49 protein-coding genes and 2 pseudogenes (2 of these 51 cut by a window edge) are annotated in these 57,671 nt (G+C 62.0%); 18 read left to right on the top strand and 33 right to left on the bottom strand.

Annotated elements, in window-relative coordinates:
• Positions 1 to 9: the start of a VOC family protein gene (locus tag P0D96_RS20840; RefSeq protein WP_408175709.1), read on the bottom strand. 666 nt of this gene lie to the left of the window's left edge; the window shows 9 of its 675 coding nt (coding positions 1-9); it begins with the start codon at positions 7 to 9; the stop codon falls past the left edge of the window.
• Between the two features lie 479 nt (positions 10 to 488).
• Here P0D96_RS20840 and P0D96_RS20835 point away from each other — a divergent pair, with 479 nt between their 5' ends.
• Complete coding sequence (locus P0D96_RS20835; protein WP_408175711.1) at positions 489 to 1,199, top strand: SDR family NAD(P)-dependent oxidoreductase; 711 nt, start codon at positions 489 to 491, stop codon at positions 1,197 to 1,199.
• A 208-nt stretch (positions 1,200 to 1,407) separates the two neighbouring features.
• Here the strand turns inward: P0D96_RS20835 and P0D96_RS20830 are convergent, their stop codons facing one another.
• The 3 genes from P0D96_RS20830 to P0D96_RS20820 all read right to left on the bottom strand — a co-directional run bounded on the left by P0D96_RS20830 (position 1,408) and on the right by P0D96_RS20820 (position 4,196).
• Positions 1,408 to 2,430, bottom strand: coding sequence for a LysR family transcriptional regulator (locus P0D96_RS20830; RefSeq protein WP_408175712.1), 1,023 nt, complete (start codon positions 2,428 to 2,430; stop codon positions 1,408 to 1,410).
• Positions 2,431 to 2,766: 336 nt separating this feature from the next.
• Complete coding sequence (locus P0D96_RS20825) at positions 2,767 to 3,060, bottom strand: DUF3331 domain-containing protein (RefSeq protein ID WP_408175713.1); 294 nt, start codon at positions 3,058 to 3,060, stop codon at positions 2,767 to 2,769.
• 503 nt (positions 3,061 to 3,563) lie between these two features.
• A complete protein-coding gene (locus tag P0D96_RS20820) occupies positions 3,564 to 4,196 on the bottom strand; it encodes a DsbA family protein (RefSeq protein WP_408315075.1) in 633 nt (210 codons plus the stop codon).
• Positions 4,197 to 4,570: 374 nt separating this feature from the next.
• Between P0D96_RS20820 and P0D96_RS20815 the strand changes: the two genes are divergently transcribed.
• The 3 genes from P0D96_RS20815 to P0D96_RS20805 all read left to right on the top strand — a co-directional run bounded on the left by P0D96_RS20815 (position 4,571) and on the right by P0D96_RS20805 (position 6,510).
• Positions 4,571 to 5,029, top strand: coding sequence for a hypothetical protein (locus P0D96_RS20815; protein ID WP_408280564.1), 459 nt, complete (start codon positions 4,571 to 4,573; stop codon positions 5,027 to 5,029).
• 271 nt (positions 5,030 to 5,300) lie between these two features.
• Positions 5,301 to 5,948, top strand: a complete 648-nt coding sequence (locus P0D96_RS20810) for a response regulator transcription factor (RefSeq protein WP_408315073.1) — start codon at positions 5,301 to 5,303, stop codon at positions 5,946 to 5,948.
• A 220-nt stretch (positions 5,949 to 6,168) separates the two neighbouring features.
• Positions 6,169 to 6,510: a response regulator gene (locus P0D96_RS20805; protein WP_408175717.1), complete on the top strand. Its 342-nt coding sequence runs from the start codon at positions 6,169 to 6,171 to the stop codon at positions 6,508 to 6,510.
• A 44-nt stretch (positions 6,511 to 6,554) separates the two neighbouring features.
• Here the strand turns inward: P0D96_RS20805 and P0D96_RS20800 are convergent, their stop codons facing one another.
• The 12 genes from P0D96_RS20800 to P0D96_RS20745 form a co-directional block, all read right to left on the bottom strand.
• Complete coding sequence (locus P0D96_RS20800) at positions 6,555 to 12,065, bottom strand: trifunctional serine/threonine-protein kinase/ATP-binding protein/sensor histidine kinase (protein WP_408315071.1); 5,511 nt, start codon at positions 12,063 to 12,065, stop codon at positions 6,555 to 6,557.
• A gap of 377 nt (positions 12,066 to 12,442) precedes the next feature.
• Positions 12,443 to 14,935 carry a glucose/quinate/shikimate family membrane-bound PQQ-dependent dehydrogenase gene (locus tag P0D96_RS20795; protein ID WP_408315069.1) on the bottom strand — a complete coding sequence of 831 codons (2,493 nt, stop codon included), beginning with the start codon at positions 14,933 to 14,935 and terminating at the stop codon, positions 12,443 to 12,445.
• An 84-nt stretch (positions 14,936 to 15,019) separates the two neighbouring features.
• Positions 15,020 to 16,123, bottom strand: coding sequence for a porin (locus P0D96_RS20790; protein ID WP_408315067.1), 1,104 nt, complete (start codon positions 16,121 to 16,123; stop codon positions 15,020 to 15,022).
• A gap of 369 nt (positions 16,124 to 16,492) precedes the next feature.
• The gene (locus tag P0D96_RS20785; RefSeq protein ID WP_408315065.1) at positions 16,493 to 17,086 is read right to left on the bottom strand and encodes a response regulator transcription factor; all 594 of its coding nucleotides are present in this window, start codon (positions 17,084 to 17,086) and stop codon (positions 16,493 to 16,495) included.
• A gap of 67 nt (positions 17,087 to 17,153) precedes the next feature.
• Positions 17,154 to 17,840 (bottom strand): orotate phosphoribosyltransferase, encoded by a 687-nt coding sequence (locus P0D96_RS20780; RefSeq protein ID WP_342960498.1) that lies wholly within the window; start codon positions 17,838 to 17,840, stop codon positions 17,154 to 17,156.
• 37 nt (positions 17,841 to 17,877) lie between these two features.
• Positions 17,878 to 19,347: an aspartate ammonia-lyase gene (gene aspA / locus P0D96_RS20775; RefSeq protein WP_408175724.1), complete on the bottom strand. Its 1,470-nt coding sequence runs from the start codon at positions 19,345 to 19,347 to the stop codon at positions 17,878 to 17,880.
• 23 nt (positions 19,348 to 19,370) lie between these two features.
• Positions 19,371 to 20,426 (bottom strand): dihydroorotase, encoded by a 1,056-nt coding sequence (gene pyrC, locus P0D96_RS20770; protein ID WP_408175725.1) that lies wholly within the window; start codon positions 20,424 to 20,426, stop codon positions 19,371 to 19,373.
• Between the two features lie 27 nt (positions 20,427 to 20,453).
• The gene (locus tag P0D96_RS20765) at positions 20,454 to 21,707 is read right to left on the bottom strand and encodes an allantoate amidohydrolase (protein ID WP_408175727.1); all 1,254 of its coding nucleotides are present in this window, start codon (positions 21,705 to 21,707) and stop codon (positions 20,454 to 20,456) included.
• A gap of 89 nt (positions 21,708 to 21,796) precedes the next feature.
• On the bottom strand, positions 21,797 to 22,747 hold the full coding sequence (locus tag P0D96_RS20760; RefSeq protein ID WP_132374919.1) for a dihydroorotate dehydrogenase: 951 nt from the start codon (positions 22,745 to 22,747) through the stop codon (positions 21,797 to 21,799).
• Positions 22,740 to 23,588, bottom strand: a complete 849-nt coding sequence (locus P0D96_RS20755) for a dihydroorotate dehydrogenase electron transfer subunit (protein WP_408175729.1) — start codon at positions 23,586 to 23,588, stop codon at positions 22,740 to 22,742. Before P0D96_RS20755 ends, P0D96_RS20760 begins: the two co-directional genes overlap by 8 nt.
• 70 nt (positions 23,589 to 23,658) lie before the next feature.
• Complete coding sequence (locus P0D96_RS20750; protein WP_408315061.1) at positions 23,659 to 24,915, bottom strand: MFS transporter; 1,257 nt, start codon at positions 24,913 to 24,915, stop codon at positions 23,659 to 23,661.
• 340 nt (positions 24,916 to 25,255) lie between these two features.
• Positions 25,256 to 26,314, bottom strand: a complete 1,059-nt coding sequence (locus P0D96_RS20745; protein WP_408175731.1) for a porin — start codon at positions 26,312 to 26,314, stop codon at positions 25,256 to 25,258.
• A gap of 266 nt (positions 26,315 to 26,580) precedes the next feature.
• Between P0D96_RS20745 and P0D96_RS20740 the strand changes: the two genes are divergently transcribed.
• Entirely contained in the window at positions 26,581 to 27,489 is a 909-nt protein-coding gene (locus P0D96_RS20740) for a helix-turn-helix domain-containing protein (RefSeq protein WP_408175732.1), read from the top strand.
• Positions 27,490 to 27,582: 93 nt separating this feature from the next.
• Here the strand turns inward: P0D96_RS20740 and P0D96_RS20735 are convergent, their stop codons facing one another.
• The 3 genes from P0D96_RS20735 to P0D96_RS20725 form a co-directional block, all read right to left on the bottom strand.
• A complete protein-coding gene (locus P0D96_RS20735) occupies positions 27,583 to 27,906 on the bottom strand; it encodes a hypothetical protein (RefSeq protein ID WP_408315059.1) in 324 nt (107 codons plus the stop codon).
• Positions 27,907 to 28,063: 157 nt separating this feature from the next.
• Complete coding sequence (locus P0D96_RS20730; RefSeq protein WP_408175735.1) at positions 28,064 to 29,395, bottom strand: chloride channel protein; 1,332 nt, start codon at positions 29,393 to 29,395, stop codon at positions 28,064 to 28,066.
• Between the two features lie 164 nt (positions 29,396 to 29,559).
• Positions 29,560 to 29,934 carry an MAPEG family protein gene (locus tag P0D96_RS20725; RefSeq protein WP_408175736.1) on the bottom strand — a complete coding sequence of 125 codons (375 nt, stop codon included), beginning with the start codon at positions 29,932 to 29,934 and terminating at the stop codon, positions 29,560 to 29,562.
• A gap of 401 nt (positions 29,935 to 30,335) precedes the next feature.
• On the opposite strand from P0D96_RS20725, the gene P0D96_RS20720 reads away from it, so the two are divergent.
• The 8 genes from P0D96_RS20720 to P0D96_RS20685 all read left to right on the top strand — a co-directional run bounded on the left by P0D96_RS20720 (position 30,336) and on the right by P0D96_RS20685 (position 42,758).
• Positions 30,336 to 31,556, top strand: a complete 1,221-nt coding sequence (locus P0D96_RS20720) for an MFS transporter (RefSeq protein WP_132374926.1) — start codon at positions 30,336 to 30,338, stop codon at positions 31,554 to 31,556.
• A gap of 359 nt (positions 31,557 to 31,915) precedes the next feature.
• Positions 31,916 to 32,782 carry a TetR/AcrR family transcriptional regulator gene (locus P0D96_RS20715; RefSeq protein ID WP_408175738.1) on the top strand — a complete coding sequence of 289 codons (867 nt, stop codon included), beginning with the start codon at positions 31,916 to 31,918 and terminating at the stop codon, positions 32,780 to 32,782.
• A gap of 493 nt (positions 32,783 to 33,275) precedes the next feature.
• Positions 33,276 to 35,774, top strand: coding sequence for an acyl-CoA dehydrogenase (locus P0D96_RS20710; protein ID WP_408175739.1), 2,499 nt, complete (start codon positions 33,276 to 33,278; stop codon positions 35,772 to 35,774).
• 157 nt (positions 35,775 to 35,931) lie between these two features.
• The gene (locus P0D96_RS20705) at positions 35,932 to 37,353 is read left to right on the top strand and encodes a 3-oxoacyl-ACP reductase (protein WP_408315056.1); all 1,422 of its coding nucleotides are present in this window, start codon (positions 35,932 to 35,934) and stop codon (positions 37,351 to 37,353) included.
• A gap of 2 nt (positions 37,354 to 37,355) precedes the next feature.
• Positions 37,356 to 38,291, top strand: a complete 936-nt coding sequence (locus P0D96_RS20700) for a MaoC family dehydratase (RefSeq protein WP_408175742.1) — start codon at positions 37,356 to 37,358, stop codon at positions 38,289 to 38,291.
• Positions 38,292 to 38,431: 140 nt separating this feature from the next.
• Positions 38,432 to 39,733 (top strand): acetyl-CoA C-acetyltransferase, encoded by a 1,302-nt coding sequence (locus P0D96_RS20695; RefSeq protein WP_408175743.1) that lies wholly within the window; start codon positions 38,432 to 38,434, stop codon positions 39,731 to 39,733.
• Positions 39,734 to 39,868: 135 nt separating this feature from the next.
• The gene (locus P0D96_RS20690) at positions 39,869 to 41,683 is read left to right on the top strand and encodes an AMP-binding protein (RefSeq protein ID WP_408175745.1); all 1,815 of its coding nucleotides are present in this window, start codon (positions 39,869 to 39,871) and stop codon (positions 41,681 to 41,683) included.
• Positions 41,684 to 41,720: 37 nt separating this feature from the next.
• On the top strand, positions 41,721 to 42,758 hold the full coding sequence (locus P0D96_RS20685) for a DUF1571 domain-containing protein (protein WP_408175746.1): 1,038 nt from the start codon (positions 41,721 to 41,723) through the stop codon (positions 42,756 to 42,758).
• On the opposite strand, the gene P0D96_RS20680 is transcribed toward P0D96_RS20685, so the two are convergent.
• The 6 genes from P0D96_RS20680 to P0D96_RS20655 all read right to left on the bottom strand — a co-directional run bounded on the left by P0D96_RS20680 (position 42,755) and on the right by P0D96_RS20655 (position 47,145).
• The gene (locus P0D96_RS20680; RefSeq protein WP_408175747.1) at positions 42,755 to 43,195 is read right to left on the bottom strand and encodes a hypothetical protein; all 441 of its coding nucleotides are present in this window, start codon (positions 43,193 to 43,195) and stop codon (positions 42,755 to 42,757) included. The genes P0D96_RS20685 and P0D96_RS20680 overlap by 4 nt on opposite strands.
• 41 nt (positions 43,196 to 43,236) lie before the next feature.
• Complete coding sequence (locus P0D96_RS20675; RefSeq protein WP_408175749.1) at positions 43,237 to 44,814, bottom strand: FAD-binding oxidoreductase; 1,578 nt, start codon at positions 44,812 to 44,814, stop codon at positions 43,237 to 43,239.
• Between the two features lie 52 nt (positions 44,815 to 44,866).
• On the bottom strand, positions 44,867 to 45,340 hold the full coding sequence (locus tag P0D96_RS20670; RefSeq protein ID WP_408175750.1) for a hypothetical protein: 474 nt from the start codon (positions 45,338 to 45,340) through the stop codon (positions 44,867 to 44,869).
• 271 nt (positions 45,341 to 45,611) lie between these two features.
• Positions 45,612 to 46,463, bottom strand: a complete 852-nt coding sequence (locus P0D96_RS20665; protein ID WP_408175752.1) for a zf-HC2 domain-containing protein — start codon at positions 46,461 to 46,463, stop codon at positions 45,612 to 45,614.
• Positions 46,463 to 46,993 (bottom strand): sigma-70 family RNA polymerase sigma factor, encoded by a 531-nt coding sequence (locus P0D96_RS20660; RefSeq protein ID WP_132374936.1) that lies wholly within the window; start codon positions 46,991 to 46,993, stop codon positions 46,463 to 46,465. Before P0D96_RS20660 ends, P0D96_RS20665 begins: the two co-directional genes overlap by 1 nt.
• A 14-nt stretch (positions 46,994 to 47,007) precedes the next feature.
• Positions 47,008 to 47,145, bottom strand: coding sequence for a hypothetical protein (locus P0D96_RS20655; protein WP_165923847.1), 138 nt, complete (start codon positions 47,143 to 47,145; stop codon positions 47,008 to 47,010).
• A 352-nt stretch (positions 47,146 to 47,497) separates the two neighbouring features.
• Between P0D96_RS20655 and hfq the strand changes: the two genes are divergently transcribed.
• Entirely contained in the window at positions 47,498 to 48,001 is a 504-nt protein-coding gene (gene hfq / locus P0D96_RS20650; RefSeq protein ID WP_408175754.1) for an RNA chaperone Hfq, read from the top strand.
• Between the two features lie 20 nt (positions 48,002 to 48,021).
• On the opposite strand, the gene P0D96_RS20645 is transcribed toward hfq, so the two are convergent.
• Positions 48,022 to 48,252, bottom strand: a complete 231-nt coding sequence (locus tag P0D96_RS20645) for a hypothetical protein (protein WP_132376922.1) — start codon at positions 48,250 to 48,252, stop codon at positions 48,022 to 48,024.
• 331 nt (positions 48,253 to 48,583) lie between these two features.
• Here P0D96_RS20645 and P0D96_RS20640 point away from each other — a divergent pair, with 331 nt between their 5' ends.
• Complete coding sequence (locus tag P0D96_RS20640) at positions 48,584 to 48,772, top strand: hypothetical protein (protein ID WP_132374938.1); 189 nt, start codon at positions 48,584 to 48,586, stop codon at positions 48,770 to 48,772.
• Between the two features lie 377 nt (positions 48,773 to 49,149).
• Here P0D96_RS20640 and P0D96_RS20635 read toward each other — a convergent pair whose 3' ends face one another.
• Together P0D96_RS20635 and P0D96_RS20630 are read right to left on the bottom strand one after the other, a co-directional pair.
• On the bottom strand, positions 49,150 to 49,872 hold the full coding sequence (locus P0D96_RS20635; protein WP_408315051.1) for a DUF2968 domain-containing protein: 723 nt from the start codon (positions 49,870 to 49,872) through the stop codon (positions 49,150 to 49,152).
• Between the two features lie 47 nt (positions 49,873 to 49,919).
• Positions 49,920 to 49,988, bottom strand: a pseudogene (locus tag P0D96_RS20630) (helix-turn-helix domain-containing protein); the annotation flags it as partial.
• Here P0D96_RS20630 and P0D96_RS20625 point away from each other — a divergent pair.
• The 3 genes and pseudogenes from P0D96_RS20625 (at position 49,966) to P0D96_RS20615 (ending at position 51,725) form a co-directional block, all read left to right on the top strand.
• Entirely contained in the window at positions 49,966 to 50,580 is a 615-nt protein-coding gene (locus P0D96_RS20625) for a hypothetical protein (RefSeq protein WP_408315049.1), read from the top strand. The pseudogene P0D96_RS20630 and the gene P0D96_RS20625 overlap by 23 nt on opposite strands.
• Positions 50,581 to 50,762: 182 nt before the next feature.
• A pseudogene (locus P0D96_RS20620) lies at positions 50,763 to 50,975 on the top strand (ShlB/FhaC/HecB family hemolysin secretion/activation protein); the annotation flags it as partial.
• A 264-nt stretch (positions 50,976 to 51,239) separates the two neighbouring features.
• The gene (locus P0D96_RS20615; protein ID WP_408280489.1) at positions 51,240 to 51,725 is read left to right on the top strand and encodes a DUF2147 domain-containing protein; all 486 of its coding nucleotides are present in this window, start codon (positions 51,240 to 51,242) and stop codon (positions 51,723 to 51,725) included.
• 112 nt (positions 51,726 to 51,837) lie between these two features.
• On the opposite strand, the gene P0D96_RS20610 is transcribed toward P0D96_RS20615, so the two are convergent.
• From P0D96_RS20610 to P0D96_RS20590, 5 genes are all read right to left on the bottom strand, one after another.
• The gene (locus P0D96_RS20610; protein WP_408280487.1) at positions 51,838 to 52,287 is read right to left on the bottom strand and encodes a transposase; all 450 of its coding nucleotides are present in this window, start codon (positions 52,285 to 52,287) and stop codon (positions 51,838 to 51,840) included.
• 160 nt (positions 52,288 to 52,447) lie between these two features.
• Positions 52,448 to 53,545, bottom strand: a complete 1,098-nt coding sequence (gene zapE / locus P0D96_RS20605; RefSeq protein WP_132374942.1) for a cell division protein ZapE — start codon at positions 53,543 to 53,545, stop codon at positions 52,448 to 52,450.
• A gap of 89 nt (positions 53,546 to 53,634) precedes the next feature.
• Positions 53,635 to 55,065: a dihydrolipoyl dehydrogenase gene (gene lpdA / locus P0D96_RS20600; RefSeq protein ID WP_408315047.1), complete on the bottom strand. Its 1,431-nt coding sequence runs from the start codon at positions 55,063 to 55,065 to the stop codon at positions 53,635 to 53,637.
• 171 nt (positions 55,066 to 55,236) lie between these two features.
• Positions 55,237 to 56,523 carry a 2-oxoglutarate dehydrogenase complex dihydrolipoyllysine-residue succinyltransferase gene (odhB, locus tag P0D96_RS20595; RefSeq protein WP_408175760.1) on the bottom strand — a complete coding sequence of 429 codons (1,287 nt, stop codon included), beginning with the start codon at positions 56,521 to 56,523 and terminating at the stop codon, positions 55,237 to 55,239.
• Positions 56,524 to 56,663: 140 nt separating this feature from the next.
• Positions 56,664 to 57,671, bottom strand: partial view of a 2-oxoglutarate dehydrogenase E1 component gene (locus P0D96_RS20590; RefSeq protein ID WP_132374945.1) — the 3' end only. 1,854 nt of this gene lie beyond the right edge of the window; 1,008 of the gene's 2,862 nt are visible here — the last part of the coding sequence; its start codon lies beyond the right edge, outside the window; the stop codon is at positions 56,664 to 56,666.

Below are 57,671 nucleotides of genomic sequence, written 5' to 3'. Positions count from 1 at the left end.
ATTGCTCATGTCAGGCTCCTCGTGTTTCGGTGATTCAAGGGGTGACTCATACGTTTGCGATCTCGGCGACTAGCCTTCCTGATCTGGAATATCCAATTCCAGTTTTCGGCCTGATCGGATTGTTGTATCCGATGACTTACCAAAGGGCCGGTCGCTAATGTGAGAAGTCTCCGGGAAACCTCCGTGCCAATAAAGATTAAAGGAGGAAAATCAAAAATGAACAACTCTCACGAGTGCCGGGAGAGCAAATGCCTTGCGAAGTACTAGCCGGTGTGACGCTGCAGACAACTTACCGTCTGTGCGGAAACCGCCATCGTGGCCGCACACCTTCAACCCGTGCCCGTCGCGCCTGACTTGTTCCTCACACGCAAGTCTGTTTGTCGCTGGAGGGTATTCGAACCCAGCGCCAAAGCGCCTAGATTAGCCCCTTATCGGAGCCGTGGACCCGATCGGCAACAGAGCCCACTCAATGGATTTGGAGGTTCTCTATGAGCACGTCACAAAAGGTCGTCGTCGTTACCGGCGCGTCGCAAGGCATCGGCGCAGAAGTCGTCAAGGCGTTCCGCAAGCTCGACTATCGCGTGGTCGCCACCGCGCGCAGCATCAAGCCGTCGGAGGATCCGAATATCCTGACCGTGGCCGGCGACATCGCCGACCCCGAAACCGCCCGCCGCGTGATCGGCGAAGCCGTGACGCGCTTCGGCCGCATCGATACGCTCGTGAACAACGCCGGCATCTTCGTCGCCAAGCCTTTTACCAGCTATACCGCCGAAGACTATGCAGCGGTCACAGGTGTGAACCTGAATGGCTTCTTCTACATCACGCAGCTCGCCATCGCTGATATGGAGAAGCATGCCAGCGGCCACGTCGTTAGCATCAGCACCACCCTGGCCGACCACGCGATCGACGGCGTGCCTGCCGTACTCGCCGCGCTCACCAAGGGCGGCCTGAACGCGGCAACCCGCTCCCTCGCGATCGAATACGCCAAACGCGGCATTCGTGCCAACGCGGTTTCGCCGGGCATCATCAGGTCGCCGATGCATCCGGCGGAAACGCATGCGGCGCTCGGCGCGCTCCATCCGATGGGTCATATGGGCGAAATGAGCGATGTCGTGAACGCGATCCTTTATCTGGATTCCGCCCCTTTCGTCACCGGCGAGATCCTGCACGTCGACGGCGGCCAGAGCGCTGGCCACTAAGCGCGACCGTGCAATAGCAGGCTCCGGTCCGCACGACCGGACGCCGCTAGCCTGCAACCGGTTTGTCGAACAGGATCAAGGAGAACATCACGCCAATCGCCACGACGGTCTATGAACCCGGCGGCATCAGACTCGAATTCGATTTCGACCCGCACAGATGACGATCCAGCTTTGCCTGGCGAGGGACCTCATTGCGACGATGCCAGCGTCACCGACCCACCTGTTCGAACGGCGAAGGCCGCGCATACCGCGCCTCAACCGGCCGCCAACCGTAATCTTCCCGATAGTCCTTCAACGGCAAAACCGTCTCTACCTCCTTGACGTCATGTCGAGCCGACGATCTGAAAAACTGGGTGCAATAATCGACGAATGTCCTGAGCCTCGCCGGAAGCAGTTCCCGGTGCGAGTAGAAGAGACAGATCTCAACCTTGTTGTCGGATGTCGTGCACAGCGGCAAGATATGCGTAAGGCGCCTGGCTTCGATATCCTCACGCACCATGGTTTCAGGCAATGCGGCAATACCGGTCCCCATCAGTGCCGCTGCCCTAAGCAATATCTCGTTCCCGTCCATCGACGACATGGGAGACACGCTCACCCGCGCTTCGCTCTCCAACAGATCGACAACATCCACGCCCTTTTTCCGTGAATCCGTGTCCAGCAGAAGAAAGTGATGGGTCAACTCGGCGGCGGTTTTAGGAATACCGTACTGCTCAAGATAAGCGGGCGCTGCAACAAAGATGCGCTGCGACCTCGACAATGTGCGGCGAATCACGGCAGACTGCTCGACAAGATGCGGCGGAAGAATCGCCATGTCGAATCGGCCGTCATACAGGTTTGCGGCCCCCTCCTGAACGGAAACGATCAGATTCACATTAGGGGCAATGGCGTGATAGCCCCGCACCAGGCGTGCAAAGGTTTCGCTCATCAGCATCGGATGCACGATCAGCCGCAACTTGCCACTGTCGACTTCACGCGAGCGCGTAATGCGACGGTTCGCTTCGTCGAGTTCTTCGAGCAAACGGCAGCAACTCAGATAGTAGGGCTGTGCCGCTTCAGTCAAAGAAACGGACCTTGTTGTTCTAAGCAAGACCCTCGTCTGGATGCACCCTTCGAGCTTGGCGATCGCCTTCGATACCGACCCTGTGGTCACATTCAGCGATTCCGCAGCCTTGCTGAAGCTTTGATACCGCGCGGCAGCAACGAATGCACGCAACATGTAAAGCTGGTCCATCTCGCACCTCACTGGTCGATGTAAAGATGTAGAGCAGAGTATTCAGGTGCCGTGGATCGTCACTGGCGACGCAATCCAAACAACCGGGAAACGAATGCAGGGTAAGCGCGATCGCCGCGTGGCGCCATCGTCCGATATGGTGTAGCGCATCGTGCGCTCGCGTGCTCGACTAATACGTTCGGATGCGCGCACCAATCCAGTCCGAATGCTCCTTCGGCAACTTCCGCTTGATCTCAGGACGCGGCTATCGCACCGCTTGATGTGCTAGCGAAGCTTCGTGGCACTTCGCGAGGGCGGGAATACAGGAAGAAAATCAGCTGGCGAAAAGGAGGACACCTAGACCTGGCTCGCCTGCAACGGTTCGATCGCATTGAGGGCCGATTCGAGGATCATCGCGCGGGCATTGACCGGTGCGGGTTTCGAGCGCTGCGGATGAAATATGCGGTCCCCGCGCCTGATCCGTTGCCCGCTCAACACGCATGTCCCTGATACCTTGGCGTTCGCGACCCGCCAGACCTGGGCGCCGTAGAAGCAGCTCGTCGGGTCCCGCCACGCAATGGTCACGGTGAGCGAGGTGGTCCGCTCAATCAGACTCACCTTCAGGTGAGGCAAGCCGCTAGTACCTGGCATCGCCTCGAAACCATAGGATGATCCGCGTTTTGGCACGGGCGTCGTATCAACGCCCGCATTCGGGCATCGTAATCCCGATGACAACAGTCGTATCGTCTGAACCCACGGGTCGACTTGGCTAACCAGCATGGCCGCGCTCCTTACGAATCGAAACGTAACGTTTAATTCTCACTGAACGGGACGCCGCGCCGGTAACAACGCATTAAGCGCACCGAACAGACGCCCAATGACTCAAGCGCCTTGGGTACGGTTGCCGCTGCGTCTCTCTCCCTGGCCATGCTCGATGTGGCGGCTCGTCAATCTATCGGCCCGTGCGTCCGCGTATTTGCTCCGAAGCCATGATATGGCGATTGAGGTGTGGACAGAATGCACGTTTTAGGAAAAGGGCTTTTTCCGCGGCAACATTTCTGGCATGAGCCCGATTGCTTCCGTGTCTGCGCCCAACGACCGGCACAACCGCATTCTTGCGCGACGTGCCTACGGTCTGCGCCCAGTTGGTTCGCTCATGCGGCGAGGCGCATGAGCGTCTGTTGAACGCTGGCCGCCGTAGCGTAGCCCGAACTGAGCTGCCCAATCTTTCCGTTCAGATCAACAAACAACGATGGGAAGCCCGACACGCCCAGACGCCGGGTCAGTGCGAAATCTGCACGAGTTGCCTGTATCGCTTCGTCCGAGGACCAGACGGTGAGGAACGCATCGGCGTCGACGTCGAACCCCGCCGCCTTCAACGCCGACGCGCCGATCTCCGCGAGAATCCGACCGTCCGTGGTATCAAGTCCATCAACATAGAATGCCCGCTGAAACGCGCCGAAGACCGTCAATAGATTGACCGTAGGCTTGATCAGACGGGCCGTTACCACGGCGCGGCAGACCGGTTCAGTGTCATAGACAAAGTTCTTCCTCGCAAGCAACGCGTCGCGATTGAATTGCGCGCCGCTCAGTTGCTCGACGCGGGCCCAGTGCGTCAGGCGAAACTGCTTGCCCGCGTCATCCAGAACTTGCGTGGAACCTGCGGCCAGGCCACCCAGCACAACCTGTACTTCAAGGTCGGGCATCGCCTCTACGATGGTTGTCATCTCTTTGTGGAAGCCATAACACCATGAGCACATTGGGTCGCCTACAAATATGAGTTTCATAGCTGATTCCGTAAAATTTCTCTGTTGCGCAGGCCCGTTGCGCCGATCTTGAGGAACACGGTGATACGCCGCCGGGTGAAGTCTGTCGAAAAGGATCATAGAACCGAACCGTGGTGCCACGAACCAGGCTAGCCTCAATTCACTTTTTACACCGTGTAACCAGGAGCTCATTACTCGCCGATAGCTGGTCTACTCGCATCGACATCCTCGAGACCGGATTTCGCTCCTATTGGATATACGGCCGTATGAGTTCCACACGCTTTTTCAGAGGCCATGCCACCCGTTCGTACAATGTCTTTCAGCGGCTGGGCCGTGTACCTTGATCTCATGGCGAGTGCGAGCGTCTCGCGCGCCACCGATCAGGAGGGCGAGTCGTGAATGCAAGGGAAACAGCAGATCCGGTGATCAGTCTGCACGGCGACGCGCTCCCGTCAAAACCGCGCTGGATTCAGAGCGACGCCGACACAGTAAATGCACGCTCCGAGCGGATATTCAAAACACTCGTACTTGTCGTCTGCGGGTGGTCGTTGATTGAGGCGCCGCTAGAGTTGGGTGTATCCGACGTACACGCGGGGTTGGTCGCCCTGCTCCTGTCGAAGCTCGTGGTGCTCGGCACAGGTCTCGCTGCCGTTGCCAAAGCACGCTTTGCTCGCGAAACTTTTGCGTTTCTCTGCGGCGCGAGCGTGTTGGCGATCGCACCCGCACTACCGATGGAATTCAACCATTCCTTCGCGATAGCAATCTTCTCGTCGATCGAATGCTTCAGCAAGGCCGCGTGCGTGATCGCACTCGGCGTCGCATCGTCGCGAGAAAAGCAGTCGCGCCAGCAATAGCCACATCGAGTCTTCAGGACTCACCTATCCCAAAGTATGAATCGATCTTCGGATACGCAGGATACGACTTCCGTCATGCCGACCGCTCGATTCGTCAGAAGAAACGGAATCCTTGCTTTATTGCCTTCGAGCTACCGGGCAACGGTATGAGTTGCCGCTCAATGACATCAGGAAAGACCATGCGCAACGGGTAGCGATAAGCGCGAGCATTGCTTACTATACGAAAAGTATCGGCGTCACTTAGCGTAACGAACTTTTCGAAGATCGAGCGATGAAACATGACAACGTTGGGGCGGGAAGTCAATCATTGCCGGACTCGCTTGTGTATGTGGTCGACGACGACGAGTCCATTCGAGGCGCCCTAACCTCTCTACTCATGTCAGTCGGCATTCACGTGCGGGCGTTCGAATCGGCCGACGATTTTCTGGCCACGGACATGCCGGACGTGCCGAGCTGTCTCATTCTCGACGTTCGTCTGCGCGGCACGAGCGGCTTGACCCTGCAGCAGGAGCCCTTTAAAGAGAGTGTTCGATTCCCGGTCATATTTCTGACCGGGCACGGCGACATCGAGATGTCCGTCAAGGCCATGAAGGCGGGCGCCTTCGATTTCATGACAAAGCCGTTCAAGGATCAGGATCTGATCGATACGATCGCCGCTGCCTTGAAAAGGGATATTGAATTAAAGCGTCAGGAAAGGATCGTTGCGGGCATCCGTCAAACATACGATTCGCTGACAGCGCGCGAGCGGGAAGTCATCAGGCTGGTCGCCGACGGGCTGTTGAACAAGCAGATCGCCGACCTCCTGTGCCTGAGCGAGGTAACGGTCAAGATCCATCGGGCCCAAGCGATGCATAAGCTGCAGGCGCGCTCAGTGCCTGATGTCGTCAGGAAGTTACAGCAGGTGCTGCCTCTGCACTAAGTGCGAGTCAGCCATTTCTGTATTCGCTGCACTCTCGCCGCCATCTTCGGCCGGGATCGATCCCGGCTAATACGAACTGTCACTAAAATCATTCTAAGGTCTTATTGTCGCCTCGTCCGTAGGCCTGTAATTTGCCTAAAGGATTCAGCCTTTCTGAATCCTTTCGATGCCGTACGGACTCGAGATGAGAACAAAGCGCTCTCCTGCAGTTATCGGGGTAGTGGACGACGACGAATTCGTCCGGATGGCGACATCCAGTTTGCTTCGTTCGGCAAACTGGAGAGTCATTGTCTATGAGTCCGCCAACCATCTTCTGGGTGATACGCGCCGATCGGAACTGAAGCTTGTTGTCGCGGACATTCACATGCCGGGCGTGGACGGTTTCGCGCTGCTTGAATCGATCAAGCTATGGAAGCAGCCTGTTCCTGTCATTTTCATTACTGCCTATGCGACGCAGGAGCTTCTCGAGCGAGCCGAAGCCGGCGGAGCCGCCGGTTTCTTCTCAAAGCCAGTGGACGACGCACGACTGCTCGCGCTGATTGGCGCGATATTGCAGAAGTAACCTGGCCGAAGGTCCGTCCGTTTGTCAGCGTGTAGCGCGATCGCCTAAACGTTGCCCGGATGCGAGACGTTGCCTGGCGCAGGCAACGTGAACTGAAAAGTGGCGCCCCCGGCGGAGTTCGACGTCACCCATAATCGTCCGCCGTGACTTTCCACAATCGAACGGCAGATCGGCAGTCCCATTCCCAGGCCGTTGGGTTTGGTCGTAAAAAATGCCTCGAAGACGCCTTCCAGATGTTCGGCGTCCAGACCTGGTCCAGAATCCTCCACGCTAATGCAGAGTTCGTTTGCACCGGACTGGCCGGTTCGGATCAAAAGCGTTCGCTCGCCGACGTCCATTGCACTCATCGCTTCAAGGGCGTTGATCATGAGATTGAGCATCACCTGTTGCAGTTGTACCCGATCGCCCTGGATCTGCGGCAATCCATCAACCAGCTGAACGACGAGCTCGACGCCGTGCTTGCTGGCTTCACTTCGCATGAACGCGATCAACTCGAGAATCGCTTCGTTGATGTCCAAGCCGTCTTTTCGCTGCGGCTCCTTTTTAAAGAAAGCGCGGGTGCGGTCGACGATGTTATTGGCGCGGCCGCCATCCGCGACAATCCGGTTGAGCGCCTGACGCACTTCGTCGAGATTGGGCGGGCGCGCCGCCAGCCAGCGTAAGGCCGCACTGGCGTAGGCAACCGTTGCGGTGATGGGTTGCTTCACTTCGTGGGCAATCGATGCCGATAACTGCCCCATCGTCGCCACGCGGTTTGAATGCGCCAGTTCCATCTGGAGTCCGAGATATCGCCGTTCGCTATCGCGCACGTCCTGTTGCGCCCGCTTCTGATCGGTCAGGTCGAGTATGAAAGCGACGCCCTGCCCTTCACGATCGCCGAACGCCGCCGCGCCGACCAGCACGGGCACCCGGCTGCCATCCTTGCAAAAGTACTCTTTCTCGAACGGTTTAGCGCTTCCGGCGGCCGTCAATTCCGCTCTCACCAATTCGTCGAGGTCACGCCACTCGGGCGGAGTCAAATCGGGCCACCGTATACGCCCTGAGAGCAGATCTTCCCGGCTGTAACCCACAATGCGCAGAAAAGCGTCGTTGGCTTCGACGACGTTGCCCTCAAAGTCCCAAATGTGGATCCCAATGATGTTCGAGTCCACCAGGCGCCGAACCTTTGCCTCGCGTTCCTGAAGGTCGGCATACAGACGGGTGTTCTCGAGTGAAATGGCGGCCTGTGATGCCAGCAAATCGAGCAGCGACGAGCGGCGCGCCGTAAAAACATGCGAAGTGGCCGTGTTCTCGAGATACAGCAGGCCGCCGAGTTTGCCCTGTCTGACCAGAGGCAGGCAGAATACGGACCGAGTGGCGCCGCTCGCCAGGTAGCTGTCCTGGGAGAACATGTTGGGTATCAACGCATCGTCGATGATGACGCTCTTTTGCGTGTGGATCACGTAACGCAGAATGGCGGCAGGGACGGCAGAATTGCCAGGCGGCTCCCGGTTCAACTCGATCCCGTTTCCATTGATGCGCGCCTCTGCCTCGATCCGGTAGCCGTTCGGCTGCTGCAGGACAACTAACAGGCCCCGATCGGCGCCCGCGGTCTGCAGCGCTATCGTCATCAGCCGCTCGATCAGACCTGTCAATTCGATCTCGCTGGAAAGGGCTTGAGAGGCCTTGAGCAGGGTCGCGGCGTCGAACTGCCGCCAATCGAAGCTGAGTGTCGACGTAGCATTGCTCCCGTCCTGATTGGCGAGGCGCGGGAATTGCCCGTCGAGTTGCGCGACTTTGCCGTCCGCGCCCCAAAAGGCGAAGCAATGACGCGCGTTGCGCAAATACGCATCGGCGCTCGTCCTCAGACCGCTGCTTAGATAGAAGCGGCCGGCAAGTTCGTTGGCGATGCCTTCGTGGTGTAGAAAACCATTTTCATGAGCGGAGTGGACCGCCTGTTCGTAAAGGCGCATGGCGTCGAGATCCCGGCCCTCCAGACGTGCGAGCTCCGCGCAAACCAGCGCGTAGCGGTTCTGATAGTTCTCCGGGCAGTGCTCAGCCCACGTTGCGAGCTTCTTGAGTTTCGCCGCAAGCATGCGCCCATAGACTTGCTGCTGTTCCTCGGATGCCTGCGGATAAAGCGCCGTCAACGTGAGCGCATGAAAGAAGTGATAGGTCGGTTCGATCGCCAGTGCCATGACAGAACTGAGGACCGCCTCCGCCCGGTCCGCGGCCTCCAGCGCGTCGGCATACCGGCCGTCGAGGAAGGCAAGCATCACCTTGATGATGCGATAGACGCCGATAGCGCAGCCGAAATTCGATCTGATGATGGCCTCGAAGCAGGCTGCTTCGTCGAACGTCTCGTCGTTCAGATTCAACGGTTCGGTCGTCTTGCCGCGCAGACTGATGACGAATTGCCGCTCGACCCGGATCAACTCGTACACCGCGTCGTTGTGGCTCTCCCGCGCGAGCGCCGCGTACTTTTCCGAGAGCGTTTGCACGTCCTCGAGGGCGGCGCCTTTCTCGATGGTCTGCCAAACCGCGTTGAATGCGACGTTGCCTGCAAAAACGAGGTCGCCCACTTCCAGGCACGCAGCGGTCGCCCGTTCGAGAACCGGCAGATTCGCGGCAATGTGGCAGCGCCAGAAATTGACGTGGGCGCCGTACAGGTGAAGCAGCTTTCCATTCAGGCGCCGATTGCCGAACTTCTCGTTCAGCTTGAGCGACATCTCTGAAAATTGCACCGCGGTGGGGATATCTCCGATCAGAGACACCAGCATCAGCGCGTAATTGCCGTAAGCAAAACTGGAGTTCTCGGTATTGCCGTGCTGCAGGGAGAGATTGACCGCCTTGAGGGTGATGAGCGGGTAAAACGCCGGCCGCGCGGCAAAAGCGCAGTTCATCGCCTGAAGGAGAAGGTTGACGATTGCACGGATCGCGGGATCCGTCGCCACCGGCACCTCGACCAGTTCGCCGATGGGACGCCCGGCCTGATTGACGCGAATGTCCCGCAATCCGTCATCGACGGCCGCCTGGATGTCCTGATCCGTCTCAGGAAAGAGGATGCCGAAATCGCGCAGCGCAACCAGCGCGACCGCGAAGCTCTCGTCATATCTCCCGGCGAGCTGATACAACTCGATCCGCAGGCTGAAGACCTTCGCACGATCGAGATTGGAGCGTGCTCTCGTGAGCATCATGTCGGCCAGCGCGTCGGCTTCCGCAAAATCGCCGGCCAGATATTCGCACTCCGAAAACGCGAGATAGAGTTCGAACGTGCTGTCGTAGCGCTGCGTCCACGCATCCGGCGACAGCAGCGCCACGGCTTGCGCCAGATAGCTGCGAGCGGCCGCGTAGGCGGTCGAATTCATCGCGCGCCGGCCCGCGCTGAGGTTCAACTCGACGACCTGCTCACGCTCCGGCTCCGCCTGGATCAGCGCCGCGCCGCGATTGAGATGGTTGACGATATCGAAGATGGGATCCTCGAGCGCTTCCGGCGGGGTCCGCGACACCAGCGCCCGGCCGATCCGCAGATGCGCGGCCGCCCGCTCGTCGGCGGGAATCAGCGCATAAGCGGCCTCCTGCACGCGGTCGTGTGCGAATTCATAGGCGTTGCCCACGCGAAAAACGAGACCCGTCCGCACGGCTTCCCACAGGTTCGTGTGCATCTTCTCTTCAGAGCCGCCCTGAACCCACGTCAGTGCGGTGACTTCAGCGACGTTGCCGAGACACGCCAGTTGCCCCAACGCGTCGCGCGTCAGCGCAGGCAAGCGGCTCAGCTTCGCCGCCATCAGATCGGCGACGTTCTCGGTAAAACCCTTCGCGCGAATGCGTGGCAAATCCCAGCACCACGCCGCGGCGCGCTGATCGAATGTGAGCAGGTCTTCATCGGCGAGCGCCGTCAGAAACTGGATCGCGAAGAATGGATTGCCGCCGGTCTTCTCGTGCACCAGTTGCGCGAGCGGCCCGGCTGTCGCGCTGTCGCAGTGAAGCGAATCGGCCACGAGTTGCGTGACGCTGTCCGGTGTGAGCGGCGCGAGCTCTATCTGCTGCACCTTTCTTTCGGCGTGGCTGATCGACTCGAGCGTGCGCGCAAACGGGTGCGACGCGTCCACCTCATTGTCCCGGTAGGCGCCGACCAGCAGAACGTGCTTCACGTCCGGATGCGTGACGAGGTGGGCAAGCAGGTCGAGCGTCGCCGTATCGACCCATTGGAGATCGTCGATAAACAGCGCGAGCGGATGCTCAGGTCGCGCAAACACGCCGAGAAAACGTCGAAATACCATCTGGAAGCGGTTTTGCGCATCCTGCGGCGGCAGAGCCGGCGCCGGTGGCTGCTCGCCGATGATGAGCGCGAGCTCGGGGATCAGCGTCACGATCAGCTGACCGTTGGGACCGAGCGCTTCCATTAGCGCGTGCCGCCATGGCTCGACCTCTGCGTCGCTCTGGCTCAACAGGTTGCGCACGAGCGTCTGGAAGGCCTGTGCAAAAGGCACATACGGAATGTCACGTTTGTACTGGTCGAACTTGCCGGACGCGAACAGGCCGCGTGGCGGCACCAGCACCCTGTGCAACTCGTTGACGACCGACGACTTGCCAATGCCCGGATAGCCCGAGATAAGCACCAGTTCGACCGCCCCGCTACCCACGACACGATCGAATGCTGTCACGAGCGCTTCGATCTGTGCCTCGCGTCCGTACAGTTTTTCGGGAACGAGCAACCGGTCGGACGCGTCGTGCGCCCCCAGCGGGAACGGGTCGACGCGCTGGTGCGCCTCCCATGCCGCGAGGCACGACCGCAGGTCGGCTTCGACACCCGCCGCGGTCTGGTAACGATCCTCGGCGGCCTTGGCGAGGAGTTTCAGCACGATGCCCTCGACCGCCTTCGGAATACCGTCGACGCGCTCGCCTGGCGGTGCCGGCCTGCGCGCAATATGGCAATGAATCCATTCCATCGCGTCCGATGCGGTGAACGGCAGCGAGCCGGTAAGCATCTCGTACAGTGTGACGCCAAGCGAGTAGAGATCGCTGCGCGTGTCGATCGAACGGTTCATGCGGCCCGTCTGCTCAGGCGCCATATACGCGAAAGTCCCGGCGACGATCTCCGGCGGCGCGGGCGGCTGATGTTCGTGCGGCAGTTGCGAGGCGATGCCGAAGCCGGTGAGCCGCACGTTGCCGTTCCCGTCGACGAGCACATTCGCCGGCTTGATGTCTTTGTGAACGAGCCCGCATCGGTGAACGTGACCGACTACTCTCGCCAGATTGACGGCGATGCGCAAAAAACGCGTGAGCTCCAGCGGACGGCCGAGTGAGCGATGGAGGGGCTCGCCGCCGTCGTCGTCGAGAACGAGCATGGGCGGCTCTCTGCGGTGATAGAGCGCGAGCGGCTGAGCGGCCCAGCTGGAATCGAGCAACGAGGCCAATCCGTATTCGTGCTCGAGCCGTGTAATGCTCTGCGTGACCGTACGGGTGGCGACCAGCGCGAGCACCGAGACGGGATGGCGGGGTCTCCGGGCTCGATACAGGGAGAAGTCGCCGTCATCGTGCAGCGGCTCCAACTCATATCCGGTGAGATCCACGGTGGACTCCACTGTCGACCGGAGCTAGTGGTTTGGCGATCGACCGGAGCGGGCCGTCGACCAGAGTTGGCGCTTTAGCGCTTACTCTGGTTCATAGCGCGCTACTCTGGTCCCATGCAAAGCACTGACTCCGATCCCATGCAAGATGGTTGCTGTAAGGCTGCGAATTCCATTTAGAAATTATTGTCCACGCTTCCCGCCTTCCCGGCTATTGCTTGCACCGCCGTCCCATTTATTGGATCACCGCCGGCGTGACGCCAGAAACCGGACCCAAAAAACGGCATGCGCGACGCGCTTCTCGCGCGTGCAGCATGCCGCTACATCAGGCTGGAGCCTTCCGATACGCCGCACTGAAACAACCCGGCGACGCGGGCCACTTACTGCTGCGGCAACGCGTAGGCAATCACATAGTCGCCAAGCTTCGTGCCGAACGAGCCATGCCCGCCCGCCGCGATCACGACGTACTGACGGCCGTTGATCGAATAGCTCATCGGCGTGGCCTGGCCGCCCGCGGGCAAGCGGGCCTCCCAGACCTGTTTGCCGTTGTTCACGTCGAACCCGCGAATGTAGTTGTCCGCCGTCGCGCCGATAAACGCGACACCGCCCCCGGTGACGATCGGACCGCCCAGCATCGGCATGCCCATCCTGAACGGCAGCGGAATCGGCGAACTGTCGCGCACGGTGCCAATGCGCTTCTTCCACACGATCTCATTGGTCTTGAGATCGATCGCGGAGATGTAGCCCCATGCCGGCTGCTTGCACGGCAAGCCGAACGGCGAGAGGAACGGGTTGATCACCACGCCGTACGGCAGGCCGTATTGCGGCTGGATGCCTGACTCCGTGCCGCTGCCCTTGGCGCCTGGCACCGGCTCCAGCGGATTGCCCGGGCCGCGCGGAATCAGACGCGAGACGAACGGCAGCGCGATCGGGTTCGCGACGGCGAACTGGCGATCGGTGTCGACGGCAATGCCGCCCCACTCGAACATGCCCAGGTTGCCCGGGAACACCAGCGTGCCCTGCAGCGATGGCGGCGTGAACGTGCCTTCATACCGCAGCTTGTGGAACATCACACGGCACACGAGCTGGTCGTACATCGTGGCGCCCCACATGTCGGCGTCGGTCAGGTCCTTCGACGGGCGATACGTGAGCTGCGAGAACGGCTGCGTCGGCGCAACGTGGTCGCCGGGGGCGGCGCCTTGCGGCACGGGCGTTTCGGGCGCCGGCACGACGGGGACACCCGTGCGGCGGTCGAGCACGAACAGGTTGCCGGTCTTGGCCGGCGCGTACACGACCGGCACGGTCTGGCCGTCCTTGCCGGTGATGTCGGCGAGCGTGGGCTGCGACGGCTGGTCCATGTCCCACAGATCGTGGTGCGCGGTCTGGTAGAACCAGGCGAGCTTGCCGGTCGATGCGTTGAGCGCGAGCAGGCCGCTGGCGTAGCGCTCCTGATCCGGCGTGCGGTTGCCGCCCCAGATGTCCGGCGTCGTGACGCCCATCGGCAGATAGACGATGTCGAGTTTCGCGTCGTAGGCGGACGGTGCCCACGAGTTGGGCGAATTCCACGTGTAATGCTCGCCCGCGCCCGGAATGTGATTCGGATCCTTCGCGCCCGGATCGAACGCCCAGAGCAATTCGCCCGTGCGCACATCGAAGCCGCGGATGACGCCCGACGGCTCGCGGTTCGAGAAGTTGTCCTCGACCGCGCCCGCCACGACGATCACCTTGCTGGTGATGATCGACGGCGAAGTGGGCTCGTACATGCCCGGCGTCGTGACCGGCTGGGCGTGTTGAAGGTCGAGGTCGCCGTGGTTGCCGAAGCCCTCGCAACGTTGGCCTGTCAGCGCGTCGAGCGCATAGAGGTGGCCGTCGTTGACCGGCAGGTAGATGCGGTGCGTACAGGCGGCCGTGGCATCGCTCGCTGGGGTGGTAGCGGCTGCGGCGGCGTCGCTTGCTGGCGCGGCGGCAGTTGCGGCGGTATCGCTCGTCGGCGCGGTAGCGGCTGCTGCTGTATCGCTCGACGGCGCAACCGCGGGTGCGGCCGCCGTGGCGCTAGCCGACAAATCGACATACGACACGCCGCGGCACGTCACGTGCTGGAACGACGGATCGGCCTGCAGCTTCGGATCGAACTTCCACTTGAGCGTGCCCGTCTTCGCGTCGAGCGCGAACAGAATCTGATGCGGCGAGCATAGGTAAAGCAGATCGCCGATCTTGATCGGCGTGACTTCGTTGGTAATCTCGACAGGATCGTTGGGCCCTTTCATATCACCCGTGCGGAAGGTCCAGGCCACCTGGAGATCCTTCGCATTCTCAGGCGTGATCTGCTGCAACGGCGAATAGCGCGTGCCTTCCTGGGTGCGCCCATAGGCGGGCCAGTCGGCGGCGTCGATCCCGGTGCTGGCGCCACTCGCGGGCGCAGCAGCGCTCAGTGTGCCGTTGACCTGCTGCGGATCATTGAAGTTCGCGTACACGAGCACGCCCGCCCATGCCACGAGCGCGACCACGAGCGACGCGACACCCAGCTTGCGCTCGCCCTCCAGCCGCCAGCTCATGAGCAGCAGCAACCATACGCCGAAGATGACGAGCACACCGGAGCGCGGCGCGAGCGCCCAGAAGTCGGGCCCCGACTCCAGCAGAGCCCAGATCGCCGTGCCGATCAGCACGAGCGCATAAAGCACGAGCGCGGCGGGACTGCGCCGCCAAAGCAGCCAGGCCACGCCCAACAGCACGATGCCTGTGATGAGATAGTAGGCGGAGCCGCCGACCGCGAGCAGCCATGCGCCACCGATCAGCAGATAGAGCGCGGTCAGCACCGTAAAGAGCAATGTGATGACGCCGATCACGCCCCGCGAATTCGACTGACTGGTCATGATGATCTCAACCCTCTTGAGTGGATGCAGCCTGCCGCCAGTACCGACGCCGAATTCACGCGCCGGAGCACGGTAAAAAGCATATCAGAACGTGTGCATCATTCCGACGTACACGCCGGTTTGCGATTCGCCGGCTATCGGGCTCGTCGGCGAGGACGAATCGCGCGGCGTCGCGAACACCGAGAACGTACCGTTCCTGCTGTTGTTCACGTAGGCGACGGTCCCGTAAAGAAAGGTACGCGAGTCTAGGTTATAGGTGGTCCCGAGTGCATAGAGCAAGGCATGGCTGCCAGGATCGTGCGAAGCATCTCCGGTACCTTCGCCTACCCGGATATAAAAGCCCGCCGCCGTCATGGCCCAGCGTGGCGTAGCCTGATAGGTGGCGCCCAGCCAGTAGTGGTCGGCGCTGTCGGCCACGCCTGCGGGCGAATCGGGCGCCGCGTAGTGCGTGTAGGCCGCCTGGATCTTGAACTTCTGCACGCGCACGTTCGCACCGACGAAATACTCGCGCGAGGCCGTGAAGATGTTGGATAAGCGCCCGCTCGAATCGCGTAGCTCGTCGTAGATGCCGCGCACGTCGAAGAGCGGTGAATGGTACGTGAGCATGATGCCGTCCGAGCGGCCGAACTCGCCTTCGGCGCCGTTGTTGAAGCCGCTCGCCTGATTGCCAAAGGCATACTGGCCCTGAACGTCGAAGCCATGAAAGACCGGGCTGTGGTACTCGACGTTGTTGCTGGTCTGCTGCCAATTGCGCCCGCGCACGAGCGAAGCCGACGACACGGCCTGCTGCACGAACGGATCGAATTCCCAGACACCGTCGCTGTCGATAAAAAGATTGCGCCCGGCCTGCAACTGGCCCCACGTCTCGTTCTTGAGGCCGACATACGCGCGGCGCGAGAAGAGCCTGCCGCCGCCAGTCGTGCCGTTCATGATCTGCAGCGCGGTTTCGAGGTCAAACAGTGCGGACATGCCGCCACCGAGATCTTCGGTGCCCTTGAAGCCCAGCATGCTGGTACCCCAGTCGCCGCCTTCCGCGCTCCAACGGCTCGAACTGCCACCCGTGCCGTTGGCAATGTGATTCAGGTATTCGACACCGCCATCGACACGGCCATACAGCGTCACGCTCGATTGTGCCGAAGCAGCCGTGCTGGCCGCGAGCAGGACGATACCGCACAGTTGATATTTCACGAGAGGTTCCAGGTTGATTCTCCTTTCGTTCTCCTTTCTGCCCGAGCCTCCGCTGTGCTGATGGATAGCGTCGTCAGGCACGAGTCAAAGCCGGACCGCCAACACAATCGCTCCCTCCAACCCTCGTTGTGATTCGCCCGGATCGTTGAGCACTGCCATGACGTACCAAACATGGGAATGCACTCTGAGTCTGCATACTACGAGGCGCAGCGGCCACTTGGTATGACATATTTGTTGTAGCCGGTTACCCTGAATCGCTTGCGGATCTGCTGGAAGAGCCGCAATAACAATGGTCACAAGAATCGTCACGCCGCGGATGCGCGGGTGCAATGCAGTCCACCTTCAAAAGCCAGGCGGCATAGAACGTCGTCAAGGCGATGTTTCGAGTTGCAGCTTGCTTGCCTGCCTGACCAGAGTGGCAAATGAACCCGCCTGCATTTTTCTCATGATGTTGCCGCGATGCACCTGCACGGTGTATTCGGTGATGCCGAGGATGGCTGCCGCCTGCTTGTTGAGCAAACCGCTCGCGAGTAACGGCAACAGTTCCTGCTCACGAGGCGTCAGCGATCGATAGAGCGCCTGCAGCATCGCTGCCTCTTCCGCCTCCTTGCGAAGGACGTGCGCCGTGGCAAGCGCCACCTCGACCGCGCGTATCAACGCATCCTCATCGAGCGGCTTGGTGAGGAAATCGACAGCCCCGCTCTTCATGGCAAGGACCGCGGACGGCACATCGCCTCTTCCAGTAATGAAAATAACGGGAATCGAAGAGTCCATGCCGACAAGCTTCTGGACTTCCAGGCCATTCATGCCTGGCATTCTCATATCCACGATCAGACATGCAACGACGTTGTGATGCGGCGTGTCCAGAAACGCTTCGCCAGAGTCGAATATCTGGACATCTCTTCCGTTTGCGCGCAACAGCGCAGCGAGTGCTTCTCGCACGCGTGTGTCGTCGCCGACCACATAGACCAGTTCGCTCGCGCAGTCCATGAAACCCCTCTATCGTTAGCGCGTGCCTCACCCGACAGGCTTAACGCGGCGTCCATACGATTCCGCCATGCGCGTGCGACCACGCGACCGGGTCCTTGAGAAACGCTTCCAGTTCGTTCAGCGAGCGTTCGTCGACGAGCCCGTCGCTTCTGGCAGCAACGAGCACGTCGTGCCAATTGGCCAGCGAATGGACGCTCACTCCCCAGCGGTCCAGCATTCCTGCCGTCGGGAACACGCCGTAGTCGAATACCACGAAGATGTCCTTCATCTTCGCGCCGACTTCGTGCAACGCGCGGCAGAACTCCCGCTTCGACTCTCCCGCAGCCATCAGGTCGTCAATCAACAGTACGCGGTCGCCGGTTTCGATCACGCCTTCGATTTGCGTCGAGAGGCCGAGGCCTTTGGCCTTCTTGCGCACGTACTGCATCGGCAATTGCAGGGCGTCCGCAATCCAGGCCGCCATCGCGATGCCACTCGACTCCGCGCCGACAATTGCGTCGATGCCCTCGAGACAACCACGCTCACGCAGCAGTTGCAGGCTTTCGCCGACCAGCGCGTGCCGCAGCTTTGGAAACGAGATGAGCCGCCGGCAATCCATGTAGACCGGGCTAGTCCATCCTGATGGCAGGCGGAATGGTTCATCGACGCGGAACTGAACACAACCGGCTTCGATGAGAGCCCTGGCGACGGTCGTGGTCAGTCCGAGCTCCGTGCGTGAAATCGACATACATACTCCGATACTTGTGTTGGCCTGCGCGTTGAAATCACTTTGCAACGGCATCCTGTTCTGCGCCTGCACCCGCGGCAGCAATCAGATCGACAAGGCTGCCGTAAATGCGGGGCTGAATGAGTGCCTCCGGGCGAAGCGCCTCGTCGAGTTGCGCGCCGGTCATCAACTGTCGACGAAGCACGACTTCCCTGATGGTCGTGCCGTGCGCATGCGCTTCCGCCGCAACGGAGGTCGCATTCTTGTACCCGATGTACGGGTTCAGCGCCGTGGCCAGCGCGAGCGAGCGCTCCATGGTCTCGCGCAGATGCCCGGCATTCGCCGTAATACCCTTCACACACTTGTCAGCGAGCGTGATGCACGCCGCAGTGAGATGTTTGAAACTGCGAAACAGCGCATAGGCGATGATCGGTTCGAAGGCATTGAGCTGAAGCTGGCCGCCTTCCGCGGCAAACGTCACGGTGATGTCGCTTCCAAACACCTCGAACGCCACCTGATTGACGACCTCCGGGATAACCGGATTGACCTTGCCGGGCATGATCGAAGAACCCGCCTGCATCGGCGGCAGGTTGATTTCACCGAAGCCTGCTCGTGGTCCGCTCGAAAGCAGGCGCAGGTCGTTACAGGTCTTCGAGAGTTTCACGGCGATACGCTTGAGCATTCCGGAAATCTGAACGAACGCACCGCAGTCCTGCGTGGCTTCGATCAGGTTTGGCGCTGTGCTCAGTTCGATACCCGTGATCCGTTGCAGCGCTTCGAGCGCCTTCTGTGCGTAATCGGGGTGAGCGGTGATGCCTGTGCCGATGGCGGTGGCACCGAGGTTGATTTCCCGAATCAACGCCGACGCCTCACGCAGACGCGCCATATCTTCTTCGAGCATGACCGCGTAGGTTGAAAACTCCTGACCCAGCGTCATTGGAACTGCGTCCTGCAGTTGCGTGCGGCCAAGCTTCAGCAAACCCGCAAACTCCAATGCTTTTTCATCGAATGCCGCATGCAGTTGCGCCATGGCTTCGAGCAGATGCTCGATGGCAAAGAATGTGGCGATGCGTAAAGCCGTGGGATAAACGTCGTTCGTGCTTTGTGCGAGATTGACGTGTTCGTTCGGGTGAAGATGCGCGTACTCGCCCCGCTTGTGGCCCATCAGTTCGAGCGCACGGTTGCAGATCACCTCGTTGGCGTTCATGTTGGTCGAAGTGCCCGCGCCGCCTTGGATCACGTCCACGACGAACTGCTCATGCAGGTGACCTTCACGTATCTCAATACACGCGGCGACGATCGCATCGCGCAATGTTGGCGACAGCAGGCCGAGTTCAGCGTTAGCAACGGCTGCAGCCTGCTTCACTGCGGCAAGTGCGATGATCAGATTGGGATAGCACGAGACGGTCGTCCCCGAAATCTCGAAGTTTTCTTTCGCTCGTAACGTATGCACGCCGTAGTACGCTTCTTGCGGCACTTGTCGCTCGCCAAGAAGGTCATATTCAACGCGGAACTCCTGATTGCTCATAGCTCTCTCCGGCGGGTCTTTTACTAGGCGTTCGAGTGGTCGACGAGGCGCCAGGGCAATTCGCCGCCTCCCATGAATGTTTCAATCGATTTGCCGTCACCGAGTTCGACGCTTCGTGGCGCGTCATTGCGTTCTCGTGTCAGCGTCACGGTGCCTTCGTTCGGTGGAAGGCCATAAAAACGGCGGCCGTTGTCGCTTGCGAAGGCCTCAAAGCGGTCGAGCGCATGTTCTTCGTCGAACACCGTCAGGTAGGCCTCAAGGGCTGTCGGCGCGCTAAAGATACCGGCGCAACCGCACGCGGCTTCTTTGGCGCCGCGCTCGTGCGGTGCCGAATCAGTGCCGAGAAAAAACGACGGTGAGCCGGAAGTCGCGACACGCCGCAGCGCAAGTCGATGTTGCTCGCGCTTGAGGACCGGCAAACAGTAGTAATGCGGCCGCAATCCCCCGGTGAACATCGCGTTCCGGTTCAAAAGCAGATGCTGCGGTGTGATGGTCGCCGCGAGCCGGCCACTGGTGTCCGCGTCAACAAGGTCAGCGGCCTCTTCGGTGGTAATGTGCTCGAGCACGACCCTGAGCGCCGGAAACCTGTCGAGCAAGGGCTTGAGCGTGCGCTCAATGAACACAGTCTCCTTGTCGAAAACATCGATAGCCGGGTCGGTGCTTTCACCGTGAATGAGAAGCGGCATGCCCAGTTCCTGCATGACATCGAGCACGCTTGCGACCTTGTCGATGCCGGTCACGCCGTACTCGGAATGCGTCGTGGCGCCGGCGGGATACAGCTTCACCGCCGTGAACACGCGCGCCTCGAATCCCTTCCGGATTTCCGCAGGGTCGGTGTCGTCACACAGGTAGCATGTCATCAACGGCTCGAATGCAGAGCCTGCGGGCAATGCTTCGAGGATGCGCTCGCGATAGGCTCGCGCGGCTGCTACCGTCGTAACCGGCGGTTTGAGGTTGGGCATCACGATGGCGCGGCCGAACTGGCGCGCCGAAAACGGCAGCACGGTGCGAAGCATCGCGTCATCGCGCAAATGCAGATGCATGTCATCCGGGCGCCGGATGGTAATTGACTGAACCATGACTGTTCCTTGACCTGAGCGGACTCGTTAGAGATGGTCGATGGTGTCGGCAAGCACACGCACGCCAAGCATGAAATCGTCGATGTCCATCGCTTCATGCGGATTGTGGGAGCCGTTCTCGTTGCGGATGAACAGCATGCCGCTGGGAATACCCGCGTTTGCAAACAGCGACGCGTCGTGCCCCGCGCCGCTAGGCACGGTTTCGTAGGGCGTCGCCATGCGCTCGCAAGACGCGGCGAGCGCGGCGCAAATCTTCTCGTCCATCGTGGCGGGCGAAGACTCCAGGCGCCGGTCGAATTCGAATTGCACGCCACGTTCGCGTGAAATCGACGCGCACTCGGTACGCATCAACTGGTAGAACCCTTCGAGCGTGTCATGGCTCTTGCTGCGCGCTTCGAAGCTGAAGTGCACCGTGCCCGGAATACGCGAGATGGAATGCTCGGACGGGTCCGTACCCACGATGCCCGTCGTCACGACGAGGTCTATGCCGCGCTCGAGCAGCACGCGCCAGTGTTCGTCCAGCCTGGTGATCAGGTCCGCCACGGCGAACATCGCATCGTGACGCAGCCAGCGAGGGACTGCGCCCGAGTGACCCGCCTCGCCGACACAGGTAATCCGGTTATGCCGGACGTTGCCACGAATGCCCGGCACCACCCCGAGTGCAATCTTGCGGGCGACCATGATGGGGCCCTGCTCGATATGTAGTTCGAGATACGCTTTGGCGCTGGATTGATCGAAGAGCATTTCCTGAGACGCAATGGCGGCGGTGTCCGCGCCAACCTGCTCCATGTAGCTGGCGAGCGACTTGCCCGAGGTTCGATGCTTGAGTTCGAGATCCTGTGCGGAGAGCTTGCCGAAAAGGGAGCCCGAGCCCATATAAGCCTTGCCGAACCATGCGCTTTCCTCCCCGCGAAAGGCAATGACGCGCAGCGGCGTACCCGACGCTCGACCACTCTGCTTCTGCGCAACCAGGCAGAGTAAGCCCGCGATGATGCCGGCGAGGCCGTCGAAGTTGCCGCCTTGCGGCACCGAATCCATATGCGAGCCGACCCAGACAGCCGGCTGCTGCGTGTCGCTCTCGGGCAGACTGAAAATAAGGTTGGCGGCGCGGTCGACATCGACATGCAGCCCTTCCTTCTCGGCAAAGTGCCGCAGGTAATCGGCCGCTGCGGACTCGCCTTTGCCATAGCTGTCTCGCGTGACACCTACACCGTCGGATGAGAGTTCGCGAATATCATCGAAGAGTTGCTGCGCGAGCCCGGTGAGGTCAAGTATTTCCATGATGCCCGTCCATTTGCACAATGTGCCGGTGCTATCCGGCACTTTCCCGAAGGCACTCGGTGAGCGAGCCGCCTTCACGCAACGAGGATTCAGCCCGACTGTTGTGCAAACCGCAGCCAGCGGTCGCTCAACTGACGATCCAGCTTCACCTGGCCGGTCAGGTCCCGAATGCTCTCGACGCCCATTTCCGTGCAGTACGCCTCAAGACCGTCGATGATTTTCTGCATGACGCCCGGGTCGCGGAACGATGCCGTTCCAACCTGTACAGCACTCGCACCCGCGAGCATGAATTCGACGGCGTCTTCGGCGGTCTGGATACCGCCACAGCCGATAATCGGAATCCGCACAGCCCTATAGCACTGGTGAACAAGCCGCACCGCGATAGGTTTGATGGCGGGACCGGACAGGCCGCCCATCACATTGCCGAGCTTCGGCTTACGGGTCCGGACATCGATCGCCATGCCGAGCACCGTGTTGCCCATCACGATGGCGTCCGCGCCGGCGTCTTCGGCTGCCCGCGCGACGGCCGCGATATTGCTCGCATTGGGCGTGAGCTTGACCCAGAACGGGTGATCGGTGCGCCGGCGAATCGCCGACACCGCCTTGTAGGTCGTATCGGGCAGCATGGCGAACGCCATGCCGTCTGCTTCAAGATTCGGGCACGATATGTTCGCCTCGATCGCTGCCACTTCCGGCAACGACATCTCCTCGCAGGCCTCGGCAAACTCGTCGGCGGTATCGGCTGAAATGGAAACGACAACCGGCGTATCGAACTTCAGATACGGCGGCAGCACATGCTCGCGGTAATACTCGAGCCCCTTGCTCGGGATGCCTATCGAATTGAGCATCCCGCTGTAGCTATCCGCCACGCGCGGCGTGGGGTTACCCGCGCGCGACGTTGGCGACACGCTCTTCACCACGAGCGCGCCAAGACGATTGAGGTCCAGCGCTTCCTGGTATTCAATCGCGAAACAGCCTGACGCCGGCATGACGGGGTTGCGCAAAATCATGTTGCCAACCCGGGCGGTTAAATTAGCCAAATTCCACCTCCCCAACCACCTCGCGGATGGGAAACACTGGGCCTTCGCGACAGACGCGAAGGAATTTGCGGTCACCGTCACAATCGAACAGCCGCACGCATGAAAGACAAACGCCCATGCCGCACGCCATGCGTTGTTCCATCGCGACTTCGGCGGTGATTCGCGGATAGTCGGAAAGGACGCGCTGCAATAGCATCAACAGACGATGCGACCCACAGGTATAGACGGCATCAGGACGCTGCTGCTCGATGAGCTCACGCAGCAGCACCTCCATCGCTTCGACCGAAGACGTTCCGTCCGCATCGAAAACACTGCGGACATCCGCCGTCGCGCCCCGCAGAAACTCTTTTTCCATGAGGTCGGCCGGCGAGCGTGCCGACATGACGGCCGTGATGTCGACACCCGCTTGGGACGCTTCCTTGATGAGCGGAGCCATCGTGGCCAGACCGACGCCACGCGCGACCACGAGAATGCGGCGATAGTTGGCGCTGAAGGTGAAGGTGTTGCCCAACGGCCCGACGATGTCCATGTGACCGCCTTCGAGCAAGGTCGCCATCGCCTTCGTACCAACGCCCGTGACGTTGTAGAGAAACTCGATGCGGTTGTCTTCGGGACCCGCACCATAGACACTCATCGGGCGCAGCAGGAACGGTTCGTGTTCCAGCGTAGTCGGGCATTTGAGCTGGTAGAACTGCCCAGCCTTCGTGATTCGCGCGATGGGCGCGTCTGCTTCCAGACGGATGTACTTGTATCGCTGGTTGACCCAGTAGTGCTCTGCGACTTTGCAACGATAGGAAGCGACAATTGCGGCGTTCTCGACGCCGCACGGGCTTGCTGACATGATGACTCCACTCTTCGATAACGCTGCGGACCGGTCAGGGGAACAGAGCGGTTCGCAGCAAACTGTCTGGTTATTCCAGTTCCGCGCCCTTCAACTCGGGAATGAGAAAGATCGTTGCGACCATGTCGAGCACATAGATGCTTGCGAGCAGGCCAATCGCGAGTTGCAGCGAATAAGCAGCGGCGATACCACCTACGACGATAGGACCCAATCCGCCGACCGCGCGGCCGACATTGAAAAGGACGTTCTGTGCGGTAGCGCGCGCCGCTGTCGGATAGGCCTCCGACATCAGGGCACCGTAGCCGCCAATCATTCCGTTGACGAACATGCCCATGAGCGCGCCGGCCCACAGCATCACGCCTGGGTCTGAGAGCTTCGAATAGGTAATGACCATCGCCACCGCGCCAGCCTGGAAGAGCAGGAAGGTCGGCTTGCGTCCAATGCGGTCCGCCAGCTGGCCGAAGATATAGACGCCGACCATCATTCCGACGATGGTCACCGACGTCCAGAGCGCCGACTTGGTGAGACCAAATCCAAGCGTCCTGGCGAGGTAAGTCGGTAGCCAGATCATGATGCCGTAGTAGCCGAAGTTCTGGACCGAACACAGAATGACGATGCCGAGACTCGTGCGGGCGGTGCGTCCGTCGGCGATGAGCAGCCTGAAGGCGTTAGGCTTCCTGGCTGATGTCTTCGCACTCCGCACGAACACTTCAGGCTCATGCAGCTTGTTGCGCACGACCCATGCAACGAGTGCCGGCGCCACGCCAAGCAGGAACATGCCGCGCCAGCCGATATGCGGAAGCAGCAGCGGCGTGAGTAGAGAGGCTGCAAGCACGCCGCTCTGCCAGCCGAGCGCGACATACGACGACACGCGCGCGCGATGTCTTGCAGGCCATGCTTCAGCGGCCAGCGCCATGCCGATTCCGAACTCACCACCCAGACCGATACCCGCGACTGTCCGGTAGCCCAGCAAATCCCAGAAGCCGTGAGCGAAGGCACACATCCCGGTGAAGAGCGCAAAAATCACGATGGTCCACGTCAGAACCCGGATGCGGCCGAACCGGTCCGATAGCGCGCCGAACAGAATGCCACCACCCACCGCGCCAATCAGCGTCCACGTGACCAGCGCACCCGACTGATGCGTGCTCAGATGCAGATCCAACGCGATGGCAGGCAGCATGAACCCAAGAATGAGCAGGTCGAATCCGTCCATCGCGTAACCGATCGCCGAACCGGCCAGTGCTTTCCAGGCGTACTTGCTGGGACGTTCGTCCGCCCCGACTGGCGCGCTGGCACCGTGCCCTGCCGCCCTTGCATTTGCTTCCATGACTTCCTCCAGTGGAGACTTCCTTTCCTGCGATTCGAAAACGGTCTTTGTGGACCCGAGCGTCAACCACAACGCTATTCGTACAAAAAAATAGACGATCAGCGCGCCTGAAATCATCCCGAACGACTCAAATCGGGGAAACTTCACCGCAATGCGCTGTGTAGTGACGTCCCGGGTCTTGAACTACATAGAAAGGTGGCTGTCTCGGCCGCTGAACTCCGTTGGTTCAGAGGCCCGTCTAAATATTTAGACTACGCGCTTTTGGCGCACCCTGCAACGCGATTTCCGTTAGTGAAAACCCGTAAGCGCGAATTGGCTGAACGGCGGTCGCGCCACGCACTCAGAAGTTGTGGCGAAGGCCTGCGCCGTATGTCAGTCCCGTGGACTGGCTAGCGTAGTGGTCGTATTTGAACGCCGCGTACACATCGGTACGCTTGGAGAGCGGATAGTCGTATCCGACCGCCCAGGTGGTGCGGTGAACGTCACCACTGTTCGGCCCCGTCGACTTCGAATACACAAAGTCTCCGAGCACCGACCCCACGCCCACGGGAATCGAGACGCCAAGCTGTTCCGAGTTGGTCGTTGTCGTACCCAGCGTCGCCTTGTCGCGGATGTTCATGAAGCCGGCGAATACGCGAACAACATTGAAGTTGTACGACCCGTCGAGTTGAATCGTCTCCTGGCTCTTGAGACCGGGTATAGCCGGCAACGCCGTCGCGATGTCGCCCGCTACACTGCTGTAGTTGATGTACTGATAGTTGGCCGCCAGCACGACCGGGCCGTTCGCATAGTTGAGCGTTCCACCCCACTTGTGCGCACCGGCGTCACCCGCCGTGTTACCGAACGAATAGATCACGGTACCGTTCAGGCCGCCGATGGTCGGCGACGAATAGGCTACGGCGTTGTTCCAGCCGGAATCGCCCACGACGCCCTGCGGACCGAGCCCCTTATACGTGTGGAAAATCCACGGAGAGAACGTATAGGAGTTGAAGAACGGATTGAGGTTGATCGTTGAAATGTACAGAGGCGTTGTCAGCCTCCCCGCACGAATGGAACCATACGGCGTGGCAATGCCGAGGTACGCGTTGCGAGAGAAGAAACTGTCGTTTGTGAAGCGGCCGTACGTGCCGTTCTGCGGCTGGAAATAGCTCTCGAGCACGAAGAATGTGGAATAGCCGCCGCCCAGGTCCTCTGTCCCGCGAAGCCCCCAAAAAGACGTGGACAGCCCGCCCCCTTGAGTCACCACGGCCGCATGGGCGCCAGGGTTTTTGACGGAGCCGACAAACGCGTCGACCAGGCCGTAAAGCTGCACCGAGGATTGCGCGAACGCCGGAGCGCTCAGCGCGGCAGTGCCGAAGAGACAAAGACTCGGCAGGAGTTTGAATTTTGCACCAGACATGAAAAGCCTCTTGTTCGTTTCAGCTGACAGCCGCGTGGTCTTCCGGTTTGCGTCGTCGACATCGCGAACGCGCACCGGGCATCTGTGACGCGCCGTCGGGCGAACGTCACATGAGAATCTTGCGACCGTCTAAATAAAACGACAAGTGTACAAAAAAGCAAAAACTCTAGAATTTTGCCAAAAACGCCTCAGTATCTTCCCTGGTAATGCAGCTTTGACGACGCCTTGAGGTACAATTCGTTTGGATTTTTATACGAGGATGTATCGTGGCCGAAGTTCTAGGTTTCCGCAAAACAGCGCCCACTTTCGACTTCCTCGCTATCGGCGAGCGCCTTCGCGCCTATCGCATGGCTCGCGGACTTCGCTCCGACGACATTGCTGAACGGCTCGCAATTTCCCGCGCCGCCGTCTACAACCTCGAACGTGGTGAAATCGTCAAGATTGAAACGCTCGAGCGTCTGGCAGCGCTGCTGGAAGTGACGCTTCCCAATCTGCTCGGGGTTGAGTCCGAGTACCACGACTCCGCGGTCAGTTACTTCGAGCGCATGCGCCAGCTCGAATCACGCTCGACGCGCATCCTCGCCAACTTCGATCCGATTTCATTCCTGCTTACCTCTGAAGCGTACCCGCAGCATCTGCGCTCCATGCTTGACGAGAGCGTGCCCGACGAACTGGTCGGAGAAAGCTCAAAGCGGATCAACAGCGACGTTCTGAAAATTCTGGCCGCACGGCGCAAGGTGTTCGAACAGCAGCGTCCTAGCATCCTCAGCCTGATTGGTCTCCGGCAGATTGAGCAGTTCCTGCACCATGGGCTGGTGGGCCGTTTAGGCCTGCCTTCAGGCGTGCAACTCGAGCGAAAACTTGCGGCACGCAAGGAAGTCGCACACATGATCGAGGTGTTGAACAGCGACCCTATCGGTGTCCAGGTCGGTATCGTGACCGACAATCTGCCGAGTGAGACCTTCCAGATTTTCGAGGAACCGGGCAGCCAGCATGTAGCGGTATCGCCCTTTCGCCTTGGCGAACTCCCGAATGTGCGAACCGGTATTGCGACGATTACAACGTCAGCCGATGCTGTCGCGATGTACCGCGGCCTGATCGAGCGCGTGTGGGCCGGTTCCGCCAAAGGGCGCGACGGCGCGAAGCTCCTGCAACTGCTACTCGATCGCGGTTAATCCCGTAGGATGCCCCGACCTCGCCGCGGCCGCTGTTAGCGCCGGATGATACGGCCGGCGCTAACAACAATTTTTCAGATGCACGCCGCCAGGTCAGACGACCATGGCCGGCGCCACCTTCGCGGCGAACGCGTTGAGGGCCTCGAGAAAAGCGGCATCCGAGGCTTCGCTGGCCTCTTTCAGTGCCTTTGTATCGTTCCGCAACTCAGCGAGAAATTCATCGACCAAACCGGTGGATACGGCAACGCCCTCGTGACGTTCGCTAAAAGCGTTCGCCCGCTCCGCAAGTAGCACGAGAGCCGCCGATTCACGCCCCGAAGCGGCGGCTGCGTCGCGACACTGCGATGCGAAATGGCGGATGTCAGAGAAGCCGACGTGTGAGCGCTCGAGCCACACGCTTGCGAGCTGAAGATTCATTTTGCGTCCCTCAATCGACAATGATGCGACAACGCTGCATGAGCCATGCAGACGTGCCGGAGACCACATCATGCTCCCGTCTAAAAAAAAAGACAACCGGCCGAGCGGCGTTTGGCCGTGCTGCGCTCAACCCGCGTCGTCACGAATAGCACAAGCCTTATCGCGCTTTGCTCACGCCACTCCAGCTAAACCCAAAGTTCGACTGCATTGCAGGCGCCCACTTTGCACACGCACGAAAACCCAACAGCGCGCCGCCCACGGCAAACAACACCGGAATCAGAAAATCCTGGCTTACGCGGGTGAATTCGAACATGAGCACCACGGCCGTAATCGGCATCTGCATCGAGGCAGCGAGAAACGCCGTTGCGCCGACCACCGCGAATGCGCCCAACGACGCCCCCGGCCACACGAGGCTCCACAATCCGCCGAGCACGATCGCCAGCAGCGCGCCATTCGCGAGCCCCGGTGTGAGCACGCCACCTTCGGCGCCGGCGCGCAAACTGCTCGCGGTGATGACCACCTTCAGCACCAGCAGCATCGCGGCGAGACTGATGGTCAAGCCGCCATCGAATGCCAGTCCCGCAGGTCCCTTGCCATTGCCGAGCAACTGCGGGAAATGCATCGCGAGGACGCCGATCATCGCGAAGTTCAGCAGCGACAACACCGGTAGTCGCCAGTTCTTCGGCGCGGCCGCACGCGAGCGATTCATCAGTTCCGTGAAGCTCCACGCCGCCACGCCGAAGATCGGACCGCACACCACGGACCAGACCACGAGCGTGGGGCTCAGCGTCATCGACGGCACGAGATATTGATGTTCGTTGCCCAGTCCCAGTTGCGCGACCAACGCGGCCACCGACGAGGTCACGATGGCCGGCACCAGTGCGGGCCAGCCGAAGGTGCCCAGCAAGACCTCGAGCACGAACACCGCGCCGCCGAGCGGCACGTTATAGACCGCGGCCAAACCGGCGCCCGCGCCGCACGCCACCATGATCCGGCTCTGCGCGACCGACAGCCCCGCGCGGCGCGACAGCCAGCCGGCGAACGCCGAGCCGATCTCACGCGGCGCGACTTCGCGGCCGAGCGGCGAGCCGAGCGCCACGGTGACGATCTGCAGCACTGCATGGATTGTCGTGCTCATTACGGGCATGCGCGGATCGTCGGATTTGACGGCCTGGCGAATGCTCACGAGCGGCCGGCCGAATCGATATAGCGCCCACCAGCCGAATCCCGCCACCAGGCCGCAAATCGTCAGCACGAGCAGGCGGCGTTCGGGGGCGGCACCACTGACGCCCTGTAGAAAACTCTCGGCGCTGATCACGTGCGTCACGCTGTAGCCATATGCAAGATGCTGGATGCCGTGCAGCAGCAACGCGAGCAGCATGCCGCCGAGACCGGCGCCGATACCCGTGAGCAACGTGACCGCGGCGATCACGGCAAACGGACTGGACTCGCGGCGTACAGGCTCCGAAGTGATTGATTTGACTGACATGGCGCGTCGACAAAAGCGAGTTAAGTGGGATGACGACCATGGTATTCCGCGACGCAACATGAATCAAATTGATTTTTCAGCTCGACTGATGCGCCAGTTGCATATATTTAAAATGGCGCTTCTCCGGTCGCACCGCGCGACCGGCGCGATGCCATCGCACAGAATTAGCGAGTGGAAACGAAGAACATCGACACCACGCACGCGACGCCGACAAACCAGACCAGCGACCGCAGCGACGCGAGATTCGCGACATACAGCACGCCGTGCAACACACGTGCGACGACAAACGTGATCGCCAGCCAGTTGATCCACGTACCTGATCCGCCCGCCTGTCCCGCCACGACGATCGCGGCGGTGAACATCGCCAGCGCTTCCCACGCGTTCTGATGCGCCGCATGTGCCCGCGCGCGCCAGCCTTCGAGACCGGCAAGATAAGCGCGTGGCGTGCGATTGTCGTAGCGCTTGCTGACTTTCGCCAGCATGGTCCACGGAAACGGCAACAGCGCCACGATGAGCAGGCATAAATGCGGAATTGTCATAGGTTGGTCTCCCTTGTATGCACGGCACGAAATGCCGCGAGCCGCTGTTATACCCGCGGGCCCGCACCGCCGCCAACTGGAATTCCGCGAGCGTCACTTCTGCCGATAGGCGAATCACTAAACTCAAAATGACCGGATCAGCAAGAAAATCACATCCGAAATAGATTACAAATAACAAACTAAATCACACACACCATTAATACAATAATTACATTTAGCCAACATAAAGGGCACGCTGCATGAAATCTGCTCCAGGGATTAATACGGATAAACGCGCGTTCATTCATGCAAGCGTTTAACAGTCGGCGTACACTCGCTCGAAGCCCATGCCACGGGGCGTGCGGGGCTGCGGAGCCACCTGTCGTCAAACACGGGTGATTGGAGAACCAGGAGAACAATCAATGAGCTGGACACGGGAACAGAGAAACGTCACGATCGCTGCCTATCTGGGCTGGACACTCGACGCATTCGATTTCTTTCTAATGGTGTTCGTATTGAAAGATATTGCGGCGGAGTTCAATACAAAAATCCCCGAAGTCGCCTTCGGCATCATGCTGACCTTGGTGATGCGTCCGCTCGGCGCATTGATTTTCGGCTGGCTCGCCGACAAGTACGGCCGCCGTCCCACGCTGATGGTCAATATCGCGTGTTTCTCCCTGCTGGAATTACTGTCCGGCTTTTCGCCGAACCTGGCCACTCTGCTCGTGCTGCGCGCGCTGTTCGGCATCGCGATGGGCGGCGAATGGGGCGTCGGCGGCGCACTGACCATGGAAACCGTGCCGCCGAAGTCGCGCGGCATCGTCTCGGGTCTGCTGCAGGCCGGCTATCCGAGCGGCTATCTGCTCGCCTCGGTCGTGTTCGGCGTGTTCTATCAGTACATCGGCTGGCGCGGCATGTTCTTCGTCGGCGTACTGCCGGCGTTGCTCGTGCTGTATGTGCGGGCGCACGTGCCGGAATCGCCGGCCTTCAAGACGCTCGAAAAGAAAGCGCGTCCGGGTCTCGTCGCCACGCTCAGGCAGAACGTCAAGCTGTCGCTGTACGCGATCATTCTGATGACCGCGTTCAATTTCTTCTCGCACGGCTCACAAGATCTGTATCCGACCTTCCTGCGGGTGCAGCATCAGTTCGACGCGCACACGGTGTCGTGGATCACGATCGTGCTGAACATCGGCGCGATTTGCGGCGGCCTGTTCTTCGGCGCATTGTCGGAAAAGATCGGCCGCAAGCGCGCGATCTTCATTGCGGCGTTGATCGCGTTGCCGGTGCTGCCGCTGTGGGCCTTCTCGACCACGCCGGTGCTGCTCGCGGTGGGCGCCTTCCTGATGCAGATCTCCGTGCAGGGCGCATGGGGGGTGATTCCGGTGCACCTGAACGAAATCTCGCCCGATGAAATTCGCGCGACGTTCCCCGGTCTCGTGTATCAGCTCGGCAATCTGATCGCGTCGGTGAACGGACCGTTGCAGGCGAGCGCCGCCGAAGCGCACGGCAACAACTACGCGCTCATCATGGCGGTCGTGATCGGTATCGTGGCAGTGGTGATTGCCGCGCTGATTCCGTTCAGCCGCGAGCGCCGCGGCATCGACATGACACAGTCGGCCAAGCAGGTTGCGGCACGGGTTTAAGCGTTCGAACCAAACAGCTATTTTGCCGACGCGTTATCGGGAACAATAGGCGCAAAGGCGGCGCGAACCGCCGCGCGACGCAGAGCACGCGTGAGCAAATAGCAGCAAGGCCAAACAAGGTAGCGAGCAACACGAGGCCGTTCCGATTTCCATCGGAACGGCCTTTTTTATTTCCACGCGGTTTGACGCGCCGCGAGCAGGGAAAGTCTACCTTCATCAGGTCTTCTAGAGGAGTTAGTCGACTGTGACCCCTTGATCGCACACCTCATTTCTTCTTATCCTGAAAAAAACAGCCGTTTCAAATAAGCATTTGAATTGCTTGTTTGCGGGCCGGACGCCCGGTAACTGGGAGACGCGATATGGCAGTTCGCACAACAGGCCGGCATGCCGGCGACACCAAGTCCCGCATCCTCGACGCCGCCGAAACACTCTTTATCGAATGCGGCTATGAGGCCATGTCGTTACGCCAGATTACTTCGCGCGCCGAAGTCAATCTTGCGGCAGTGAACTATCACTTCGGCAGCAAGGAATCGCTGATTCACTCGATGCTGTCGCGCCGCCTCGACCACCTCAACCAGGAGCGGCTCAAGCTGCTCGATCGCTTCGACACCATGCTCGGCGAGCGCCTGACCTGCGAGCACGTGCTCGGCGCGATGTTCATTCCGGCGCTGCGCCTGTCGCGCGATCCGCGCGTCGGCGGCAAGGCGTTTCTGCGTTTGCTCGGCCGCGCTTATACCGATCCGTCGTCGTTCATTCGCGACTTTCTCAACGGGCACTACGCCTCAGTAGCGGTGCGTTTTTTCGACGCGTTCCAGCGCGCGTTGCCGCATCTGCCGCGCGAGGAACTCGGCTGGCGTCTGCACTTCGCGATCGGCGCGCTGTCGGGCGTGCTGGCCGGCACCGACACGGACAGCCTGATTTCCGAGTTCTCGCAGGGCAAGTCGATGAACGACCTGCAACTCATCGCACGCCTCGCCTCGCTGATGGTGGCCGCGCTCAAGGCGCCGTTGCCCGACGGCACACAACTCGCCGCGTTCGCCGCGGTACTCGGCGATGCCAGCGACGGCGGCACGGAGTGCGCCGGAGACGGCGGCGCGGAAGGCACGAGCGCGGCACACACTGGAGGCGGATCGGAGTCGCCCTCACCGGCCGTATCGGAAGGTGAACATCGTGACGGCGACATGGAAGCAGGTTCGCGTCAGCACGCATTTCACCGCACAGCTTAACGATCGAGCGCGGCGGGCAGCGCGCCGTCATGAGCCGTCACCCGCACGCGGCGCCCGTGAGAGCGGGCAGACGGATCACTACCGCACCGTGCAGGCAACCCGCGCAATAGTAAGCATGCCGCAGCTTCGAACCCGTAATCGACCGGCAATGCCTACACTACCGGTCAGCGCCAGACAGGCAACAAGTACTCCGTCAACACTCAGCAAGAAGGCAGCCGACCACCATGAACGCCGCATACCTGAGCAGCACGTCTAAGTCCCGCACCTAAGCGACGCCGCGCTGTCGAACTGCACATACGACACGCAAAAGCAAATGCAGCACGCGCGGCGAGGCAGGCAGACGCAGGCAGACGCAGGCAGACGCAGGCAACACGCTAACGCGCGGCGCGGCGCGGCGCGGCAGCGCGAGCATGAGGCAGAAAATCAATAGAACGCGAACCGTCCGCCCTACGTGGACGCGTTCGCTCGCACCATCGAAAGAGGAGGAAACGTCATGCCGTGGTTCATCCTGGTACTCGTCATTGCCGCGTTCGCGCTCGTCTACGTTCAGGCGCGCGCGGCATGGTGGCTTGCCTTCATGATCGTGTGGGTGGCGGCCGCGCATGTCAGCGGAGCCGCGGGTGCGGTGGCCACGACGCTGCTCGCCATCGTATTCGTCCTCCCTGCCCTCGTGCTCGCGCTTAAACCGCTGCGCCGCACGTGGCTTGCCAAGCCCGTGCTCGACATCTTCCGCAAGATCCTGCCGGAGATGTCGCCGACCGAGCGCGACGCGATCGAAGCCGGCACGGTCTGGTGGGACGCCGAACTGTTCTCGGGCCGCCCGCATTGGGACTCGTTGCTCGGCTACGGTCCCGCCACGCTGACGGCGGAAGAACAGTCGTTCCTTGACGTCGAATGCGAGCAACTCTGCGATCTCGCGAACGACTGGGAAACCACCATGGTCTGGCAGGACCTGTCGCCGCAAACCTGGCAGTACATCAAGGAACGCGGCTTTCTCGGCATGATCATTCCGAAGCAGTACGGCGGCAAGCAGTTCTCCGCCTACGCGCATTCGCAGGTCATCATGAAGCTCGCCACGCGCTGCTCGGCCGCCGCCGTTTCGGTGATGGTGCCGAATTCGCTCGGCCCCGCCGAACTGCTGTTGCACTACGGCACCGACGAGCAGAAAAACCACTACCTGCCGCGCCTCGCACGCGGCGAGGAAATCCCCTGCTTCGCATTGACGAGCCCCTACGCCGGTTCCGACGCGGCGGCGATTCCGGACGTCGGCATCGTGTGCAAGGGGACGTTCGAAGGCCGCGAGACACTCGGCTTTCGCGTCACGTGGGACAAGCGCTACATCACGCTCGGCCCGATTGCGACCGTGCTCGGCCTCGCCTTTCGCGCGCTCGATCCCGACCATCTGCTGGGCACGGAGGACGAACCCGGCATCATCTGCGCGCTGATTCCGACCGACCATCCGGGCGTGAACATCGGCCGCCGTCACTGGCCGCTCAATGCCGTGTTCCAGAACGGCCCGAACTCGGGCAAGGACGTGTTCATTCCGCTCGACTGGGTGATCGGCGGGCGCGCGCAGGTCGGCAACGGCTGGCGCATGCTGATGGAATGTCTCGCGGCGGGCCGGGCGATTTCGCTGCCGTCGTCGAATGTGGGCATGGCGAAGATCGCTGTGCGCGGCACCGGCGCCTACGCCGCGGTTCGCCGCCAGTTCCGCACCGCCGTCGGCAAGTTCGAGGGCGTGCAGGAAGCGCTCGGCCGCATGGGCGGCAACCTGTACGTGATGGACGCCGCGCGCCGCCTGTCGGCGCACGCGGTGGACCTCGGCGAAAAGCCTTCAGTGATCTCGGCGATCGCGAAGTATCACATCACCGAGCGCGCCCGCATGGTCATCAACGACGGCATGGATATCACCGCCGGCAAGGGCATCTGCATGGGGCCGTCGAACTTTCTCGCGCGCGCCTATCAGCAGGTGCCGATCTCGATCACCGTGGAAGGCGCCAACATTCTCACGCGTTGCCTGATCATCTTCGGCCAGGGCGCGATTCGCTGTCATCCGTATGTGCTGAAGGAAATGGCCGCCACGCGCGAAACGGACCACGCCAGGGCGCTGCGCGATTTCGACGAGGCGTTCTTCGGCCACGTCAGCTTCACGCTCTCCAACGTGGTGCGCAGTTTCGTTTATGGCGTAACGGGCGGCGCCTTCATCGCCAAACCGCGCACGGCCCACGCGCCGCTGCATGCGTACTACCGCGCGGCCACCCGCCTGTCCACCGCGTTCGCACTGCTCGCCGATGTCTCGATGTTCGTGCTCGGCGGCGATCTGAAACGCCGCGAGCGCATCTCAGCGCGTCTGGGCGACGTGCTGTCCCAGCTTTATCTGATCTCCGCCACGCTCAAGCGTTTCGAAGACGAAGGCCGTCAGCAAGAAGACCTGCCGCTGGTCCGCTGGGGTGTCGAGGATTCGCTGTACAAGGCGCAGCACGCGCTCGACGGCGTGCTCGCCAACTATCCGAACCGCCTCGCCGCCGGTCTCGTGCGCGTGCTCGCGTTCCCGTTCGGATTGCCCTACCGCGAGCCGTCCGACCAACTCGGCAGCGAGATCGCCGAACTGATGCAAACGCCGGGCGACGCGCGCAATCGTCTGCTGTCCGATTCATACGTGCCGCATCCGCATGTCGACGCGCTCGGCTACGGCGAGCTGGTGTTCGAGCTGAACCCGCGCTTCACGCAGATCGAGCAGAAGCTGCGCGACGCGGCCAAGCAAGGCCTGCTCGAACCGATGCCGCAGAGCCTGCCGCAACTGGCTGCCTGGACCGACGCGGCGCAGAAGAAAGGCCTGATCGACGCCGACGACCGGCGCGTGCTCGACGACTACGCGCGTTACGGCGCGCAAGTCGTGAAGGTGGACGACTTCCCCGCCGACTTCGACATGCTCGCCAATCTGCAAAAGCGCAAGGAGACGCTGGAAAAGGCGCTGGGGCTCGCGGCCTGAGTTCGGCGCCGGCTTAAAAAAACATCCGGGCAAGGCGCGCCGCGGGCGCCGAACTCGGTGCACACTGACACACGTTCGACGCCCCTCGGGGAGATTTCCTTCGAGGCGTCTCCCGGGGGGGCAACCTCGCGGCGTGGCCAGCGGAGCGACTAATAATATGAACGACTCTTACCTGAACTTCGTCAACTCGCCGTTCGGCGCGCGCCTTGCGCGTTCGCTCGGCCTGCCCAAGCCAGAGGTGCTGCGCCGCTATCGCGCGGACCAGCCCGAATTCGGCGGACTGGTGGCGCTCGGCGCGGGCCGCGAACCGCATCTGCTCGACGCGCTGGCGACACTCGTGGCAAGCATCGGCGTGACGAGCGTCGCGCATGCAAGTGCCGGCTTGTGGGTACCGCTCGCCAACCGTCACGGTCTCATGACAGGGCGTTTCGAACCGGCCGACCCCGGCTCGCAAGGCAAACTCGCAGCCCTGCTGTTCGACGCGAGCGGTATTGAAGACAGTGCCCAGCTCGAACCGTTGCACGGCTTCTTCCACGACACGCTGCGCTCGCTCGGCAAGTGCGGGCGCATCATCGTGCTGGGACGGCCGCCGGAAAGCTGCGCGACGCCGCGTCAGTGGACCGCGCAACGCGCGCTCGAAGGCTTCACGCGTTCGCTCGGCAAGGAAGCGCGGCGCGGCATCACTGCAAATCTCGTGTATGTGGAGCAAGGCGCCGAGAACCGCGTGGAAGCGACGTTGCGGTTCTTTCTGTCGCCGCGCTCGGCATACGTGTCGGGCCAGGCCGTGCGCATCGCCGCCGCCAGCTCAGCCACAAGCGACGATGCCACGCCCGCGTTTGACTGGCGGCAGCCGCTCGCGGGCCGGCGCGCGGTCGTGACCGGTGCGGCGCGCGGCATCGGCGCCTCGATTGCGAGCGTGCTGGCGGCCGAAGGCGCGCACGTGATCGGCATCGACATCCCAACAGCGCGCGACGCGCTCGACGCAACCATGCGTCAGTTGAACGGCACCGCCCTCGCCTTCGATATCGCCGCGCCCGAAGCGCCCGCGCAGATCGCCGCCGCGCTCGACGAACAGGGCGTGGATATCGTCGTGCACAACGCAGGCATCACGAAGGACAAAACCATCGCGAAGATGACCGACGCCGCGTGGCAAAGCGTGATCGACATCAACCTGTCCGCGCAGGAGCGGATCGACGACGCCCTGCTCGCCGCCGGCATCCTGCGCGACGGCGGCCGGATCATCGGCGTGTCGTCGATCAGCGGCATTGCCGGCAATCTCGGCCAGACCAATTACGCCACCTCGAAGGCCGGCGTGATCGGCCGCGTGCAAAGCATGGCGCCGCATCTGCGCGCACGCGGCATCACGATCAACGCGGTCGCGCCCGGCTTCATCGAAACGCAGATGACCGCGAAGATTCCGCTCGCGATTCGCGAAGCCGGCCGCCGCATGAATTCGATGAGCCAGGGCGGCCAGCCGGTCGACGTCGCGCAGACCATCGCGTGGCTCGCGCATCCGGGATCGGCCGGCGTGAGCGGCCAGATCGTGCGCGTGTGCGGACAAAGCCTGATTGGAGCGTGACCATGGGTGAGCCCGGTGATCCGTTCGGCGGCAGTCAACTATCGAACACGGCGCGGCAGGACGCGGTGCGGCCCAAGACCGTCGTGATCGACACCTTGCCCGCGCCCGCGAAGCTCTATGCGCGCGCGGTGTCCGGCATCGTCAAACGCGGGCGCGAGACGCATCTGCCTCCGCTGCGTTTGGTGCGCCCCGCCGTCCCGCTCGACCCGGGGCCGATCTGGCGTTACGCGCGCGTGTGCGGTTTCATCCCCGAGCATGGCGTGCCGCTCACGTATCCGCACCTGCTCGCCTTTCCCTTGCATCTGCTGATGCTGACCGACCCGGCGTTTCCGTGGCCGGCGCTCGGCCTGGTTCATCTGGCCAACCATGTGCGCCTGCGCCGGCCGCTCGCCTACAAGGACATGCTGCGCGTCGAGGTGGAATTCGGCGCGCTGCTGCGTCACGACAAAGGCCAGGCGTTCGTGCTACACACCCGCATGTACCGGCGCGGCGAAGCGGTCTGGGACGGCGACAGCGTCTATCTGAAACGCGGCGTGCCGGCGAGCGGCAGCGTGCTCGATCCGCTCGAACTCGGCCCCGAAGCGCTGCAACGCATCGCACGCTGGCAGCTCGCGTCGCAACTGGGCCGCGACTACGCGAGCGTGTCCGGCGACTACAACCCGATCCATCTGACCGCGCTGTCCGCGAAGGCCTTCGGCTTTCCGCGCGCAATTGCGCATGGCATGTGGACGCTGGCGCGTGCCGCCTCCGCGTTGCAGCCGCCGAAGCCGCTCGCGGAAGCCACGCTCAGCGCCGAATTCAAACTGCCGATGCTGCTGCCCGGCGAAGCGTCGCTGTGGAGCGCGTCGCCTTCGCTGATCGAACGCGACATCGAAGTGCGCGACATCGCCGGGCAGAAGCCGCATTTGCGCGGCCGCATGCGATGGAGGCTGCAATGAGGCGCGCGCGGCGCGCGTCTGGTAGTGGAATTCAGGGTGGATGAAATCGTTGTTGGAGCAGGAGCGTCGGCATGAACCGTCACACGATTTGCACCATTCGCAACATTCGATAACCAGCGAACGACCCGAAGGAGCCGAGCATGTCCAACCCGCTGCCAGCCGTACGCCGAGTCGCCATCGTCGGGGGCAACCGGATTCCGTTTGCCCGCTCGAACACCGCCTACGCGACCGCGTCGAATCAGGACATGCTGACCTTCACGCTGCAAGGCCTGATCGACCGCTACAACCTGCACGGCGAACGTCTGGGCGAAGTCGCCGCGGGCGCCGTCATCAAGCATTCGCGCGACTTTAATCTGACGCGCGAATCCGTGCTGTCCACCACGCTCGCCAAGGAAACGCCCGCTTACGACGTGCAGCAGGCCTGCGGCACCGGGCTCGAAGCCGCGATTCTCGTCGCCAACAAGATCGCCTTGGGGCAGATCGAAGTGGGCATTGCGGGCGGCGTCGATACGACATCCGATGCGCCGATCGGCGTCAACGAGCGGATGCGCAAAATTCTGCTCGAAGCCAATCGCGGCAAGAGCACCGGAGAACGCGTCGGCGCGCTGACCAAGCTGCGGCCCGGCATGTTTTTCAAGCCGCTTCTGCCGCGCAACGGCGAACCGCGTACGGGCCTTTCGATGGGCGAGCATTGCGAGCTGATGGCCAAGCGCTGGAACATCTCGCGCGAGGCGCAGGACGTGCTCGCTTACGACAGCCACCGCAAGCTCAATGAGGCCTACGCGCGCGGCTTCGTCAACGATCTGATGACGCCGTACGCGGGTCTCACGCGCGACAACAATCTGCGCTCCGATCTCACGCTCGAAAAACTTGCGAGCCTGAAGCCGGTGTTCGACCGCGACGCCGGCACGCTGACCGCCGGCAATTCGACGCCGCTCACCGACGGCGCTTCCGCCGTGCTGCTCGCGAGCGAAGAATGGGCCGCGCGTCATGGACTGCCGGTGCTCGCGTACCTGAGCTGGTCCGAGACCGCCGCCGTCGACTTCTTCGACAAGAAGGAAGGCCTGCTGATGGCGCCCGCCTACGCCGTGCCGCGCATGCTGGCGCGCGCCGGGCTCACGTTGCAGGACTTCGACCTGTACGAAATCCACGAAGCATTTGCCGCCCAGGTGTTGTGCACGCTCGCGGCGTGGCAGGATGACGAGTATTGCCGCACGCAACTGGGCTTGCCGGGCCCGCTCGGCGCGATCGACCGGACAAAATTGAACGTGAACGGCAGTTCACTCGCCACGGGCCATCCGTTCGCGGCGACGGGTGGACGCATCGTCGCCGGCCTCGCGAAAATGCTCGCGCAACTCGACAAACCAGCCGGCACCGCGCGCGGGCTGATTTCGATCTGCGCGGCGGGCGGCCAGGGGGTGGTCGCGATTCTGGAACGCTGAGCATTGCATGCGTTCCAGTGTTTGCTTCGCCGCATGCTTTTGCTTCACACGCTGCCACACTCGCGTGGATTGCTTCGATGACTGGCCGCAAGACCAGCACACAAACAGATGAAGCCACAGCTTCTGGAGACGACCATGACCGAACCCACTCAAGCCCCGCTTCCGCTTGCCAGCGGAGCCGCGGCGCCGAACACAGCGGGCCCGGCGCCCGCCGCCATGCAGGCTCGGGCGCCGCACCACGCGCCGAACACCGACGGCATCTGGTACGCGTCGTATCCGGCGGACGTGCCGCATGAGATCGACGTCACGCAATACGAATCGGTCGTGCAGTTCTTCGACGAATGCATCGCGCGGTTCCGCGAGCGTGTCGCGTATGTGAGCGTGGGCGCGAGCCTGACCTACGGCGAACTCGGCCGCAAGGCCACCGCGTTCGCCGCGTATCTGCAAAGCCTCGGCGTGAAGCCGGGCGAGCGCGTCGCGATCATGTTGCCGAATACGTTCCAGTACCCGGTGTCGCTGTTCGGCATACTGAAGGCCGGCGGCGTGGTGGTCAACGTGAATCCGCTCTATACGGTGCGTGAACTCGCGCATCAGTTGAAGGACAGCGGCGCGCAAACCATCATCGTGTTCGAGAACTTCGCGAAGACGGTCGAAGACGCACTGCCCGGTACCAGGATACAGAACGTGATCGTGACGGGTTTGGGCGATCTGCTTGCCAACGGCCTGAATCTGAAGGGACGTCTGCTCAATTTCATGCTGCGGCACGTGAAGAAGATGGTGCCCGCGTACAACCTGCCCCAGGCGGTGCCGCTGCTCGAAGCGCTCTCGACTGGCTACTCGCGCCCGCTGACGCCCGTGCACCCCACTCACGACGACATCGCGTTCCTGCAGTACACGGGCGGCACGACCGGCGTCGCCAAGGGCGCGATGCTCACGCATAAGAACATCATCGCCAATCTGCTGCAGGCGAAGGCGTGGTCTGAAGGTCAACTGACCGGCGACGCCGAAACGGTGCTCACGCCGCTGCCGCTCTATCACATCTATTCGTTGACGGTGAACGCGCTGATCTTCATGGGGCTCGGCGGGCGCAATATTCTGATCGCCAATCCGCGCGACATGAAGCGCGTGATGATGATCATCCGTCACGAGAAATTCACCGGCATGACCGCCGTGAACACGCTCTATAACGCTTTCCTCGAAAACGAAGAGTTCTGCAAGCGCGACTTCTCCGATCTCAAGCTCGCGATGGCGGGCGGCATGGCGACGCAGAAGTCGGTGGCCGAGCGCTTCAAGGCGGTGACGGGCAAACCGATCATCGAAGGCTATGGACTCACAGAATGCTCGCCGATCGTGTCGATGAATCCGGTCGACCTCTCCAACATGCGCGACTTCGAAGGTTCGATCGGTTTGCCCGCGCCATCCACCCAGGTCCGTTTCAGGAAGGACGACGGCAATTGGGCGAACATCGGCGAGGCGGGCGAATTGTGCGTGAAGGGACCGCAGGTGATGAAAGGCTACTGGAACCGTCCGGAAGAAACCGCCAAGGTGATCGACGACGACGGTTGGCTCGCCACCGGCGACATTGGCGTGATGGATTCGCGCGGCTTCATCCGCCTCATCGACCGGAAGAAGGACATGATTCTGGTGTCGGGCTTCAACGTCTATCCGAACGAAATCGAAGACGTGATCGCGGCGCATCCGGACGTGCGCGAAGTCGCCGCAATCGGCGTGCCCGATGCCGCGCAGGGCGAACGGGTGAAGGTGTTCATCGTCAAGCGCAATCCGTCGCTGACGGCGGAACAGGTGATCGCCCATTGCCGCAAGAATCTGACCGGCTATAAGGTGCCGAAACTCGTCGAGTTCCGCGACGAGCTGCCGCAAACCAACGTCGGCAAGATTCTGCGCCGCGCCCTGCGCGACGAGGAACTCGCCAAGCTAAAGCCTGCCTGACAGGGAAGGCGCTTCGCGTCACCTTTCGGAGAGATTCATGAAGCACCGCCTGTCCGCACGCTCATGCCGCACGCCGGCCTTCATGCGCCTCGCCCCTTTTTCGCCGCGGACCGATGGTTTGCGTGCGAGCTTATTCACGTCCTTCGGTGTGTCATCACAAAGCGTGCGGTCGCGCAAACTGCTGATCGCGGCGCTCATGGCGGGAGCGGCTGCACTGGCCACGCCCACGGCGTTCGCACAAAACGACGACACGCCGCCCGCGCTCGATACCGCCAGTGCCGTCAAGGCGCCGGCCACGCCGTCCTCGCAGGTCGGCAAGCTCACGCTGGATCAGCAGGTCAAATGGCTGCGCGCCGCGCAACAGAGCGGCGCGCTGGAAAAACTCGGCGACGCGCAACTGGTCGCGCTGTTCCAGTCGCTCGATCCGCTCGCGTTGCCGCGCTATATCAAGGAAGGACCGAACGGCTATCCGTCGTACGAGTTCACGATGGCGCGTTCGGAACGCATTCACGGCCAATGGCCCGACAAGCCCGATCACATGCTGGTGCGCGTCGCGCACGACCCGCTGCGCATCTACGCAAAGTGGCTGCCCGACGGCGCGCGCGCGGGCCAGGAAATCATCTACGACGAGTCCAAACGGACCGATGAAATGTATGGGCATCTGGGCGGCATCATGAATGTGATGCCGGTGTGGACGTCGCTGAACGGCGCCCTCGCCCGTGCGCAATCGAACCATCAGGTGCGCGATCTCGGCACGGAATACATTGCGAACCAGTACCTCAGCGAAGGCAAGAAATACATCGAGGCCGGCTTGCCGCGTTCGACCCAGGTGGAAGTCAAAACGGTCGACGGCAGGCGCGTGGTGGCCTTCACCTTCGAAACGCCGACCGGCCAGCCGCAGTTCTACGCGAAGAAAGAAACGCTCGGCCTCGATCTGCGGCATCCGTATTTCCGCACCGTCGAGTCTTACGACAACGACGGCAAGATCTTCGAGAAGATCGTGTTCGAAACCATCACGCCAAAAACATTCGACGACTCGACCTTCGACCCGAAGAACAAGGCGTACAAGTTCTAGCTCTTGTGCAATACGTGCGGCGCGAAGGCGAATGCAAATGCGACGTGGGCATGCTGCGTATCCGAGCCCATGCTTTGCTCGTGACTGTGTTCGATCACATGTCCCGCGCTTTTGGCGAGTTGGTTCAGCACGAAGTAATCGGAAGCGCGCGTGAGGCCGATCAGCGAAGCCGATAAGAGCGTGGGCGCGGATGTCTGCGTTGCGCAAAGCAGCGGTGCGAGTGTCGTGTACCAGAGCGCGCCGATATCGTCGCCGGCTTCGAACACGGGTAACTGACTGTGTGCGGCATAGCCCGCGAAAGCGGCACCGTACGCGAGCGTGGAGTCGACCACCGCCACAGTATTGCTACGCGCCGCCGCATGCGCGAGCCACGGCCACGCGCTGCCTGCCGCGGTCGAGAGGTAAGCGCCGGTCATCATGAAAGTGCGCCGGTCCATTCATCGCTCCAGTCGTCAGGTTGCGCGTGCGGCCCGCGCACTCAGGTGTAGCCGCGCCGGTCGCGCCACGCCGCCGGCCAGATGCCCTGCTTGCCCGGCGCGAGAATGCCGTTCGGGTCGAGCGCGTCCTTGATCGTTTCCGAGAACCGCAGCAATGCGCCGTCGTTGAAGCTGTATTGGGCCGCGGCAAAATCCATATACGCGAGATGCGCGCGATATTCGCCGTAGCCCGCCGCGCGCGCGTCGCTCATCAGCGAACGCAATAGCGCGCCGGCCTGCTCGACCTGGTTCGCGTCATCACGGTCGAAGATCGCCGCGAAAATGTGATGCAGATGTCGCACGCCCGCTGTAAAACCGCCGTAGTAGTCGAAGCCGTATTCCGCGGCGCGCGCCTTGACCATCGTGTATTGGCGCAACGCGTCGCGCCCTGTCGCGGGACACACCGGCGCGAAATCCACATGCGCACCCGCGCCGCCGCGCCAGTCGAGCATGCGAAACGCGCTCATCGCCGGAATGCCGGCGAGGTTGCGATCGCCGCCCGCCGTGGGCTGCGCATCGCCCGCGTAGCGCGCCGTCAGGAAGCGCGCCTGCGGCACGCGCGCGAACGCGCGCTGCACGACCGCGTGGCGCGCGTCGATCGATTCAGGCGTGCCGTAGAGCGCGAAATGTAGATTCCAGCGGCCCACGTTCAGCTTGTCGAGCATCGCGGTCACGGCGCTCTCGGGCATCACGCCCGGTCCGTCGTACCACTGCGCGCGCGCCGATAAGCCGGCCGCGCGGCGCAAACCGCCTTCGATCACCGCGTGATTGCGGATCGTTTCATCGAGCCGCAACGGCCGCAATATCTCCACGATCGGTTCGAGATCCGCTTCATGCTTAAACTGGATTTCACCCAGCAGATACGCGGGCGGCGCGGGCATCAGCCAGACACCCAGCTTGGTGACGATGCCGTAGTTCGACTGCATGAACATCGCGTCGAACGAGGGTCCGTAGCCCGGCTGATATAACTGCCACGCGGTGCCGATGTCGATCCCGCCCATCCCCGTGCGCAACACATCGCCGTTGGCCAGCACCACTTCCATGCCGCACTGCGACGCCGCGTGATCGCCGTACGCGGTATAGCCAAAGCCACGTTCGAGCGTATTGCCGACCACGCTGCCCCAACCGGCCGCGGGCGGATCGACCCACAGCTTGTAGCCCTTGTCGCGCAGATGCGCATACAGATCGAAGTAACTCACACCTGGCTCGACCAGCGCGTACGCCATGGCCTCGTTCACTTCGATGATGCGGTTCATCCTGTGCAGATCGAGCACGACCGAACCGGCGAGACGCGGCGCCGCGCCGCCATACGCGAAGTTGCGTCCGGTCGAGACGGTCCACAGCGGAATGCGAAATTGATTGGCAATGCGCAGCACCGCGCGAATTTCGTCGACGGAGCCGGGTAAGACGGCGGCACTGGCCGAAAACGCTTCGCGCTCGCCGGGCGCGAACGGATCGAGATAGGCGGCGAGGCCGTCCGCCGAGGTCACGACCTGCGGCTCGCCGACAATCGAGCGCCAACCCGCGAGCGCGCGATCGAACTGCGCGGCGGACACCTTCGGCGGCAAGCTACGAATCAAAGCGTCTCCTTGGCCGCCGCGCGAGTCAGCAGCAGTGAATCAGCGGCAGGGATCAGCGGCGCATTCCTCCTCCGCCGCCGTGCGACATGCCGCCCCATGTGTGCATGGGCCGCGCCCCATGCCAACCGCCGCGGCCGCCCATGCCGAACGATCCGCGCACGCCATGCACATAGCGCACATGATCCATGTGATGAAAATGATGAAAGCGGTCGACGAACACGAACGACACGCCGACACCAAACACCACCGGCGGCCCCCAATACCATGGATCGTAGTAGTAGACGGGGCCATCCGCCAAGGCCTGCGCGGCGGCATCGTCCTCGACGATCTGCCACGTGCCGTCCGGTTGCAGGCACGCGCGGCCGGTAATCTGCTGCATGACGCCGTCGATTTCCGCCTGCCCCGCCACGAACCGGCACACCGACGCATCCGATTGCGCCTCGGCCGGCGCCGCGCACGCGGCGCACAGGCACACACAGGCTACGCCGCAATACAGCCCGCTGCCGAACTGATGAAATGTGAGCATGATCTTGCTGCCTTTATGCTGTCCGACGCGCACCGGCGTTGCGACCCGAAAAAAACGTGTCGACACCGTGAAGACACCGTCGGTTTGCCTTGCTGAAGCCCTTGCCGTGACCGCGCGCAGACCACGCGGCGACGGCACGATCCAGCAACAGGTAAACGTTGCGTCGCGCGACGCTATTCCGCGCGCGCGGCGGGCGCGCACGCGGTTTCTGTTACCGGGTGTTGCAGAGCCGGCCGATCGACAGGCGGCAGGATCGGAACCGCGTATGCCGCTACTGCCACGACTCCGGTTTGCCGCCGAGCGCGCTGCACACGTCGATGGCGATCGTGCGCAGCTTGCCTTCCGCGATCGGCCCGGACAGCGCGTAGCCCATGCCGTCGTTGACCCAGTAGAAGGTGCGCCGGTTGCCGTCGCGGAACAGGCGGAACGCGGTTTCGTCGCGAGAAATGCCGGTGACGTAGAGCGTGAGCCGCGCGCCGCCGGCGTTCTCGTACATGAACTGCGCAGCCGGTCCCGCTTCGCCGGGCAACAGCCGCCCGCCCACCAGCGAGTAGCCGTATTCCTGCAATGACGGCACCGAGAGCGGCCGGTTCAACCGTTTGGAGAGCCAGTTGATCAGATGCTCTTCTTCGTTCGCGGCGACTTCCACCGGATGACGCTGCTCGGGCGTGTACACCGCGTAGGCGATGTCCGCGCGCTCGGCGAAGCTCGGCGGCCGGCTGCCCAGACCGTCCCACGCGCCACCCGTCAGACGCGGCGCGAGCGGCCCGAGGGCGAGCGCAAGCCCGGCGCCAGCCGCCAGCCAGCAGGCCGCGACGCCGGCGCGCTGCCACCACGACGTTCTCCGGCGCAACACGATGAAGGCCGGCTCGTCGGCCGCTTCGCGCTCATGGCGCTCGTTGCGCTCATCACGCTCGCTGCGCTGCGGCGCGCCGCACAGCACGCGCAACGCAGCTTTCTGCGCGCGCCACGCGGCTACGCGCGCGGCGACCTGCGGATGCTGTGCCAGTTGAGCCTCGATCGCGGCGCGCTCCGCGTCCGGCAGTTCACCGTCGACAAACGCCGACAGCGCTCGCAGATCGAGCCCTTCGGGCAAGCTGGCATCGTAGTCGTCGCTGTTCATCACGGGTTTCTCACTACTTTCAACGGTGGACTTTTACGCACCGGCCCCTGAGCCGGTCCCTCCGTCAGCAACGCGCGCATGTGTTCGCGAGCGCGCGAGAGCCGCGACATCACCGTGCCGATCGGCACGCCGAGCGCGCGTGACGCCTCCTGATAAGACAGTTCCTCCACGCAGACCAGCAACAGTACTTCGCGCTGTTCGACGGGCAGACAATATAACGCGCGCTGCAGATCGCGCAGCACGAGGCCGTCGACTTCCCCTTGCGGCGCTTCGAGATTGCGCCACGGCGCGCTCTCGTCGTCGACGGCAATCTCGCGGCGGCCGCGTAACTGGTCGATGTAGAGATGCCGCAGGATCGTCAAGAGCCATGCGCGCAGATTGCTGTCCGGCCGGAACGCCGCCCAACGGGCGAGCGCGCGCTCCGCCGTATCCTGCACGAGGTCGTCGGCCCACGCGCGGTCGCCCGTCAGTGCGCGCGCGTAGCGGCGCAGCTGCGGGAGCCACGAAATCACTTCGGCTTCGAAAGTCACCCGGTGGGCGGCGCTCAGTAGCCGCCGCTGCTGCCGCCGCTCGAGCTGGAGGCGCCGCTATCGGTCGCGGACGTACACGCGCTCGTCGCGAGCGTACCGCCCGCGAGTGCCAGCAGAACGAAAACGGCGGAAAGAATGCGCGATACTTTCATGGTGAGTCTCCTTGATGAGCGCCCGGACGCCTGATGCGGCCGGCAAGCCGATCGGCGACGCGCACGATGCAGCGTCGCCATGCCTGATATAACGCGGACAGGCGGTGATTTATTCCGCCCATAGCACGACCATGCGCTATCTTTTTCCGCCATCCGCGCCGCGCAGGCCCGCACGTGGCGGATGAGCACGGCATTCGTCCGCAGATTCGTAACTCAACGTTACAGCCAATAGTTATCAGATGCTTATGCGCCCACAAGCCGTTATAGTGGACGCAGTTCGCCCGCCGACGCGTTCCGCCCCCACACAGGGTAGAATCGCGGCGAACAACCGTCTTTCTAACCTGAATTGTCCATGGCTTCCGCAGAATCGCATCCGCAAAACGACTTCATGAACGCTGCGCGCAAAGAACGAAAGCGCGTCGAGATCTATCTTGTCAACGGCATTCGCCTGACGGGGTGCATCGAGTCGTTCGATCAGTATCTGGTGATGCTGCGCACGCCTGTCGGGCTGCAAGGCATCTACAAGCGCGCGATCTCGACGATCCAGCTCGACACCGGCACGCGTCCGGCTCCCCGCGCGGGGCGTCCCTCGCACGGCGAGCACACCACGCGTGGCCCGCACGGTTCGCGTGAACCGCGCGATCATCGTGAGCCGCGCGAACCGCGTGAACCGCGCGAGTCGTATGGTGCGCCGTCTTCGGACCGGCCTGCGTCGGATCGTAGCAGCGGCACCTCGGACGGCCCGGTAGTCGTCACGCGCCGCCGGCGTCTGTTCGGCACGGGCGGCGACGGTGGCAACCACGGCGGTGGCAGCCATGGTGGCGGCAATCACGGCGGCAATGGCGGCACCGAGTAAGCGGCCGCCGCAGCGCTCGGCTACTCCGGCGAATGGCCGAGCCGCTGCAAGATCTTTTCCAGACGCATCACCTGCAGTTCCGTCAGTTCGAATCCGCATTTGACCGCCAGCACGCGGCGGCGCCAATACACGGCGTCAAGCAAGCGCTGCGCCGGTTGCTTCGTTGCCCAATCCAGGTGTTCCAGTTCAGCTTCCACGACGTGTGACGCGTTCAGGCGCTGCGCCGCGCATGCGGTTTTTTTCCGGTTCATATTGTTCGCTGCCTTGTTGTTCACGGGTTCTGGTGGCGCCCCTCCCGAGCGCGGCACTGCCGGCTCACGGCATGCGTTGCGGTCTGCCGGCCCACGCGGCCGGCGCTTGCTTTTGTTGTCCCGCGCCGCTTTCTGTCGACACACGGAAAACGAGTTGATGCGCAATGGTTTTAAGTCTCGGTTGATGACATTGCGGCGGCTCGGAACTCGTTCGACTCGCGGCTTTGGAGCAGCCGCTTACGGCGCGCGGTCCTATACCGTCCGGCCGATGTTCGCGGCGGGCCGCTTTGCGCTATGCTGATTTGCTGACTCTCTTTCCACGGAGCACGTCATGACCAGCAAGAAGCAACACGAATCTAAAACCGCCGAAACACAGGCATCCGACCAATCCGCCGATAGCCGTCTCGACGAGGCGCTCGAGGAGAGCTTTCCCGCCAGCGATCCGATCGCCGTCGACATGGCGGACCCGCATCATGCGCCGGAGAAGGGAGCGTCTTCGGAGGGAAAGAAGCGGCATTAGAGCTGGCCGTATTTTTGTCTCGCGGAGCACAGGGAAACGAAGCAGCTGCCAGGGCCTGGGCGCTACCGCACGGGCGGTGCGTTGAGCGCGGGCGCTCGTGCGCGTGCAAGACAAATGGGGATATTTGCGCCGCGCCATGCGCGCGCCGCGCGTGAAACGTCACGCGACCACGCGTGGAATAAACGTAGCGAGCTGTTACTGCTGTGGGGATCGAGAATTGAGCGAGTCCGCGAAACGGCGACGCCGCCCGCGTGGACCTCGCGAACTACACGCGTTGCACGAAGATAGCCGAATAACGAGTCATCGTTCCAGTGAGCCGGGCAACACGTTCAACACCACGCCGCCCTGCCCACCGGATGCTCGTCAGACCGCCACACTCAGTGCGCAGGCAAACCGCTTTCCAGCTGACGTTGCAGATCGCGCACCTGACGCTGCGCGACACGCAACTGATCTTGCGCGGCAGCCTTCTGCTGCGCCAGCGTCGTGGCTTCGGCACGCGTCTGCTGCTGCTGGGTGGCCACAATAGTCTGCTGCTGACGCGCGACATCGAGGTCCGCCTGCAAGCGGTTGGCGCGGTCCTGCGACAACGCGATCATCCGCTCCGTGAAGCCTTTCTGCGCCTCGAGTTGCGTGCGGCGAATCTCGACTTCCGACAGTTGCACCGTCTGACGCGCGAAATCCTTGTAGATCGTGTTGGCACGCCCCGCGTCCTGCGTCTTGATGACACGCCAGAAATTTTTCTGCTGGAACAGCGCCACGTAGTACGTCATTTCCTTGCCGTAAAACAGCAAGCTAGCCCCGTAGCTGCCGTTATACGTGGTGCGCAACTCGCCCATTTCCGACCCGTGGATCATCTGCTGCAATTCCGCTACGTTGCCTGCCGCGGATTGCTTCGCTTCGTCGGGCGTGAGCGCCGAGGTCTGTGCCTGTCCTGCCTCTGAGTTAGCCGGCAACGCCGCCGTCGTGCCCGGCTGGGAAAGAACGCCGCCCCCGGCGCTGGCGTTGCTGTCAGACAGAGTCTGCGCATTGACGCCCTGCACTGCCCACATCGCGATGAATCCGGCGAGGGCAATTTGTCGTAGTTTCGACTTGTGGTCCATGTAATTCCTGCTTGAACAGTTTTTGTTTTAGTACAACCGTCTCATTATTACTCACTTTCGCGTGTTTCGGGCTCTTCGTCGAAAATTTGATACTTGCGCACCTTCTCCCACAAAACGCCGATCGGCTGGCGTCTGGACGAATCGAATCACACGGTGACCAACGCGGGCTGTTTCGTCAATCCGAACGGCCTGAATGGCGCGATGCCGATTCCCGAACTGATCACGAGCCTCGTCGGCGGCACGAGCGCAAGCGTCGCCAGTGGGCCGCCCGCCAGCAGCAACCCGTTCGGCCCGCTGCAAAGCTCCCTCGCGAGTCTCGGACTCGGCCGCAATCCGGTCGGCTCGCTGTCGACGCTGCTCGGCGGCACACCGCTGGCCGGCCTGACCTCTGCGTTGAGCGGCACGCCGCTGGGTTCGCTGACTTTCTCGGGTTTTCGCGGTTCGCCGTTGAACTCGCTGACTTCGGCGTTAGGCGGTTCGGGTAGCGCGTCGAATCCGCTGTCGATGCTGACGGGCGCGCTCTCCGGCGTCACGAGCGGCAGCTCGGACTCGGGCGGCAGCGGCCGAGCGCTCGCGCCAATGACCGCACTGGCCGACCAGTTGACCGGCACGTTCAGTTCGGCGGCGGGTTCGACGAGTGGTACGGGCACGGCGACGAGTGGCTTGACGATCGTGCTCGGCGGCTTGTTGCCGGTCAGCCATAAGTAGGTAGCCTAAATGTTTTATCGCTGCCGCATGTATCAGTCATTCGATGAGACTTGCCATACGGCTTGTTCATCGAATGGCGCATGCAACCGCGAGCTGCGCAGTGCGCATAAACAGTCCGACTCATCACGTACTCCGCACTTTTGCCGAGAGCGCTCAAGCCCCTCGGAGCCCGCGACGTAGTACCCCACGTCTCGCTCGACATGGCGCGCGTCTATCTGCATGCGGGTGCGCCCTTGCCTTCGAAGCTTTCGTCGATCGCGTTCGGCTTCCGCATCTCGGATGCGAAGTACTACAGCCTGACTCTCTCAGTGGCCAAAGCGACCGGCGACGCGCCGGCGAAGAGCACGTCGCGGAGTCCGCGCATCGACGCGACGTTCTCGTACCAGCTGAATTGATCGGTAAAAGTGCCGCGCCCTGATTAGAGGGTCCACTATCAAACGGCGCGCGCACTTTCACGTATTCTGCGCTGACGATGTGTCGCTCGCGGCGCCCAAGCCGCAATTCGCAATTCGCAGGCTTCCGGCGGCACACGAAGGCAGCAGAAGTCGAACCTGAGGGACCATGCCAGGCATCACGGTGGCCGTCGTTTGAAGCCCGCCCGAGATGCCAATAACGCCGCGCGACCATGATCGCGCCGTCTTTAATCAAGGAGGAAGACAATGACGCAATTCACCCAACGTGCGCGCGCAGTCGCGCTTCGCACGGTCAAACATGCCGCGCTCGCCGGCGTATTGCTCGCCAGTGCCGTGACGGCTATGGCGCAGGCCGACAGCCCGGTCGGCACGTGGCAAACCATCGACGATCACACCGGCCAGCCCAAGGCGCTCGTGCAGATCGCGCAGGACGGCAGCGGCGCGCTCAGCGGCAAGGTGATCAAGGGACTCGGCGCGAACGACCAGCCGGATCGTCGCTGCACAGCCTGTACCGACGCGCGCAAGGATCAGCCGATCCTCGGCATGACGATCATCAGCGATATGAAGAAGGATGGCGACGCCTGGGATCACGGGCAGATTCTCGACCCGGAAAACGGCAAGCTCTACAAGTGCAAGATGCACCTGGAAGATGGTGGGAACAAACTGGTGGTGCGCGGCTATATCGGCGTGTCGCTGCTGGGCCGCTCGCAGACGTGGGTTCGTCAGCAATGATGCGCGGGTAATTCAGGTACTCGTTGCATAGCCCGTATAACACCATGAGAAACGGCCGACGATCGCAATCGTTCGGCCGTTTCTTTTGTTTGAAGACGCTGGGTTGAATGGGTCATGCAGCGTGTTTGAAGGGCGAATGGAACGCGAACGGCGAAGACGGCAGCGGTTGGCTCGAAGGCGGGCTGTAGACAGCGGGCGCGACAACCGGAGCCTTTTCGGCTTCGACGCTCTTGGGTTTCTCGTTCACGTGCGTACGCATGCGCGCTTCCATCAGGCCGCAAAGCTCTTCGCTCGCTGCGCCGAACAATTGCTCCATGACACGGTTGAGCACGCCGGACTCGTACCATGCCTTGAAGCGGCGATGGCAGGTTTGGTAGGACGGGTATTTGCGCGGCATGGCGGACCAGGTGGCGCCGCTATACATGACCCACAGCACGCCGTTGAGCACTGAGCGCGTATTGGCGAGCGGCCGGCCACGCAGTTCGGAGCGCGGCCGCAGTTCGGGAAGCAACGGTGCGACACGTTGCCATTCTTCGTCGTTGATATCGCGATAGGGATTCATGGTTTCTCCTTTGTCAAAACCTTGACAAAAGATATCCAGTCGTCCGCGGACGGAATATAAGACCAATCCGAATCTTGAAAATACGCCGAGCGACGGCGTGTCATCGGCAGACGGCGTGCGAGCTATCGTAAAAGCACCGCCGGCCGTGGCGCGCGACGCCTCAGGTCAGAGACGTATCGACAATCCGCCGCGGTGTATCGAGATACTCCTTCGACTGCATTTCGACGATGCGCGACACCGTGCGCGCGAACTCGTTGGCCATCGGACCGTCCACATACAGTTCTTCGGGCGGCACCGCGGCGGACATCAGCAGCTTCACCTTGTGGTCGTAGAACACGTCGATCAGCCACGTGAAGCGGCGTGCCTCCGAAGCCATGCGCACGGACATCTGCGGCACGCCGGAGAGGATCACCGCGTGAAAGCGGCTCGCCAGTTCAAGATAATCGTTCTGCGAACGCGGACCGCCGCACAAGGTGGCGAAGTCGAACCACACGACGCCGTCGGCGCGGCGCAGCGCCTTCAGTTCGCGCTTTTCGATACGCAGGATCGGGCTTTCGTCGGGCACCGCGGCAAGACGCGCGAACGCGTCGCGCAACGCCTTGTCGGCGGCGGCGCCGAGCGGCGTGTGATACACCTCGACCTGAGCCAGCGTACGTTGCCGGTAGTCGATGCCCGCATCGACGTTGATGACGTCGAGCTTTTCCTTGATGAGTTCGATCGCCGGCAGCATCCGGTCGCGATGCAGCCCGTCCGGATACAGCGTGTCCGGATCGTAGTTGGAGGTCATCACGAACTGCACGCCGTTTTCGAAGAGCTTGTCGAGCAGGCGGTACAGGATCATCGCGTCGGCGATATCCGACACGTGGAATTCATCGAAACAGATCAGCCGGTAGCGCTTTGCAATGCGGCGCGCGAGTTCGTCGAGCGGATCGGCCTGGCCCTTCAGATCTTCCAGTTCACGGTGCACTTCGCGCATGAACTCGTGAAAATGCAGCCGCGTTTTACGGTGCAACGGCACGATCATGTAGAAGCTGTCCATCAGGAAGCTCTTGCCCCGCCCTACGCCACCCCACATGTACACGCCGCGCGGCAGATCCGGGTGAATCAGCAGTTTCTTGAACGCGTTCGAGCGGCGCGACTTGTACTCGGTCCACTCTTCATAGCACCGCTGCAGACGGTCGACCGCTGCGCGTTGCGCCGGGTCCGATTGGTAACCCCGCGTCTGCAGTTCTTTTTCGTAGTATTCGGTGACGTTCATCGTGTTGCTGCAAATAGAAAGGCGGGAGGGAGTGAACCCGCCCGCCTTCGTGGTAATGCCGGAGTACTGTCAGTCAGGCGTGCGCGTGATTACATGTTCAGCGCGCGCTTATCGACGGCCAGTGCCGCCTCGCGCATGACTTCCGACAGCGACGGGTGCGGATGGCAAATGCGGCCGATGTCTTCCGACGCCGCCTTGAATTCCATCGCCACCACGGCTTCCGCGATCAGGTCCGATGCGTTGGCCGAGATGATGTGCACGCCGAGCAGTTCGTCGGTCTTCGCGTCGGCGATCATCTTGACGAAACCATCCGCCTTGTTGATGCCCAGTGCGCGGCCGTTCGCCATGAACGGGAACTGGCCCGTCTTGATCTCGCGGCCTTCCGCCTTCAGCTGCTGTTCGGTCTTGCCGACCCACGCGATTTCCGGTTCGGTGTAGATCACCCACGGCACGCAGTTGTAGTCGATATGCGGCTTCTGACCGTCGATGATTTCGGCGACCAGCACGCCTTCGTCTTCAGCCTTGTGCGCGAGCATCGGGCCACGCACCACGTCGCCGATCGCGTACACGTTCGGCACGGTCGTCGCGCAGTGGTCATCGACGTCGATGAAGCCGCGCTCGTTGGCCTTCAGGCCGATCGCTTCGAGACCGAGGTTGTCGGTGTTCGGCACGCGGCCGATCGACACGATCAGGCGGTCGGCTTCGAGCTTTTGCGCGTTGCCGTCCTTGTCCGTGTAATTGATCGTGACGCTGTTATCCGTGGTCGTCACTTCGCCGACCTCCACGCCCACCTGGATGTCCAGACCCTGTTTCTTGAACTGCTTGGCCGCTTCTTTCGCGAGCGCCTGGTCAGCCGCGCCGAGGAATTCCGGCAGCGCTTCGAGCACGGTCACTTCCGCGCCCAGACGGCGCCACACCGAACCCAGTTCCAGACCGATCACGCCGGCGCCGATCACAGCCAGCTTCTTCGGTGCCGTGTCGAAGCTCAGCGCGCCTTCGTTGTCGGCGACGATCTTGTTGTCGACCGGAATATTCGGCAGATGGCGTGCCTTCGAACCCGTGGCGATGATCACGTTCTTGGCCGTGACCGTTTCCGTTTCGCCTTCGCCGCTCACCTCGATCTGCACGCCGGCGTCCGTCTTGCCGGTGAACTTGCCGTGGCCCTTGAGCCACGTGATCTTGTTCTTGCGGAACAGGAATTCGATGCCCTTGGTCATCTTTTCGACGATGCCTTCTTTACGGGCCATCATCTTCGCGATATCGACCGTCACGTTTTCCACGGAGATGCCGTGGTCAGCGAGGTGATGCGACGCGTTTTCAAATTCTTCCGACGACGCGAGCAGCGCCTTCGACGGAATGCAACCCACGTTCAGGCACGTGCCGCCGAGCTTCAGCGTGCCGGCCGGGTTCTTCCATTTTTCGATACATGCGACGGTCTTGCCGAGCTGCGCTGCGCGGATGGCGGCGATGTAACCGCCAGGGCCTGCGCCGATCACGACGACGTCAAATTCTTTGGACATGACAATCCTTTTGATAACGGAACGGCGCGCGGCCACGCTTCGTGGCGCGCGGCGTTCCTGTACTGCGGAATGCGAAAGACGTGCTGCCTGCCAGATGCCTGCTTAACACCTATATGGCGCCGGCTTGCTCAATGACAAGCACAGGCAAGCCGGCGCCGGCCGAACCGGCGCTTACAGGTCGAGCAGCAGGCGCGCCGGGTCTTCCAGCGCATCCTTCATGGCGACCAGCGACAGCACCGCTTCGCGACCGTCGATGATGCGGTGGTCGTACGACAGCGCCAGGTAGTTCATCGGGCGGATCACGATCTGGCCGTTTTCGACCACAGCGCGTTCCTTCGTGGCGTGCACGCCCAGAATCGCGGATTGCGGCGGGTTGATGATCGGGGTCGACAGCATCGAACCGAACACACCACCGTTCGAGATCGAGAACGTGCCGCCGGTCATTTCGTCGATCGACAGCTTGCCGTCCTTGGCCTTCTGGCCGAATTCGGCGATCTTCTTCTCGATTTCGGCGAGGCTCAGCTGATCCGCATTGCGCAGAATCGGCACCACCAGACCGCGCGGCGAACCGACAGCGATACCGATGTCGAAGTAGCCGTGATAGACGATGTCGTTACCGTCGATCGACGCGTTCACGAGCGGGAACTTCTTCAGCGCGTGAACCGCCGCCTTCACGAAGAACGACATGAAGCCGAGCTTCACGCCATGTTCCTTCTCGAAGCGGTCTTTGTACTTGTTGCGCAGGTCCATCACGGGCGCCATGTTCACTTCGTTGAACGTGGTCAGGATGGCGTTGGTTTGCTGCGACTCGAGCAGACGCTCGGCGATACGCGCACGCAGACGCGACATCGGCACGCGTTGTTCCGGACGATCCTTCAGCCATTGGTCAGCCGAAGCCGGCGCCTTGACGTCCGGCAGCGACGGCTTGGCAGCCTTCGGTGCGGCGGCCGGTGCCGGAGCCGGTGCGACCTTGGCAGCCGGAGCGCCTGCGGTCAGCACGTCGCCCTTGGTGATGCGGCCGTCGCGGCCCGTGCCGGCGACGTCGCCCGCGCCCAGACCCTTCTCGGCCATCAGCTTGCCGGCAGCCGGCGAAGCAGCGGTGTTCGCACCCGTTGCGGATGCGGCCTGAGCCGCCGGAGCCGGTGCAGCGGCGGGTGCCGGTGCGGCTTCCGGAGCGGGCTTCACTTCGGCTTCGACAGCAGCGGCGCCTGCCGTGCCTTCGGTGTCGATCTTGGCGATCACCTGATCAGCCGTGACGGTGTCGCCGTCGTTCGCGATGACTTGCGCGAGCACGCCGGCCGAGGGTGCCGGCACTTCGAGCACGACTTTGTCGGTCTCGATTTCGATGAGAATTTCGTCTTGAGCAACAGCTTCGCCCGGCTTCTTTTTCCACTGGAGCATCGTGGCTTCCGAGACCGACTCGGAGAGCTGGGGAACCTTGACTTCAACAATAGCCATTATGAATATCCTGAATACGTATCGGGTGACGGCGCGCGATCTATGGATCCCTCGACCGCCTGCGAACCTTGACTGCCGCACTGATCTTTCAGATGCGGCACGGGAAAGCGCCCTGCGCTTTCCCGGTTCAGCTCTTGTGATTATTTAGCGATCGACGCGCTCTTGAGGCGGCCGAAAGCGCCTTCGACCAGCGCCTTCTGCTGCTCGTAGTGCTTCGCGTAGTAGCCGACTGCCGGCGAAGCCGAAGCCGGACGCCCGCTGTATGCCAACTTCTGACCGTCCTTCATGCCTTCCTTCAGGTGGTGCTCGATGTAGAACCACGGGCCTTGATTCTGCGGCTCGTCCTGCACCCAGACCACTTCGGTCGCGTTGTCGTACTTCTTCATTTCCGCTTCGAACTGCTTATGCGCGAACGGATAGAGCTGTTCGATACGGATGATCGCGACGTCGTTCGACTTCGATTCACGGCGATGCGCGAGCAGGTCGTAGTAGACGCGACCCGAGCAGGCGATCACGCGCTTGACCTTCTTCGCCTCGATGGCTTCGTCGATTTCGCCGAGGATCGGCTGGAACGCACCCTTGGCCAGTTCCGACAGATCCGACACGGCTTCCTTGTGGCGCAGCAGCGACTTGGGCGTCGCGACGATCAGCGGCTTGCGGAACAGGCGGATCATCTGACGGCGCAACAAGTGGAAAATCTGCGCCGGCGTGGTCGGTTGAACGACCTGCATGTTATGGTCTGCGCACAGTTGCAGGAAACGTTCGATACGCGTGGACGAGTGTTCCGGACCCTGGCCTTCGTAGCCGTGCGGCAGCAGCATCGTCAGGCCCGATACGCGGCCCCACTTCACTTCGCCCGACGAGATGAACTGGTCGATCACGACTTGCGCGCCGTTCACGAAGTCGCCGAACTGCGCTTCCCATGCGACGAACGTATTCGGCTCAGCCGTCGAGTAACCGTATTCGAAGCCGAGCACCGCTTCTTCCGACAACACCGAGTCGATCACCGTGAACTTCGCCTGACCTTCGGCGATGTTCTGCAGCGGCACGTACGTGCCGTCGTTCCAGCGTTCGCGGTTCTGATCGTGCAGCACCGCGTGACGGTGCGTGAACGTGCCGCGGCCCGAGTCCTGACCCGTCAGGCGCAC

Source organism: Paraburkholderia sp. RL17-347-BIC-D (assembly GCF_046027915.1).
Lineage (GTDB): Bacteria > Pseudomonadota > Gammaproteobacteria > Burkholderiales > Burkholderiaceae > Paraburkholderia.
This window is presented reverse-complemented; position numbering and strand designations above follow the sequence as displayed.

Coding starts and splice junctions, on each gene's coding strand:
- P0D96_RS20685 (WP_408175746.1), top strand. CDS start 41,721: ATGAAGCACCGCCTGTCCGCACGCTCATGCCGCACGCCGGCCTTCATG.
- P0D96_RS20820 (WP_408315075.1), bottom strand. CDS start 4,196: ATGAAACTCATATTTGTAGGCGACCCAATGTGCTCATGGTGTTATGGC.
- odhB (WP_408175760.1), bottom strand. CDS start 56,523: ATGGCTATTGTTGAAGTCAAGGTTCCCCAGCTCTCCGAGTCGGTCTCG.
- P0D96_RS20835 (WP_408175711.1), top strand. CDS start 489: ATGAGCACGTCACAAAAGGTCGTCGTCGTTACCGGCGCGTCGCAAGGC.
- P0D96_RS20765 (WP_408175727.1), bottom strand. CDS start 21,707: ATGGAAATACTTGACCTCACCGGGCTCGCGCAGCAACTCTTCGATGAT.
- P0D96_RS20750 (WP_408315061.1), bottom strand. CDS start 24,915: ATGGAAGCAAATGCAAGGGCGGCAGGGCACGGTGCCAGCGCGCCAGTC.
- P0D96_RS20810 (WP_408315073.1), top strand. CDS start 5,301: ATGAAACATGACAACGTTGGGGCGGGAAGTCAATCATTGCCGGACTCG.
- P0D96_RS20665 (WP_408175752.1), bottom strand. CDS start 46,463: ATGAACAGCGACGACTACGATGCCAGCTTGCCCGAAGGGCTCGATCTG.
- P0D96_RS20635 (WP_408315051.1), bottom strand. CDS start 49,872: ATGGACCACAAGTCGAAACTACGACAAATTGCCCTCGCCGGATTCATC.
- P0D96_RS20700 (WP_408175742.1), top strand. CDS start 37,356: ATGGGTGAGCCCGGTGATCCGTTCGGCGGCAGTCAACTATCGAACACG.
- P0D96_RS20640 (WP_132374938.1), top strand. CDS start 48,584: ATGACCAGCAAGAAGCAACACGAATCTAAAACCGCCGAAACACAGGCA.
- P0D96_RS20825 (WP_408175713.1), bottom strand. CDS start 3,060: ATGCCAGGTACTAGCGGCTTGCCTCACCTGAAGGTGAGTCTGATTGAG.
- P0D96_RS20730 (WP_408175735.1), bottom strand. CDS start 29,395: ATGTCAGTCAAATCAATCACTTCGGAGCCTGTACGCCGCGAGTCCAGT.
- P0D96_RS20715 (WP_408175738.1), top strand. CDS start 31,916: ATGGCAGTTCGCACAACAGGCCGGCATGCCGGCGACACCAAGTCCCGC.
- zapE (WP_132374942.1), bottom strand. CDS start 53,545: ATGAACGTCACCGAATACTACGAAAAAGAACTGCAGACGCGGGGTTAC.
- P0D96_RS20780 (WP_342960498.1), bottom strand. CDS start 17,840: ATGTCGATTTCACGCACGGAGCTCGGACTGACCACGACCGTCGCCAGG.
- P0D96_RS20695 (WP_408175743.1), top strand. CDS start 38,432: ATGTCCAACCCGCTGCCAGCCGTACGCCGAGTCGCCATCGTCGGGGGC.
- pyrC (WP_408175725.1), bottom strand. CDS start 20,426: ATGGTTCAGTCAATTACCATCCGGCGCCCGGATGACATGCATCTGCAT.
- P0D96_RS20720 (WP_132374926.1), top strand. CDS start 30,336: ATGAGCTGGACACGGGAACAGAGAAACGTCACGATCGCTGCCTATCTG.
- P0D96_RS20830 (WP_408175712.1), bottom strand. CDS start 2,430: ATGGACCAGCTTTACATGTTGCGTGCATTCGTTGCTGCCGCGCGGTAT.
- P0D96_RS20710 (WP_408175739.1), top strand. CDS start 33,276: ATGCCGTGGTTCATCCTGGTACTCGTCATTGCCGCGTTCGCGCTCGTC.
- P0D96_RS20795 (WP_408315069.1), bottom strand. CDS start 14,935: ATGACCAGTCAGTCGAATTCGCGGGGCGTGATCGGCGTCATCACATTG.
- P0D96_RS20705 (WP_408315056.1), top strand. CDS start 35,932: ATGAACGACTCTTACCTGAACTTCGTCAACTCGCCGTTCGGCGCGCGC.
- P0D96_RS20615 (WP_408280489.1), top strand. CDS start 51,240: ATGACGCAATTCACCCAACGTGCGCGCGCAGTCGCGCTTCGCACGGTC.
- P0D96_RS20745 (WP_408175731.1), bottom strand. CDS start 26,314: ATGTCTGGTGCAAAATTCAAACTCCTGCCGAGTCTTTGTCTCTTCGGC.
- P0D96_RS20735 (WP_408315059.1), bottom strand. CDS start 27,906: ATGAATCTTCAGCTCGCAAGCGTGTGGCTCGAGCGCTCACACGTCGGC.
- P0D96_RS20670 (WP_408175750.1), bottom strand. CDS start 45,340: ATGCTCACATTTCATCAGTTCGGCAGCGGGCTGTATTGCGGCGTAGCC.
- P0D96_RS20725 (WP_408175736.1), bottom strand. CDS start 29,934: ATGACAATTCCGCATTTATGCCTGCTCATCGTGGCGCTGTTGCCGTTT.
- lpdA (WP_408315047.1), bottom strand. CDS start 55,065: ATGTCCAAAGAATTTGACGTCGTCGTGATCGGCGCAGGCCCTGGCGGT.
- P0D96_RS20645 (WP_132376922.1), bottom strand. CDS start 48,252: ATGAACCGGAAAAAAACCGCATGCGCGGCGCAGCGCCTGAACGCGTCA.
- P0D96_RS20680 (WP_408175747.1), bottom strand. CDS start 43,195: ATGGACCGGCGCACTTTCATGATGACCGGCGCTTACCTCTCGACCGCG.
- P0D96_RS20655 (WP_165923847.1), bottom strand. CDS start 47,145: ATGAAAGTATCGCGCATTCTTTCCGCCGTTTTCGTTCTGCTGGCACTC.
- hfq (WP_408175754.1), top strand. CDS start 47,498: ATGGCTTCCGCAGAATCGCATCCGCAAAACGACTTCATGAACGCTGCG.
- P0D96_RS20610 (WP_408280487.1), bottom strand. CDS start 52,287: ATGAATCCCTATCGCGATATCAACGACGAAGAATGGCAACGTGTCGCA.
- P0D96_RS20690 (WP_408175745.1), top strand. CDS start 39,869: ATGACCGAACCCACTCAAGCCCCGCTTCCGCTTGCCAGCGGAGCCGCG.
- aspA (WP_408175724.1), bottom strand. CDS start 19,347: ATGAGCAATCAGGAGTTCCGCGTTGAATATGACCTTCTTGGCGAGCGA.
- P0D96_RS20755 (WP_408175729.1), bottom strand. CDS start 23,588: ATGTCAGCAAGCCCGTGCGGCGTCGAGAACGCCGCAATTGTCGCTTCC.